We start from the raw sequence: 56523 nt of genomic DNA, 5'->3' as shown, positions 1-56523 counted from the left end.
GCCCTGATCAACATGGATCAAAAGAGCAGCGCGCAGAAGGTGCCGTTCAGCGTCAAAATGGGCCAAATCAAGCAGCTGATCGGATCGCGGATGATGATCGGCATCTATATCGGTCAGTACTGCATTAACGCCCTGACCTATTTCTTTATTACCTGGTTCCCGGTTTACCTGGTGCAGGCGCGCGGCATGTCGATCCTCAAAGCGGGGTTTGTCGCCTCCGTTCCGGCGGTGTGCGGGTTCGTCGGCGGGGTGCTGGGCGGGGTGATCTCTGACTGGTTAATGCGCCGCACCGGCTCGCTGAACATTGCCCGCAAAACGCCGATAGTACTGGGGATGCTGCTCTCCATGACCATGCTGATGTGTAACTATGTCAACGTGGAGTGGATGGTGATTGGCTTTATGGCGATGGCCTTCTTCGGCAAAGGGATCGGCGCGCTTGGCTGGGCGGTGATGGCGGATACCGCGCCGAAAGAGATTAGCGGTCTTTCCGGCGGCCTGTTCAACATGTTCGGCAATATCTCCGGTATCGTCACCCCGATCGCTATCGGCTATATCGTCGGCACCACCGGCTCGTTCAACGGGGCGCTGGTTTACGTCGGCATCCATGCCCTGGTGGCAGTGCTGAGCTACCTGGTGCTGGTGGGCGACATCAAACGTATTGAACTGAAACCTGTAGCGGGACGTTAATCATGACTACCCAATCCAGCCCGATTATTACAGAGATGAAGGTCATTCCGGTGGCCGGACACGACAGCATGCTGCTGAACATCGGTGGGGCGCATAACGCCTGGTTTACCCGCAATATCGTGGTGTTGACCGATAACGCCGGCAACACCGGCGTGGGCGAAGCCCCTGGCGGTGAGGTTATCTACCAGACGCTGCTGGCGGCGATCCCGCAGGTGGTAGGTCAGGAGGTCGCCAGGCTGAATCGCGTGGTGCAGCAGGTACACAAAGGCAATCAGGCGGCGGATTTCGACACCTTTGGCAAAGGGGCGTGGACCTTTGAACTGAAAGTCAACGCGGTAGCGGCGCTGGAGGCCGCGCTGCTCGATCTGCTCGGCAAAGTGCTCAATGTGCCGGTCTGCGAGCTGCTGGGGCCGGGCAAGCAGCGTGATGCCGTCACCGTGCTGGGCTACCTGTTCTATATCGGCGATCGGCAGAAAACCGACCTTGGTTATCTGGACCATACGCCGGGCGATCACGAATGGTATCGCCTGCGCCACCAGCAGGCGTTGAGCAGCGAAGCGGTGGTGCGCCTGGCGGAAGCCGCTCAGGATCGCTACGGTTTCAAAGACTTTAAGCTGAAGGGCGGCGTGCTGCCCGGCGAGCAGGAAATTGACACCGCCCGGGCGCTGAAAAAGCGCTTTCCGGATGCGCGCATCACCGTCGATCCTAACGGCGCCTGGCTGCTGGATGAGGCGATCGCCCTGTGCAAAGGGCTGCAGGATGTTCTGACCTACGCCGAAGATCCGTGCGGCGCCGAGCAGGGTTTTTCCGGCCGGGAGGTGATGGCCGAGTTCCGCCGCGCCACCGGGCTACCGGTCGCCACCAATATGATCGCCACTAACTGGCGCGAGATGGGTCATGCGGTGATGCTCAACGCCGTCGATATTCCGCTGGCGGACCCGCACTTCTGGACGCTCTCTGGCGCGGTACGAGTGGCGCAGCTGTGCGACGAATGGGGGCTGACCTGGGGCTGCCATTCCAACAACCATTTTGATATTTCCCTGGCGATGTTTACCCACGTCGGCGCCGCGGCGCCGGGTCAGCCCACCGCCATCGACACCCACTGGATCTGGCAGGAAGGCGAGGCGCGCCTGACCAAAAATCCGCTGCAGATTATTAACGGCAAGATTGCCGTGCCAGACGCGCCGGGACTCGGCGTGGAACTTGACTGGGAGCAGGTGCGCAAAGCCCATGAGGCCTATAAAGCGCTGCCGGGCGGCGCACGCAACGACGCGGGCCCGATGCAGTACCTGATCCCCGGCTGGACATTCGACCGCAAACGTCCCGTTTTCGGCCGCCACTAAATTACAAAAGGATGATGCTATGACGACTTTCTCTTCCACGCCCGTTGTCACCACCATGCAGGTGATCCCGGTTGCCGGCCATGACAGTATGCTGATGAATCTGAGCGGGGCCCACGCTCCGTACTTCACCCGCAATATCGTGATTATCAAAGATAACGCCGGCCATACCGGCGTCGGTGAAATTCCGGGGGGCGAAAAAATTCGCCAGACTCTGGAGGATGCCATTCCGCTGGTGGTGGGCAAAACGCTGGGCGAGTATAAAAACGTGCTCGGTGCGGTGCGCAATCAGTTCGCCGACCGTGACGCCGGCGGCCGCGGCCTGCAGACCTTTGACCTGCGCACCACCATCCACGTGGTGACCGGAATCGAAGCGGCGCTGCTGGACCTGCTGGGCCAGCACCTTGGGGTCAACGTCGCCTCGCTGCTCGGCGATGGACAACAGCGCAGCGAAGTTGAAATGCTGGGCTACCTGTTCTTTATCGGTAACCGCCACGCCACGCCGCTGGCCTATCAGAGCCAGCCGGATGAACAATGCGAGTGGTATCGCCTGCGCCATGAAGAGGCGATGACGCCGGATGCGGTGGTCCGCCTCGCGGAAGCGGCGTATGAAAAATATGGCTTCAACGACTTTAAGCTGAAGGGCGGCGTGCTGGCCGGTTTTGAAGAAGCCGAAGCGATCAGCGCCCTGGCGAAGCGCTTCCCGAATGCCCGCGTGACCCTCGATCCGAACGGCGCCTGGCTGCTTGAAGAAGCCATTCAGATTGGCAAGCAGCTGAAGGGAGTACTGGCCTATGCGGAGGATCCGTGCGGCGCTGAGCAGGGCTTCTCCGGCCGCGAAGTGATGGCGGAGTTCCGTCGCGCGACGGGCCTGCCGACCGCCACCAATATGATCGCCACCGACTGGCGGCAGATGGGCCATACGCTCTCCCTGCAGTCGGTGGATATCCCGCTGGCGGACCCGCACTTCTGGACCATGCAGGGATCGGTTCGCGTGGCGCAGATGTGCCATGAGTTTGGCCTGACCTGGGGTTCGCACTCTAATAACCACTTCGACGTGTCGCTGGCGATGTTCACCCACGTTGCGGCTGCGGCGCCGGGCAAGATCACCGCTATCGATACCCACTGGATCTGGCAGGAGGGCAATCAACGTCTGACCAAACAACCGTTTGAAATTAAAGGCGGAATGGTGCAGGTGCCGAGCACGCCGGGTCTGGGGGTTGAGCTGGATATGGACCGCGTAATGCAGGCAAATGAGCTATATAAGAAACATGGTCTTGGCGCCCGCGATGATGCGATGGCGATGCAGTACCTGATCCCGGGCTGGACCTTTGACAACAAGCGTCCATGCATGGTGCGCTAAAAGGCCGCCGGCCTCTGCGGGGGCCGGCATTGCGCGATAGCCACAAGGGTTAGCTCAGAGTAAGGACTGCAGATGAAAATAGTGATCGCACCGGATTCCTGGAAGGAGAGCCTGAGCGCGCTGGAAGTAGCCAGTGCGATAGAGCAAGGCTTTCGCGAGATTTATCCTGACGCGGAATATGTCAGGCTGCCGGTTGCCGACGGCGGGGAAGGGACGGTGGAAGCCATGGTGGCGGCGACCGGCGGGCATCAGGTTCCGCTGACGGTGACCGGGCCGCTGGGGGAGCCGGTAGAGGCATTTTATGGGCTGTCCGGCGATCGCCAGTGCGCCTTTATCGAAATGGCGGCGGCCAGCGGGCTGGAAAGCGTTCCCCCGGCGCAGCGTAACCCGCTGCTGACCACCTCCTGGGGCACCGGGGAGCTCATACGCCATGCGCTGGACGCTGGTGTGCGGCAGATCATTATTGGCATTGGCGGCAGCGCGACCAATGACGGCGGCGCCGGCATGGCGCAGGCGCTGGGGGCGAAACTGCTGACCGCCGACGGTCAGCAGATCGCGCCAGGGGGCGGTGCGCTGGAGACGCTGGCGCGCATCGATCTTAGCGAGCTGGATCCACGGCTGGCAGATTGTCGGATTGAAGTGGCCTGCGACGTTACCAACCCGTTGACCGGCCCGCAGGGCGCCAGCGCGGTATTCGGCCCGCAAAAAGGGGCGACGGCGCAAATGATTGATCGGCTTGACGGCGGCCTGCGGCACTATGCCCGGATCATCGCCCGTGATTTAGATTGCGACGTGCTGAGCCTGGAAGGCGGCGGCGCGGCGGGCGGGATGGGCGCGGCGCTGTATGCGTTTTGCGGCGCTCAGCTGCGCCCGGGCATTGAGATTGTCACCGATGCGCTGCAGCTGGCGGAGCGGGTGGCGGATGCTGATTTAGTGATCACCGGGGAAGGGCGTATTGACAGTCAGACTATCCACGGTAAGGTGCCGGTGGGGGTGGCCCGGGTGGCGAAGCGATTTAACGTACCGGTGATCGGGATTGCCGGCAGCCTGACCGCCGATGTCGGCGTCGTGCATCAGCACGGGCTGGATGCGGTATTCAGCGTGTTGTACACCATCTGCACTCTGGATGAAGCGCTGGCCAATGCCGCCGCCAATCTGCGGATGACGGCGCGAAACGTCGCCGCGGTTTTGCAGATGGGCGGTAAGCTGTAATTGAGGGATCCCGGCTGGCGCAGTGGTATTTGTAGCCCGGATAAGGTGCGTAGCACCGCGATCCGGGAACCATCCCCGGTGGCGCTTACGCTTACCGGGGCTACCAACCGAATACCGGACCGTAGGGCGTAGCCCGGATGAGGCGCATAGCGCCGCTATCCGGGGTTTACACCCCCATCCGGCACGCTTCGCGCGCCACATTGTCCATCTCATCTAACAGCTCAAGCAGCTCCGGCTCCAGATCCTCGGCGGCGGTGCCTGCGCGCAGCTGGCTCTCCAGGGTGTGGCACAGCTTTTTCAGCCGCGGCACGCCGCTGTAGCTGCAGCTGCCATGCAGTTTGTGGATCAGATCCACCAGCCCTTCCGGCTGCTCGCCAACCAGTTGCTCTTCCACTTTGTTACGTACCTCCGGCATAAAAGCGATCAGCATCTGCAGCATCTCCCTCGCCAGATCTGGCTTCATCGCCGCCTGGCGCAGCGCCAGCTGCCAGTCGAGCGTCTGGTTATGGTCGATGACCGGCTCTGTGGGCGGTATCGCCGCCGGGGCGATGCTGTGTACTCCGGGCTGATAGCGCAGCAGCAGGGCGTGCAGTTTCTCTTCTTCGATCGGCTTCGCCAGATAGTCGTTCATGCCGGCGCTCAGGAGCTTCTCGCGCTGGCCCTCCAGGGCGTGCGCGGTGACGGCGATAACCGGCGTTAGCTGGTGATGCGGCAGATGATGGATAAGCTCACAAGCGCGGATGCCGTCCATATCCGGCATCTGAATATCCATCAGGATCAGATCCATCTGCAGTTGCTTGGCCTTGTCCACCGCCTGCTGGCCGCTGTCGCAGAGGATCACCTGCTGCACAAGGTCATCCAGCAGGGCGCCAATGAGCTTCAGGTTTGCCGGGTTGTCGTCGACGGCCATCACGGTCATCGGCAGCTTATGGCTGTCGGCCTGCGTCAACGGCGCGGAGGCTGTCGCATGATTGGTGGCCACCAGCGCTGGCAGTAAACGGGTAGTGGTGAGCGGTTTCAACAGGCAGGCGGCGACGCCATCGCGTTTCAGGGCTTCGGCGCTAACCTGGGCATGACACGGCAGAGCCAGCAGTACGTTGTCTGACATCGCGCAGGCTTTGGCTAATTTTTCCCGGTGCGGTGACAAATCGCGCATTGAGACCGGGATACCGACCAGCAGAATGTCGTACTGGGCTTCCGCCAGCGAGGAGAAGGTGGGGCTGTAGATCACCTCCAGCGGCGTGGCGGCCAGCATCTCCAGCGTGCACTGCGCCGCCGTCGCGTTGGCTTCCACATAGGCCAGACGCTTGCCCGCCAGCCCGTCGGTATTCAGCATATCCGGGATGGCATTCGGGTTGAGATCGAGGTTGATATGGAACCAGAAGGTGGAGCCGCGGTTCGGCTGACTGTGAAACGAGATATCGCCGCCCATCTCCTTGACCAGACGCTGGGTGATCACCAGCCCGAGCCCGGTGCCGCCGTGGCGGCGTGAAATACTGGCATCGGCCTGACGGAAGGCCTGGAACAGCCGGGACTGATCGCGCTCGGGGATGCCGATGCCGGTATCGTGGATCTGAATTTCGATCTGCACCCGCGAATTACTGATGGCCCGCTGCTCCACCAGCACGTCGATATTACCGTGCTCGGTAAATTTGATGGCGTTGCCCACGAGGTTGGTCACAATCTGCTGCAGACGCAGCGGGTCGCCGATGACGTTATCCGGCACGTTGTTCTTAATGTTCAGCGTCAGCTCCAGCCCCTTATCATGCGCGGAATGCGCCAGCAGGGTGACCACCTCATCAAGCGAGGTGCGCAGCAGGAACGGAATGCTCTCCAGGATCAGCTTCCCGGCTTCCAGCTTGGAAAAGTCGAGCACATCATTGATGATCGCCAGCAGATTATTGGCCGAGCGTTCGATGGTGGTCAGGTGGTCGCGCTGCGTGGCGTTGAGATCGGTTTTCAGCGTCAGGCGGGTAAAGCCGATCACCCCATTGAGCGGGGTGCGCAGTTCGTGGGACATATTGGCCAGGAATTCAGACTTAATGCGCGCCGCCTCCTGGGCGCGCTTTTTCGCCAGGTCCAGTTCGACGTTCTGAATCTCCATCTGCTCAAGGGTTTCCCGCAGATCGGAGGTGGCCTGGTCGACGTTGTGCTGCATCTCCTCATGGTACGCCGCCAGCGACATGGCCATCGAGTTAATGCCATTTTTCAGCATATCCAGCTCGCCGAGCATAAAGCCCTCGACCCGACTGTCCAGCTGCCCGCGGCGGATGCGGTCGACGGTATTGACCATATTGCGGATAGGGCCGGTGACGTCGCGCATCAGGCGCCAGCCGAAGATCAGCGCAATGCCGATGCAGAACAGCATCATCACGCTGGAGATGAAAATCTCTTTGTACTGCTGCAGGCGGACCGATTTCAGATCCAGCTCCAGCGCGACGTAGCCCAGCATATTGCCCGGCATTTTGGCATCGGATTCGGGGGATTCATCCGGCGAATAACTTTCCGAGACGATCGGCGTGCGCAGGATCATCATGTCGCCGTCGCGGATGACGCTGAGACGACGGGGAAACGCCTCGCCTTTTGGGATCTGCAGGTCGCTGGGGTTGAGCTGGTAATTGGAGGTGACAAACAGGCGGTTATGCGAATCGTACACCGAGATGGCCCGCACGATCTCCGAGTGGCGACGATGCAGAACGCTGATCAACTGGCCGATGGATTCGCGGTTTTGCAGATTCATGCCATATTCGCTGGAGACCGCCAGCGGCTCAATAATGCTGGTGCCGGCGTCCTCCAGCTGACGTTGCAGGTCGTTATAACGGTGAGCGACAAAGAAAACACTGAGCAACAGCCCTATCAGGACGGTTGGCGCCAGAATCAGAATCATCATGCGAGCACGCAGGCTGTAGTTGGTCATGCGGTTCCATTATGGGAGAATATAGACATCATCGTTCGGTGCGCGTCGGTGCGCTTCGCGGCGCTGCCGCTCTGAACGAGCTCGTTTTATTTGATTGAGACAACTCTCTACGATGGCGCAATTCTACTCTGCAAAACGGCGTGTGACGACGCGCCAGATCATAACCGTTACAGTCAACGACCTCGATCCCTTTGGCCAGGGCGTGGCCCGCCACAAGGGGAAAGCGCTGTTCGTCGGCGGCGTGCTGCCGCAGGAGCAGGCTGAGGTGGTGCTGGTGGAAGACAAAAAGCAGTACGCCCGCGCCCAGGTGAAACGCCGTCTGACCGACAGCCCGCAGCGCCAGGCGCCGCGCTGCCCCCATTTTGGCGTTTGCGGCGGCTGCCAACAGCAGCATGCCAGCATCACGCTTCAGCAGCAAAGTAAACGCGCCGCGCTGGCGCGCCTGATGAAACGCGAGGTGGATGAGATCATCGCCGGCGAGCCGTGGGGGTATCGCCGTCGCGCGCGCTTAAGCTTGAATTATCAGCCAAAGACCCAACAATTGCAGATGGGTTTTCGTCAGGCCAGCGACAAAGCGATCGTCGAGGTGGTGCAGTGCCCTGTTTTGGTGCCCCAACTTGAGGCGCTGCTGCCCGCCGTGCGCGAGTGCTTAAGCGCGCTGAGCGCATTACGCTGCCTTGGCCACGTCGAGCTGGTGCTGGCGGACAACGGCCCACTAATGGTGCTGCGCCATACCGCTGCGCTGCCGGCCGCTGACAGGGAAAAACTGGAACGTTTTTCGCAAACTCACGGTCTTTCCCTGTACCTCGCGCCGCAAAGCGAGATACTGGAACATATTCACGGCGAAGCGCCATGGTATACCTCAGACGGACTACGCTTAGTGTTCAGTCCGCGGGATTTTATCCAGGTCAACGACGGCGTGAATCAGCAGATGGTGCGTACCGCGCTGGCGTGGCTGGATCTGCAGCCCGAAGACCGGGTGCTGGATCTGTTCTGCGGGATGGGCAATTTTACCCTGCCGCTGGCGACTCGCGCCGCCCACGTGGTCGGGGTGGAAGGGGTGCCGGCGCTGGTGGAGAAGGGGCGGGAAAATGCCGCCCTCAATGGTTTATCCAATGTCACCTTCTTCCATGAAAATCTGGAAGAGGATGTCACCCGCCAGGCCTGGGCGAAGCACGGCTTTGATAAAGTGCTGCTGGACCCGGCCCGCGCCGGCGCGCCGGGCGTGATGCCGCATATTATAAAACTGGCGCCGCGGCGGGTGGTGTATGTTTCCTGCAACCCGGCGACGCTGGCGCGAGACAGCGAAACCCTGTTGCAGGCTGGATATCAGATTCAACGCCTGGCGATGCTGGATATGTTCCCGCATACCGGTCATCTGGAATCAATGGTGTTGTTTGAGCGCAGGCTTACATAAGGTCATTCACAACGTCGCAGAAGAGCCGCCCCGGCCATCAATGCTGACGCGACCTGCAGGATGACATGTAGAAAGTTGAGGCTTGCCGACTTCGGCAGGCCGGTCCCTTAAGGAGAGGACAATGGTTGCGGTAAGAAGTGCACATCTTAATAAAGCTGGTGAATTTGACCCGAAGAAATGGATCGCGAGTCTGGGGATTTCCAGCCAGCAGTCGTGTGAGCGCTTAGCCGAAACCTGGGATTATTGTCGCGAAAAAACGCAAGGACACCCGCTGGCGGACCTGCTGCTGTGGCGGGGCGTCGAAATGGTGGAGATCCTCTCCACCCTAAGTATGGATATCGATACCCTGCGCGCGGCGCTGCTGTTCCCGCTGGCCGACAGCGAAGTCGTCAGCGAAGCGGTCATGCAGGAGAGCGTGGGTAAATCGGTCGTGACCCTGATTCACGGGGTACGGGACATGGCCGCCATCCGTCAGCTGAAAGCTACTCATACCGACTCAGTATCTTCCGAGCAGGTGGATAACATTCGCCGCATGCTGCTGGCGATGGTGGACGATTTCCGCTGCGTGGTGATCAAGCTTGCCGAACGTATCGCGCATCTGCGCGAGGTCAAGGACGCGCCGGAAGATGAGCGCGTGCTGGCGGCGAAAGAGTGCACCAATATCTATGCTCCCCTGGCGAACCGCTTAGGTATCGGCCAGCTGAAGTGGGAGCTGGAAGATTACTGCTTCCGCTACCTGCACCCGGCAGAGTACAAGCGTATTGCCAAACTGCTCCACGAACGCCGTATCGACCGTGAGCATTATATCGACGAGTTCGTCGGCCACCTGCGGGCAGAAATGAAAGCCGAAGGGGTCAAGGCCGAGGTCTATGGTCGGCCGAAGCATATCTACAGCATCTGGCGCAAAATGCAGAAAAAACACCTCGCCTTTGACGAGCTGTTTGACGTTCGCGCGGTGCGCATCGTGGCCGAGCGGTTGCAGGATTGTTATGCCGCGCTGGGGATCGTTCATACTCACTACCGTCATCTGCCGGATGAGTTCGATGATTACGTGGCCAACCCGAAACCCAACGGCTACCAGTCTATCCACACCGTGGTGCTGGGGCCGAGCGGCAAGACGGTGGAGATTCAAATCCGCACCCGGCAGATGCATGAAGACGCCGAGCTGGGCGTGGCCGCGCACTGGAAGTACAAAGAGGGCGCGGGAGCGGGTACCAGTGGCGGTCGCGGCTATGAGGACCGTATCGCCTGGCTGCGCAAGCTGATTGCCTGGCAGGAAGAGATGGCCGACTCCGGCGAAATGCTCGACGAAGTGCGCAGCCAGGTCTTTGACGACCGGGTGTATGTCTTTACGCCGAAAGGCGACGTGGTGGACCTGCCGGCGGGGTCGACGCCGCTCGATTTTGCCTACCATATCCACAGCGACGTCGGTCATCGCTGCATCGGCGCTAAAATTGGCGGCCGCATCGTGCCGTTTACCTATCAGCTGCAGATGGGCGATCAGATCGAAATTATTACCCAGAAGCAGCCGAACCCGAGCCGCGACTGGCTCAACCCTAACCTCGGCTACGTTACCACCAGCCGCGGACGCTCCAAAATTCACGCCTGGTTCCGTAAGCAGGATCGCGACAAAAACATTCTTGCCGGCCGGCAGATCCTTGACGACGAGCTGGAGCATCTGGGCATCAGCCTGAAGGATGCGGAAAAGCACCTGCTGCCGCGCTACAATTTCAACGAGCTCGATGAACTGCTGGCGGCCATCGGCGGCGGCGATATCCGTCTCAACCAGATGGTCAACTTCCTGCAGGCGCAGTTCAATAAACCGAGCGCCGCCGAGCAGGATGCGGCAGCGCTGAAGCAGCTGCAGCAGAAAACCTATGCTCCGCAGAACCGCACCAAGGATAATGGCCGGGTGGTGGTGGAAGGGGTTGGCAATCTGATGCACCATATTGCCCGCTGCTGCCAGCCGATCCCGGGCGATGAGATCGTCGGCTTTATCACTCAAGGGCGCGGGATTTCCGTGCATCGCGCCGACTGCGATCAGCTCGCTGAACTGCAGTCGCATGCCCCGGAGCGCATCGTCGATGCGGTATGGGGCGAAAGCTACTCGGCGGGATATTCGCTGGTGGTCAGGGTGGAGGCGAACGATCGCAGCGGGTTACTGCGCGATATCACCACCATCCTCGCCAATGAGAAGGTGAACGTGCTGGGCGTCGCCAGCCGCAGCGATACCCGTCAGCAGCTGGCCACCATCGATATGACCATCGAGATTTACAACCTGCAGGTGCTGGGCCGGGTGCTCGGTAAGCTGAACCAGGTGCCCGATGTGATCGACGCGCGTCGTCTGCACGGCGGTTAATTCGTCTCCAGGCCGGATAAGGCGAAGCCGCCATCCGGCAATTTCGCAACGTCGGATAAGGTCGAAACGCCTTATCCGGCCGACTTTTTTTTTGAATTTCCAGGATTGTCACATGACTCAGATTGACCGCTTGCTCGGCATCATGCGCCGCCTGCGCGACCCGGAAAACGGCTGCCCGTGGGATAAAGAGCAGACCTTTGCCACCATCGCCCCCTATACCCTCGAAGAAACCTATGAAGTGCTGGACGCTATTTCGCGAGAGGATTTTGACGACCTGCGCGGTGAGCTGGGCGATCTGCTGTTCCAGGTCGTGTTCTATGCGCAGATGGCGCAGGAAGAGGGACGTTTTAACTTTGACGATATCTGCGCCGCCATCAGCGACAAGCTGGAGCGCCGCCATCCCCATATTTTCGCTGATGCCACCGCGGGAAACAGCAGCGAAGTCCTGGCCCGCTGGGAGCAGATCAAAAGCGCGGAGCGGGCGGAAAAAGCCCAGCACTCGGCGCTGGACGACATTCCGCATAGCCTGCCGGCGCTGATGCGCGCGCATAAAATCCAGCGTCGCTGCTCGGCGGTCGGTTTTGACTGGACCTCGCTGGGCCCGGTGCTCGACAAAGTGCATGAAGAAATTGATGAAGTGATGCATGAAGCGCAGCAGGCGGTGGTGGATGAAGCGAAACTGGAAGAGGAAGTGGGCGATCTGCTGTTCGCCACGGTGAATTTATCCCGCCATTTAGGGGTCAAAGCCGAGGTGGCGCTGCAAAAAGCGAACCGCAAATTCGAGCGGCGCTTTCGCGAAGTCGAGCGCATTGTCGCCGCCCGCGGCCTGGAAATGACCGGCGTCGACCTCGATACCATGGAAGAAGTATGGCAACAGGTAAAACGCCAGGAAACTGATCTCTAACGAGTTTTCGTGATCAAGCGCGATTTGTGTGATTTTATAAATAACAAGCGCTTGATTTACGTCAAAAACATTTCGCCAAAAGCGTCTATTTTCTCTTTCCGTTATGTCGTTGAAACACCATGTAGCCTGCCTCTTCGAGTTGTTCGGGTCGCAACACAGGTGCAACTTGAAGAACGAAGGGGAGGGGAAGAATGAAAGTTTGTGGCGTCACGCATGTTCGGGTATACTACTTTCCCGTCCTGGTTATTCCATCGTTTTACCCTAACTTCTCAGGTTCAGCATGACAACGAACTATATTTTTGTGACCGGCGGGGTCGTATCCTCTCTGGGTAAAGGCATTGCCGCAGCCTCCCTGGCAGCCATTCTTGAAGCCCGTGGTCTCAACGTGACCATCATGAAACTGGATCCGTATATCAACGTCGATCCGGGCACCATGAGCCCAATCCAGCATGGGGAAGTGTTCGTTACTGAAGACGGCGCAGAAACCGATCTGGACCTGGGCCACTACGAGCGTTTCATCCGCACCAAGATGACTCGTCGCAACAACTTCACCACCGGTCGAATCTACTCCGACGTGCTGCGTAAAGAGCGCCGTGGCGACTATCTGGGCGCAACCGTACAGGTTATTCCGCACATCACCAACGCCATTAAAGAGCGCGTACTGGCTGGCGGCGAAGGCCATGACGTGGTGCTGGTGGAAATCGGCGGTACCGTAGGCGATATCGAATCCCTGCCGTTCCTCGAAGCTATTCGTCAGATGGCGGTAGAGATCGGCCGCGAGCATACCCTGTTTATGCACCTGACTTTAGTGCCGTACATGGCCGCCGCCGGTGAAGTCAAAACCAAACCGACTCAGCACTCCGTGAAAGAGCTGCTCTCCATCGGTATTCAGCCTGACATCCTGATTTGCCGCTCCGATCGCGCGGTTCCGGCCAACGAACGGGCGAAAATTGCTTTGTTCTGTAACGTTCCGGAAAAGGCTGTTATTTCTCTGAAAGACGTCGATTCCATTTATAAAATTCCAGGCCTGTTGAAATCTCAGGGGCTGGACGATTATATTTGTAAACGATTCAGCTTAACTTGTCCGGAAGCAAACCTGGCCGAATGGGAACAGGTAATCTATGAAGAAGCCAATCCGGCAGGCGAAGTCACCATCGGTATGGTCGGTAAGTACATTGAACTGCCGGACGCCTACAAGTCGGTGATTGAAGCGCTGAAACACGGTGGTCTGAAAAACCGCGTTACCGTCAACATCAAGCTGATCGATTCGCAGGATGTGGAAACGCGCGGCGTCGAAATCCTCAAGGATTTAGATGCTATCCTTATCCCGGGCGGCTTCGGCTACCGCGGTGTGGAAGGTAAGATCGCCACCGCGCGCTACGCGCGTGAGAACAATATTCCTTATCTGGGCATTTGCCTGGGTATGCAGGTTGCGCTGATTGAATTCGCGCGCAATGTAGCGGGTATGGAAAACGCCAACTCGACGGAATTTGTGCCAGACTGTAAATACCCGGTTGTGGCCCTGATTACCGAATGGCGTGACGAAGATGGCAACGTTGAAGTCCGCTCCGAGAAGAGCGATCTGGGCGGCACCATGCGCCTGGGCGCGCAGCAGTGCCAGCTGGATGAGGATTCTCTGGTGCGCCAGCTGTACGGCGAGCCGACCATCACCGAGCGCCATCGTCACCGCTACGAAGTCAACAACATGTTGTTGAAACCGATTGAAGCTGCCGGTCTGCGCGTTGCGGGCCGTTCCGGGGATGATCAGTTGGTCGAGATCATCGAAGTGCCGAACCATCCGTGGTTTGTGGCCTGCCAGTTCCACCCGGAGTTTACTTCGACGCCGCGTGATGGACACCCGCTGTTTGCCGGCTTTGTGAAAGCCGCCAGCGAGTACCAGAAACGCCAGGCGAAGTAAAAAGAGTTAGAACGGCAATGCACCCATCCGGGTGCATTGTTTGTCTGGAGTTTTAGTTTAACTTGTACTGAGGAAAACCTAATGTCCAAAATCGTTAAAGTCATCGGTCGTGAAATCATCGACTCCCGTGGTAACCCGACTGTTGAAGCCGAAGTACACCTGGAAGGTGGTTTCGTCGGTATGGCAGCTGCTCCGTCAGGTGCTTCTACTGGTTCCCGCGAAGCGCTGGAACTGCGCGATGGCGACAAATCCCGTTTCCTGGGTAAAGGCGTAACCAAAGCTGTTGCTGCGGTAAACGGCCCGATCGCTCAGGCAATCCTGGGCAAAGATGCCAAAGATCAGGCTGGCATCGACAAGATCATGATCGACCTGGACGGTACTGAAAACAAATCTAACTTCGGTGCGAACGCAATCCTGGCCGTTTCTCTGGCGAACGCCAAAGCAGCTGCTGCCTCCAAAGGCCTGCCGCTGTACGCGCACATCGCTGAACTGAACGGCACTCCGGGCAAATACTCCATGCCGGTTCCGATGATGAACATCATCAACGGCGGTGAGCACGCTGACAACAACGTCGACATCCAGGAATTCATGATTCAGCCGGTTGGCGCGCCGACCCTGAAAGAAGCAGTACGCATGGGTTCTGAAGTGTTCCATCACCTGGCGAAAGTGCTGAAGTCCAAAGGCATGAACACTGCCGTTGGTGACGAAGGCGGCTACGCGCCGAACCTGGGTTCCAACGCCGAAGCGCTGGCTGTTATCGCTGAAGCGGTTAAAGCAGCAGGCTACGAGCTGGGCAAAGACATCACCCTGGCGATGGACTGCGCAGCGTCTGAATTCTACAAAGACGGTAAATACGTTCTGGCCGGCGAAGGCAACAAAGCGTTCACCTCTGAAGAGTTCACTCACTTCCTGGAAGAGCTGACCAAACAGTACCCGATCGTCTCCATCGAAGATGGCCTGGACGAATCTGACTGGGAAGGTTTCGCTTACCAGACCAAAGTACTGGGCGACAAAATCCAGCTGGTTGGTGACGACCTGTTCGTAACCAACACCAAGATCCTGAAAGAAGGCATCGAAAAAGGCATCGCTAACTCCATCCTGATCAAATTCAACCAGATCGGTTCTCTGACCGAAACTCTGGCTGCTATCAAGATGGCGAAAGACGCTGGCTACACCGCTGTCATCTCTCACCGTTCTGGCGAAACTGAAGACGCGACCATCGCCGACCTGGCTGTGGGTACCGCTGCAGGCCAGATCAAAACCGGTTCTATGAGCCGTTCTGACCGCGTTGCTAAATACAACCAGCTGATTCGTATCGAAGAAGCGCTGGGTGAGCAAGCGCCGTTCAATGGTCGTAAAGAGATCAAAGGCCAGGCTTAATCCTGTCCTTATGAAATAACCATGCCAGCCTTCGGGCTGGCATTTTTTTTATACCTGCGGCCATTATTTAAAGTCGACGGCCATTTGCTGAGGGATCGACAACCCGCGGGTGGTTTCCACGCAGCGGTCGATGTAATCGGTAAAGCGCGGCGGTTTTGGCATCCCCATGCTCAGCAGCTTGTCGTTGCTAAAGCGCACGTTCAGCGTGGCGAACGCGCCATATAAGCGCATCGCTTTCAGCATCAGTCGCTCATTGCACGGCCCAAAAATTCCTTTCAGTTCGCGACGCATTTTGACCAGCGTTTCATAACTCACCTGGGCGTACTTATCTCCCACCGGCGCCTGCTCCAGCGCCAGGGCCATCGCCCGGTCGATGTCGGCAAACTTCACGCTGTTCTCCTCACCGGCAGAGATATGCACTACCTCGCCGTGGGCCAGCGGCTGGTTAAGCAGCATCAGCAGGGCGTCGGCGCAGTAGTCCACCGGGATAACATCGATTCGGTCCTCCATCGCGCACATAAATTTCTGCAGCATCAGTCCCATGCTGAATACCCAGAAAATACTGCTGGAAGGCCGGCAGCCGTGATGAGTATGGCCCACCACAATAGAAGGGCGGGCAATGACCAGCGGTAGCGTAGGGCAGTGCTGCTGCATCAGTTGCTCGATGGCCGATTTCGAGTGGGTATATTCCACCAGATGCTCGGCGCGCTGCCGAAACTCCGCGCTCTCGGCGACCAGCGAATCCGGCTCCGGTGAGCAGGACATTGCGGTGCCGACGTGGAGAAAACGCTGCAGACCCGCCACCTGCGCCATCCGTTGCGCCAGACGCAGCGTACCCGTAACGTTAACCTTCCAGATGAGCGGGTTGCTGCCAAACGAGGCGACAGCGGCGCAGTTGAGAACATGGGTGACTTGCTCAAGCCGCGGATCGTTAAGAAAATGCTCCGGAGAGGCGAGATCGCCCAGCAGGATCTGCTGCGGTCGCAGCATCGCCAGTTTCTCCTCGGCGATGTTGAACTTACGCATGTTTTCCTTGACCCGTTCCAGGCCTGCTTCGGGGCTGTTGGCACGCACCAGTAGCAGCAGATCTAATTGGCTATCCTGATGGAGTATTTTCTCTAACGCCGCGCCGCCCAGAAAACCGGTGACGCCGGTAATGAATAATGTGGTCATAAACGCTATCTCATTATGGTTGGTCTGCGGGATTCTAGGAGGGCCAAAGTAAACGACGATTAAATAAAAAATGGCGGGCAGCAGGACTTTATTAAGAGGGGCTTAAGCTTATTTTCGGCGGCGGATTGGATTCGACTCTCAGACCAGGTAAATAATTCACTCTTTCATGTATCAATTTGTACATGCATGTATTTAAACATGTTTTTATTTTTCCGCTGACGTTTTTTATGTTCTGGTATATAACACGAAAAACATCTTCTGTTACATCTTTCTTCGCTGCGGTACGCCCCGCTGTTTATTTAAATCCTTACCACACTAATGAAATAAACGAAAACAGAAGCATGCTTTTAATTAACAATGAATAACGTCCGGGGTGAGAAAGCGACCCTGTGAGGGAAAAACGATCGCAGCGCAGGACAAGACCTGGACAGTGAAATCTGCGATAATATGCGTTTATCACCCTAAACAGAGATGACTATGCAGTACCCGATTAACGAGATGTTCCAGACCCTGCAAGGCGAGGGTTACTTCACCGGCGTGCCTGCCATTTTTATTCGTCTGCAGGGATGCCCGGTAGGATGCGCGTGGTGTGACACCAAGCATACCTGGGACAAACTGGCCGATCGGGAAGTGTCATTGTTCAGCATCCTGGCGAAAACCAAAGAGAGCGATAAGTGGGGGCCGGCAAGCAGTGAAGATCTGCTGGCGATTATCGGTCGTCAGGGGTGGACTGCCCGCCACGTGGTCATTACCGGCGGTGAGCCCTGCATTCACGACTTAACGCCGTTAACCTCGCTTCTGGAACAAAACGGCTTTAGCTGTCAGATTGAAACCAGCGGCACCCATGAAGTGCTTTGCAGCCACAACACCTGGGTGACGGTTTCCCCGAAGGTCAACATGCGCGGCGGGTATGACGTGCTGTCTCAGGCCCTGCAGCGGGCGGATGAGATCAAGCATCCGGTAGGGCGCGTCCGCGACATCGAAGCGCTGGACGAACTGCTGGAAACGCTGAGCGATGACAAACCGCGGATCATCGCCCTGCAGCCGATCAGTCAGAAAGAAGACGCGACGCGCTTGTGTATCGACACCTGCATCGCCCGTAACTGGCGCCTGTCCATGCAGACGCATAAATATCTGAATATCGCCTGATAAAAAAGCCCGGTAGCATACTGACCGGGCTTTTTTTCGCTTACTCGCCGCGATAGACGCAGCCGGCGGTGCAGGTCTCTTTCACCATCACCGCGCTCAGCAGCGGCACCCGCGGTTTCATCTCATCCCAGATCCATTTGGCCAGCACTTCGCTGGTAGGGTTTTCCAGACCGGGGATATCGTTCAGATAATAGTGGTCCAGGCGATCGTAGGTCGGCTTGAAGGCGGCCTTCAGCTCGGCGAAATCCATGATCCACCCGGTATGGGGATCGACTTCACCGGTTATCTCCAGACGCACCATAAAGGAGTGGCCATGCAGGCGACCGCATTTGTGTCCTTCCGGGACGTGCGGCAGGTGGTGGGCGGCTTCGAAGGTGAAATCTTTAAACAGCGTGGTGGACATCATTGACTCTCAACAGGACGAAAAAAACCGCCGTAGGGTACCGGAAAGTACATTTTTTCGCATTAACTAAAACGGCCCTGAACAGAAAATCGACACATTTATCTGGGTTAAGTCCATAAAGTTTCGATATTTCAGATGGTTATTTAATCGATTTTGTTGTTAATAACTACAACTAAAACCGGTTAGTCCATTTGGTTATTTATTATTTCCATCCCTTCTTTAATTGTTACTATGCCCGCCGTTAACCTTCTATTCTCTTCTGTTTTTGTCGCGCTGACAGGGTGCGAATAACAGCTTTGCTTACTGGAACAAACGACGCATGACGACACAGGCCCCACCTTCCAACTTGCTGCCGCTCAACCCGGAGCAACTGGCGCGCCTTCAGGCGGCCACCACTGACTTCACGCCCACTCAGCTCGCCTGGGTGTCTGGCTATTTCTGGGGCGTGCTGAATCAGCACTCTGGCGCAGCGGCAGCCGCTCCCGCCCCGGCCGCCGAGGTCCCGACGATCACGCTGATTTCCGCCTCGCAAACCGGCAACGCTCGCCGCGTCGCCGAAGCGCTGCGTGACGATCTGCTGGCGGCGAAGCTGAACGTGAAGCTGGTGAATGCAGGTGATTATAAATTCAAACAAATTGCTGCTGAAAAACTGCTGGTGGTCGTGACCTCCACCCAGGGGGAAGGTGAGCCGCCGGAAGAAGCGGTCGCATTGCATAAGTTTCTGTTCTCTAAAAAAGCGCCGAAGCTGGACGGAACCGCATTCGCCGTCTTTGGCCTCGGCGATACCTCTTATGAATTCTTCTGCCAGTCCGGCAAAGATTTCGACAGCAAGCTGGCCGAACTTGGCGCGGAACGCCTGCTCGATCGCGTCGACGCCGACGTTGAATATCAGGCTGCGGCCGCTGAATGGCGCGCGCGCGTCGTTGAGGTGCTGAAGGCTCGTGCGCCGGTCGCCGCGCCCGCTCAGCTGGCCGCCAGCGGCGCAGTGAACGACATTCATACCAGCCCATACACCAAAGAGGCTCCGCTAACGGCGACCCTGTCGGTCAACCAGAAAATCACCGGCCGCGATTCAGAAAAAGATGTACGCCATATCGAAATTGACCTCGGTGATTCCGGTCTGCGCTATCAGCCGGGTGACGCGCTGGGCGTCTGGTATCAAAACGATCCTCAGCTGGTGAAAGAGCTGGTGGAGCTGCTGTGGCTGAAAGGCGACGAGCCGGTAACCGTCGAGGGCAAAACCCTGCCGCTGGCGGAAGCCCTGCAGTGGCATTTTGAGCTGACGGTCAACACCGCCGCTATCGTTGAGAACTACGCCACCCTGACCCGCAGCGAATCGCTGCTGCCGCTGGTGGGCGATAAAGCTCAGCTGCAGCAGTATGCCGCCGCGACGCCGATCGTCGATATGGTCCGTTTCTCACCCGCGCAGCTGGACGCTGAGGCGTTAATCGGTCTGCTGCGCCCGCTGACGCCGCGTCTGTACTCCATTGCCTCCTCGCAGGCGGAAGTGGAGAGCGAAGTGCATGTCACCGTGGGCGTGGTGCGCTATGACATTGAAGGCCGCGCCCGGGCTGGCGGCGCCTCCAGCTTCCTCGCCGACCGCGTGGAAGAGGATGGCGAAGTCCGCGTCTTCATCGAGCACAATGACAACTTCCGTCTGCCGGCTAACCCGGAGACGCCGGTGATCATGATTGGCCCGGGCACCGGTATTGCGCCGTTCCGCGCCTTCATGCAGCAGCGCGCAGCGGACGGGGCGCCAGGTAAGAACTGGCTGTTCTTCGGCAACCCGCACTTCACTGAAGATTTCCTCTATCAGGTGGAGTGGCAGAGCTATGTAAAAGAGGGGCTGCTGACCCGTATCGATCTGGCCTGGTCCCGCGATCAACAACAAAAAATCTATGTGCAGGACAAACTGCGTGAGCAGGGGGCCGAGCTGTGGCGCTGGATCAATGATGGCGCCCACATTTATGTCTGCGGCGACGCCAATCGTATGGCTAAAGACGTGGAACAGACTTTACTGGAAGTGATTGCCGAATACGGCGCGATGGACGCCGAAGCGGCGGACGAATTTTTAAGTGAGCTGCGCGTTGAGCGCCGTTATCAGCGAGATGTCTACTAATGAGCGAAAAACATCCGGGGCCTTTAGTGGTCGAAGGTAAACTGACCGATGCCGAGCGTATGAAGCTCGAGAGCAACTACCTGCGCGGCACCATTGCGGAAGATTTAAACGACGGTCTGACCGGCGGTTTTAAAGGCGATAACTTCCTGCTGATCCGTTTCCACGGTATGTACCAGCAGGACGATCGCGATATCCGCGCGGAACGCGCCGCTCAGAAGCTGGAGCCGCGCCATGCAATGCTCCTGCGCTGCCGTCTGCCGGGCGGAGTGATCACCACCACCCAGTGGAAGGCGATCGATAAGTTTGCCGCCGAGAACACCATTTACGGCAGTATTCGCCTGACCAACCGGCAGACTTTCCAGTTCCACGGCATTCTGAAAAAGAACGTCAAGCCGGTGCATCAGATGCTGCACTCGGTGGGGCTGGACGCGCTGGCTACCGCCAACGATATGAACCGTAACGTGCTGTGCACCTCCAACCCGTACGAGTCGCAGCTGCACGCCGAGGCCTACGAGTGGGCGAAAAAGATCTCCGAGCATCTGCTGCCGCGCACCCGCGCCTATGCCGAAATCTGGCTGGATCAGAAAAAGGTCGCCACCACTGACGAAGAACCGATCCTCGGTCAGACCTATCTGCCGCGTAAGTTTAAAACCACGGTGGTGATCCCGCCGCAGAACGATATCGATCTGCACGCCAACGACATGAACTTCGTAGCGATCGCCGAAAACGGCAAGCTGGTGGGCTTTAACCTGTTGGTGGGCGGCGGTCTGTCTATCGAACACGGTAACAAAAAAACCTACGCCCGCACGGCGAGCGAATTCGGTTATCTGCCGCTGGAGCATACTCTGGCGGTGGCGGAAGCGGTCGTGACCACCCAGCGCGACTGGGGTAACCGTACCGACCGTAAGAATGCGAAAACCAAGTACACCCTTGAGCGCGTTGGCGTCGAAACCTTCAAGGCGGAAGTGGAGCGCCGGGCAGGTATTAAGTTTGAGCCGATCCGCCCGTACGAATTCACCGGCCGCGGCGACCGCATCGGCTGGGTGAAGGGGATTGATGATAAATGGCACCTGACGCTGTTTATTGAAAACGGCCGCATTCTGGATTATCCGGGGCGCCCGCTGAAAACCGGTCTGCTGGAGATTGCTAAGATCCATCAAGGCGAATTCCGCATCACCGCCAACCAGAACCTGATCGTCGCCAGCGTACCGGAAGATCAGAAGGCGCGGATCGAGAAGCTGGCGCGGGATCATGGCCTGATGAATGCCGTCACCCCGCAGCGCGAAAACTCGATGGCCTGCGTCTCCTTCCCGACCTGCCCGCTGGCGATGGCGGAAGCCGAGCGTTTCCTGCCGTCGTTTATCGACAAGGTGGAAGGGGTGATGAGCAAGCACGGCGTGAGCGATGAGCATATCGTCACCCGCGTCACCGGCTGCCCGAACGGCTGCGGTCGCGCGATGCTCGCGGAAGTGGGGCTGGTGGGGAAAGCGCCAGGTCGCTATAACCTGCACATCGGCGGTAACCGCAGCGGCACCCGCATCCCGCGGATGTACCGGGAGAACATTACCGAGTCGGAAATTCTCGACTCGCTAGACCAACTGGTAGGGCGCTGGGCGAAAGAGCGCGAAGCGGGTGAAGGCTTCGGCGACTTTACGGTGCGTGCGGGCATCATTCGCCCGGTGCTCGATCCAGCCCGCGATTTCTGGGAGTAACATCCTGGTGCCCGGTGGCGCGTAGCGATCCGGGCCTGTAAAACCCGTAGGCCGGGCAAACGCAGTGCCGCCCGGCAAAACAGGCAAACGAGGTTCTTATGTCCGTACTCGATCTAAACGCGCTTAATGCATTGCCGAAAGTGGAACGCATTCTGGCACTCGCGGAAACCAACGCCCAGCTGGAAAAGCTCGACGCCGAAGGGCGTGTGGCCTGGGCGCTGGAAAACCTGCCGGGAGACTATGTGCTGTCGTCAAGCTTTGGCATTCAGGCGGCGGTGAGTTTGCACCTGGTGAACCAGATCCGCCCGGACATTCCGGTGATCCTTACCGATACCGGTTACCTGTTCCCGGAAACCTACCAGTTTATTGATGAGCTGACGGACAAACTCAAGCTGAACCTGAAGGTCTACCGCGCGGCTGAAAGCGCGGCCTGGCAGGAGGCGCGCTACGGCAAGCTGTGGGAGCAGGGCGTTGAGGGCATTGAGAAATACAATGAGATCAACAAGGTTGAACCGATGAACCGGGCGCTGAAAGAGCTCAACGCGCAGACGTGGTTTGCCGGTCTGCGCCGCGAGCAGTCGGGCAGTCGGGCTACGCTTCCGGTGCTGGCGGTCCAGCGCGGGGTGTTCAAGGTGTTGCCGATTATCGACTGGGATAACCGGACAGTGTATCAGTACCTGCAAAAGCACGGGCTGAAATACCATCCGCTGTGGGATCAGGGCTATCTGTCGGTAGGCGATACCCACACCACCCGCAAATGGGAGCCGGGCATGGCAGAAGAAGAGACCCGGTTCTTCGGGCTTAAACGCGAGTGCGGATTGCACGAGGGTTAATAGCGCCTCCTGAGGGAAAGGTGTGCAAGAGAACACGCGGGTGATGCCGCGTGTTCATTTGCAGCCGTCAGCTTTTCTTCTCCACCTTCGCCAGCTCTTTCACCAGCGGCAGCATCACTTTCACGACATCGCGCCCGCGATGCTCGATCCGTCCCGGCAGCGCGTGGTCGATATACTGCTGATTATCCAGCTGCACGTCATGCCAGCTGATGCCCTGTGGGAAGCTGCGCGATTTGCTCCGCTGCTGATAGCCATCTTTCTTGCCTAATGACCAGTTGGTCGCTTCCACCGACAGCACCGGGATCCCCGCGTTGTCGAAGACGCTGGCGTCATTACAGCAGCTGGTGCCTTTCGGGTAAGCCGGATTGAGTCCCGGATTGGTGTAGGCGGCAATGCCTTTGCTGCGGGCGATAGCCAACGCGCGATCGCGGGTCAGCTTGCGTACCGAGGCCGGCGTGCGGCGGCCGCTGTTGAAGTAAAGCTTATCGCCTACCACCAGGTTATCGAGATTGATCACCAGCAGGGTATTTTTCTTTTCCGCCTCGCTCATCCGCTGCAGCAGGTTTTGCGCGCCGAGACGACCTTCCTCTTCGCCGCTGGTGGCGATAAAGCGAATGCCATAGCGGGTGGGGACGTTCTTTAAATGCTCCGCCAGCTCCAGCATCACCCCGAGCCCCATCGCGTTGTCGTCAATTCCCTGCAGCGTCAGGCCGCCGAGGTTATTTTCGACGTCTTTATCGCTCTGCGGCGCGTAGGTATCAAGGTGGGCCATGATGATGATTTGCTGGCGAGACTGGCCTTCATGGGCGGCGATCACCGTACTGCCGGTGGCGTTATGCCAGTTTTTACGCTGGTTGCTGTCGGTATAGATGTAGCGGGTATTGAAGCTCCGCACGTCGCTCTGATAGCCCATCCGGGCGAACTGCTGGCGCAGATAGTCAGCTGAGAGCATTTCCGGGGGCGTTCCGGTCATGCGTCCCGGGAAGACGGTGGCGATATGGCGAGCCTGACTACTGGCGGTGTCGCCCAGCGCGCAGAAGGCGGGGGCGGCGGCGAAAACAAAACCGGTGCCGAGCGCCAGCGGAAGCAGACGGCGGCACAACGCGGAAAACATAAGGGGTCCTTACACGAACGAGACAATTTGACGCGTACAGTATGAAACTGTGACCGCGGTTAAACAATTTCAATTGCTCTTAAATAGCGGAAAAATAGCGTGTTAAGCACTTTTTGATATTTGGATTTCCATCGCGTTATTCCTTTGCGTCACAACTCATTCCATTTCGTAATTTCATTTGCTCTAAGGCGCACCCTATAGTCGCAGTATCGCTGATTGTAAGAGAGTTGTTACCCCGTGGATTACTTGCCCCTTTTTGCCGAACTGAAACAAAGGCCCGTACTGGTGATCGGCGGCGGTGAGATTGCCGAGCGCAAGATCAAGTTCCTGCTGCGAGCCCAGGCGCAGGTGCAGGTGGTCGCCGGGACGTTGTCTCCGGCGCTGGCCGATCTGGCGGCGCGCCAGGCGCTTAGCTGGCGGGCGACGGAATTTAGCGACGCTCTGGTGGACGATGTCTATCTGGTGATTGCCGCCACGGAGGACGAGGCGCTTAACCAGCGGGTGTTTGCGGCGGCTAACGCGCGCTACCGACTGGTCAACGTAGTGGATAACCAGGCGCTGTGCTCGTTTGTTTTCCCTTCTATCGTCGACCGTTCGCCGCTGCTGGTGGCGATCTCCTCCAGCGGGAAAGCGCCGGTGCTGTCGCGCATTCTGCGCGAAAAAATCGAAGCGCTGCTGCCGACGAACCTCGGGCGTCTGGCGGAATCGGCGAGCTACTGGCGCAACCATCTGAAAACCCGTCTGACGACCACCGAAGCGCGTCGCCGCTTTTGGGAGCGGGTCTTTACCGGTCGCTTCGCCAGCCTGATGGTGGCGGGCAACGCTGCGGAGGCGGAAAAGGCGCTGCAGGATGAGCTGGATAAGCCCGAACGCGAAACGGGTGAAATTATTCTGGTAGGGGCCGGACCGGGCGATGCCGGGCTGCTGACCCTGCGTGGCCTGCAGGCGATCCAGCAGGCGGACGTGGTTTTCCACGATCATCTGGTGACCCAGCCGGTTCTCGAGCTGGTGCGCCGCGATGCCGAGCTGGTTTGCGTCGGCAAACGCGCCGGCGAGCACTCGGTGCCGCAGCATGAAACCAATCAGCTGCTGGTGGAGGCGGCGAAGGCGGGGAAAACCGTCGTGCGCCTGAAGGGCGGCGATCCGTTTATTTTTGGCCGCGGCGCAGAAGAGCTGCAGGCTGCCGCCGAGGCGGGGATCCCGTTCCAGGTGGTGCCTGGCGTCACCGCAGCCGCCGGCGCGACGGCCTACGCCGGTATTCCGCTGACCCATCGCGATTATGCGCAAAGCGCCGTCTTTGTCACCGGGCACTATAAGCCGGACAGCGCCCCCTTCGACTGGGCGCTGTTGGCGAAGAGCCAACAGACGCTGGCGATCTACATGGGCACCATGAAGGCGGCGGAAATCAGCGCCCAGCTGATCGCCCACGGTCGCGACAGCGACACGCCGGTGGCGGTGATATCCCGCGGTACCCGCGACGATCAGCAGACGATAACCGGCACATTGCAACAACTCGAACACCTGGCGAAAGACGCCCCGATGCCCGCCCTGCTGGTGGTCGGCGAAGTGGTGCAGCTGCATCAGCAGCTCGCCTGGTTTCAACATACATCATCCGCCGAGGGGTTTAACTCTTCGGTGGTCAATCTGGCTTAAGGAACGGTTATGGACCAAAAACGACTCACTCACCTGCGGCAACTGGAGGCGGAAAGCATCCATATTATTCGTGAGGTGGCCGCCGAATTTTCTAACCCGGTGATGATGTACTCCATCGGGAAAGATTCCAGCGTAATGCTGCATCTGGCGCGCAAAGCGTTTTATCCGGGAACCCTGCCGTTCCCGCTGCTGCACGTCGATACCGGCTGGAAATTCCGTGAGATGTATGAGTTCCGCGACCGTACCGCCAAAGCCTATGGCTGCGAGCTGCTGGTGCATAAAAATCCGGAAGGGGTGGCGATGGGCATTAACCCGTTCGTCCACGGCAGCGCCAAGCATACCGATATCATGAAAACCGAAGGGCTGAAGCAGGCGCTGAACAAATACGGCTTTGACGCCGCATTCGGCGGCGCGCGCCGTGATGAGGAGAAATCCCGCGCCAAAGAGCGCATCTACTCCTTCCGCGACCGCTTCCACCGCTGGGACCCGAAAAACCAGCGTCCGGAGCTGTGGCACAACTACAACGGCCAGATTAACAAAGGCGAAAGCATCCGCGTCTTCCCGCTCTCCAACTGGACCGAGCTGGATATCTGGCAGTACATCTATCTGGAAAACATCGAAATCGTGCCGCTGTATCTGGCCGCTGAGCGCCCGGTGCTGGAGCGCGACGGCATGCTGATGATGATCGATGACGACCGTATCGATCTGCAGCCGGGCGAAGTGATTGAAAAGCGGATGGTGCGTTTCCGTACCCTCGGCTGCTGGCCGCTGACCGGCGCAGTGGAGTCTGAAGCGCAAACGCTGCCGGAAATTATTGAAGAGATGCTGGTATCCACCACCAGCGAACGTCAGGGGCGCGTCATTGACCGCGACCAGGCCGGCTCGATGGAGCTGAAGAAACGTCAGGGGTATTTCTAAGGAGCCGCCATGAACACGACCATTGCCCAACAAATTGCTAATGAAGGCGGCGTAGAAGCTTATCTGCACGCGCAACAGCACAAGAGCCTGCTGCGTTTTCTGACCTGCGGCAGCGTCGATGACGGTAAAAGCACCCTGATTGGCCGTCTGCTGCACGATACCCGCCAGATCTATGAAGATCAGCTCTCTTCGCTGCACAACGACAGCAAGCGCCACGGCACCCAGGGCGAAAAACTGGACCTGGCGCTGCTGGTGGATGGCCTGCAGGCCGAGCGCGAGCAGGGCATCACCATCGACGTGGCCTATCGCTATTTCTCCACCGAGAAGCGCAAATTTATCATCGCTGACACCCCGGGGCACGAGCAGTACACCCGCAATATGGCCACCGGCGCGTCCACCTGCGATCTGGCGATCCTGCTGATCGACGCGCGCAAAGGCGTGCTGGATCAGACCCGCCGTCACAGCTTTATCTCAACCCTGCTGGGCATTAAACACCTGGTGGTGGCGGTCAACAAAATGGATCTCGTCGAGTTTAGCGAAGCGCGCTTCAACGAGATCCGTGAAGCTTACCTGACCTTTGCCGAGCAGCTGCCGGGCAACCTCGATATCCGCTTTGTACCGCTGTCGGCGCTGGAGGGCGATAACGTCGCCAGCCAGAGCGCGAACATGCCGTGGTACAGCGGCCCGACCCTGCTGGAAGTCCTCGAAACCGTGGAGATCCAACGGGTAGTAGAGAGCCAGCCGCTGCGCTTCCCGGTGCAGTATGTTAACCGTCCGAACCTCGATTTCCGCGGCTTCTCCGGTACGGTCGCCTCCGGCACCGTGCAGGTCGGCCAGCGCCTGAAGGTGCTGCCGTCGGGCGTCGAATCGAGCGTAGCGCGGATCGTCACCTTCGACGGCGATCTGCAGGAAGCCGCCGCCGGGGAAGCCATTACCATTGTGCTGAAAGATGAAATCGACATCAGCCGCGGCGACCTGCTGGTTGACGCGCAAGCCACGCTGCCGGCGGTGCAAAGCGCCAGCATCGACGTAGTATGGATGGCCGAGCAGGCGTTGACCCCGGGGCAGAGCTACGACATCAAAATCGCCGGTAAGAAGACCCGCGCCCGCGTGGACGCTATCCGTTACCAGGTGGATATTAACAACCTGACCCAGCGTGAAGTCGAGTCTCTGCCGCTGAACGGCATCGGGCTGGTGGAGCTGACCTTTGACGAACCTTTAGTGCTGGATCCGTATCAGCAAAACCCGGTGACCGGCGGGCTTATCTTTATCGATCGTCTGACCAACGTCACCGTCGGTGCCGGGATGGTCAACGAGCCGCACCTGCAGGCGTCGACGTCGGCATCGCAGTACAGCGCTTTCGAGCTGGAACTGAACCAGCTGATCCGCAAACACTTCCCGCACTGGGATGCCCGCGACCTGCTGGGAGGCAAATAATGGCCCAGCATGACGAAAACGTCGTCTGGCATGCCCACCCTGTGACCCAGCAGCAGCGGGAACAGCATCACGGCCATCGCGGCGTGGTGCTGTGGTTTACCGGCCTTTCGGGGTCGGGTAAATCCACCGTCGCCGGGGCGCTGGAGGAAGCCTTGCATGAGCGCGGCGTCAGCACCTATCTGCTGGACGGCGATAACGTGCGTCATGGCCTGTGCAGCGACCTGGGATTCAGCGATGAGGATCGCAAAGAGAACATTCGCCGCGTCGGTGAAGTGGCCAGGCTGATGGTCGATGCCGGGCTGGTTGTATTGACGGCATTTATATCTCCGCACCGCGCGGAGCGACAGATGGTGCGCGAGCGCCTGGGGGAGGGACGCTTTATCGAAGTGTTCGTCGATACCCCGCTGGCCATTTGCGAGGCGCGGGATCCGAAAGGATTGTATAAGAAGGCGCGGGCAGGGGAATTACGCAATTTCACCGGCATAGACTCGGTCTATGAGGCACCGGAAAAGGCGGAAATTCATCTGGATGGTGAACAATTGGTAACAAATTTGGTGCACCAACTATTAGACCTGCTGCAACAGAGCGATATTATCAGATCCTGAAACGGCAGCGGCATCGAGGGGTGCCGGTTGCCCGGTCTACAGGATTCGATATGCGCAATACCCAGAACCTCAGTATTATTCGTTCAGAACCGCCTCCGGCGACCGGCGACGAGACCACCTGGTCTTTGTCGGGCGCTGCCGTGGGCTTTATTTCATGGCTGCTGGCGCTGGGTATTCCCTTCCTTCTCTATGGCAGTAATACACTTTTCTTCCTCCTCTACACCTGGCCATTCTTCCTTGCGTTGATGCCAGTGGCGGTGGTGGTCGGTATTGCGCTGCACTCTCTGCTCAATGGCAAACTGCTCTATAGCGCCAGCGCGACCATCCTGACCGTCGGGCTGATGTTTGCGCTACTCTTCCTCTGGCTGTTGGGATAACCCGTTTCTGGTATGAATCAAGCATGGGTATCAGCGGCAAAAATATGGTACAGTCCCCGCGTTACGCTGCATCGTCCGCGCGCCCCGGTAGCGTACCCGGGCGAGTTTTGGGATGATGATGCCGTTTTTCAGGGGGCAGGATGGGTAAACTAACGCTGCTATTATTAGCTTTGCTGGTCTGGCTACAGTATTCGCTGTGGTTCGGTAAAAACGGCCTGCATGACTACACGCGGGTTAACGACGACGTCACCGCCCAGCAGGCGACTAACGCCAAATTAAAAGCACGCAACGATCAGCTGTTTGCCGAAATTGACGACCTCAACGGCGGTCAGGAAGCGATCGAGGAGCGTGCGCGCAATGAACTCAGCATGACCCGCCCGGGCGAAACCTTCTATCGTCTGGTACCGGATGCGTCTAAACGCAACCAGGCATCGGGGCAACAGCAGAACAATCGATAACCAGGCCCAGGATTACGACATGGCAGCCACTTTTCCGGGCATTTGCGCCGTGGTGCCGGCAGCCGGTTTTGGCCGCCGCATGCAAACGGAATGCCCGAAACAATATCTCTCAATCGGTAACAAAACGATTCTCGAACACGCGGTCGCCGCGCTGCTGGCGGATCCGCGCGTCCAGCGCGTGGTGATTGCCGTCAGCCCCGGCGATCGGCGCTTCAGCCAGCTGCCGCTGGCCCAGCACCCGCAAATTACCGTCGTGGATGGCGGCGCCGAGCGCGCCGATTCGGTACTCGCCGGCCTGCAGGCGTTACCGGAAGCGCAGTGGGTGCTGGTGCATGACGCCGCGCGCCCCTGCCTGCATCAGGATGACCTCAGCCGCCTGCTGGCACTCTGTGAAACCAGCCGCGTCGGCGGGATCCTCGCGGCCCCGGTGCGCGACACCATGAAGCGCGCCGAGCCGGGCAAAACCGCCGTCGCCCATACCGTCGATCGTAATGACCTGTGGCACGCGCTCACCCCGCAATTTTTCCCTCGCGAGCTGCTGGTGGATTGCCTCACCCGGGCGCTGAACGAGGGGGCCACCATCACCGATGAAGCCTCGGCGCTGGAGTATTGCGGCTTCCATCCGCAGCTGGTCGCCGGACGCGCTGATAATATTAAAGTGACGCGCCCGGAAGATCTGGCGCTGGCGGAATTTTACCTCACCCGTTCCCGACACCAGGAGAAAGCTTAATGCGAATTGGACATGGTTTTGACGTACACGCTTTTGGCGGTGAAGGCCCAATCATCATTGGCGGGGTACGCATTCCTTATGAAAAAGGGCTGCTGGCCCATTCCGACGGCGACGTCGCGCTGCATGCGCTGACCGACGCGCTGCTGGGCGCCGCGGCGCTCGGCGATATTGGCAAGCTGTTCCCGGATACCGATCCGGCGTTTAAAGGCGCCGACAGCCGCGAACTGCTGCGCGAAGCGTGGCGCCGCATTCAGGCCAAAGGCTATACGCTCGGCAACGTCGACGTCACCATTATCGCCCAGGCACCGAAAATGCTGCCGCATATCCCGCAGATGCGTGTCTTTATCGCTGAAGATCTCGGCTGCCATATGGACGACGTCAACGTGAAAGCGACCACCACCGAGAAGCTGGGCTTCACCGGCCGCGGGGAAGGGATCGCCTGCGAAGCGGTCGCGCTGCTGCGTAAGGCCGACAAATGATCGCCTTTGACCAACTGACCTGGCTGCACGGCAAGCCGCAGAGCAGCGGGCTGCTGAAAGCCAATCCGGAAGATTTTCTGGTAGTGGAAGACCTGGGCTTTGCCCCGGACGGCGAAGGCGAGCACGTGCTGGTGCGGATCCTTAAAAACGGCTGCAATACGCGCTTTGTCGCCGACGCACTGGCGAAATTCCTCAAAATCCATGCCCGTGAAGTGAGCTTCGCCGGGCAAAAAGATAAGCACGCCGTCACCGAGCAGTGGCTGTGCGCTCGGGTGCCTGGCAAAGAGATGCCGGATCTGAGCAAATTTCAGCTTGAGGGCTGCCAGGTACTGGAATATGCCCGCCATAAGCGTAAGCTGCGATTAGGCGCGCTGAAGGGCAACCAGTTTACCCTGATCCTGCGCGAGGTAAGCGATCGCCAGGAGGTGGAGACGCGTCTGCAGGCCATCGCTGAACGGGGCGTGCCGAACTATTTCGGCGCTCAGCGCTTCGGCATTGGCGGCAGTAACCTGCAGGGCGCGCTGCGCTGGGCGGAGAGCGGTGCGCCGGTGCGCGATCGCAATAAGCGCAGTTTTTGGTTGTCGGCGGCCCGCAGCGCGTTGTTTAATCAGCAAGTCAGTATTAGATTAAAAAAAACGGAATTTAATCAGGTTGTTGATGGCGATGCGCTACAATTAGCGGGGCGTGGGAGCTGGTTTGTCGTCACACCGGAAGAACTCGAGGTTTCGCAGGCGCGGGTGCACAACCGCGAACTGATGATCACGGCTGCGCTACCGGGCAGCGGCGACTGGGGAAGCCAGCGCGACGCCCTGGCCGCCGAGCAGGCCGCCATCGCCGAGGAAACCTCGCTGCAGACACTGTTGGTGCGGGAGAAAGTCGAGGCGGCGCGCCGGGCGATGCTCCTCTATCCGCAGCAGTTGAGCTGGAACTGGTGGGATGATGTAACCGTTGAACTGCGTTTCTGGCTGCCGGCGGGCAGCTTCGCCACCAGCGTGGTCAGGGAGCTTATCAATACAACGGGTGACTATGCGAATATTGCTGAGTAACGATGACGGGATCCATGCGCCGGGGATACAGACCCTGGCGAAGGCCTTAAGGGAGTTTGCCGAGGTCCAGGTGGTTGCACCCGATCGTAACCGCAGCGGGGCTTCGAATTCGCTGACGCTGGAATCGTCATTGCGCACCTTTACCTATGAAAATGGCGATATCGCCGTCCAGATGGGGACGCCGACGGACTGCGTCTATCTTGGCGTGAACGCGCTGATGCGCCCGCGCCCGGACATCGTCGTTTCCGGCATCAACGCCGGACCCAACCTGGGCGATGACGTCATTTACTCCGGCACCGTGGCGGCGGCGATGGAAGGCCGCCATCTGGGGTTCCCCGCGCTGGCCGTGTCGCTCAATGGCTATCAACACTACGACACCGCCGCGGCGGTGACCTGTACTCTCCTGCGCGGACTCAGCCGTGAACCGCTGCGCACCGGGCGGATCCTCAACGTCAATGTCCCGGACCTGCCCCTTGATCAGATCAAAGGCATCCGCGTGACCCGCTGCGGCAACCGCCATCCTGCCGACCAGGTGATTCCGCAAAAGGATCCGCGCGGCAATACCCTGTACTGGATAGGCCCGCCGGGCGATAAGCGTGACGCCGGGCCGGGCACCGATTTTGCGGCAGTGGATGAAGGCTATGTTTCCGTTACGCCATTGCACGTCGATTTAACCGCCCATCAGGCGCATGAGGTGGTCACCGATTGGCTGGAACGTGTCGGGGTTGACAGGCAATGGTAAGTAAACGTGTTGAAAGTTTGTTGAATCAACTGCGCACGCAGGGCATCGTCGATGAACGTGTCCTCGAGGCGATCGCGCGCGTCCCGCGCGAAAAGTTTGTTGATGAAGCCTTTGAACATAAAGCGTGGGAAAACACCGCGCTGCCGATTGGCCAGGGGCAAACCATCTCCCAGCCGTACATGGTGGCGCGGATGACCGAGCTGCTGACGTTGACGCCGGAGTCGCGGGTGCTGGAGATCGGCACCGGTTCCGGTTACCAGACGGCCATCCTGGCGCATCTGGTGCATCACGTTTGCTCGGTAGAGCGAATTAAGAGTTTACAGTGGCAGGCGCGTCGTCGCCTGAAACAACTTGATTTACATAATGTTTCAACCCGTCATGGCGATGGGTGGCAAGGTTGGCAGGCGCGGGCGCCGTTTGATGCCATTATTGTGACGGCGGCGCCGCCGGAAATACCGACCGCGCTGCTGGCGCAGCTGGATGACGACGGCGTGCTGGTACTGCCGGTTGGCGAGGAGCATCAGTTTCTCAAACGGATCCGTCGCCGGGGCAACGAATTTATCATTGATACCGTCGAGGCCGTTCGCTTTGTTCCCCTGGTGAAAGGGGAGCTGGCCTGAGACCCGGATTATTCCAGGTTTTTTTTGCCTGACTTTAGGCGTAGGGTGGACACATTTTTCAGTGTCCTGGCCGGGCGTCGCCCGGTAAGCAAGATATTGGCAGTTAACATATTCCTGGGGGATAAATGAGCGCGGGAAGCACCAAATTTACCGTCAGCCGTATTGCGGCTCTTTCACTGGTTTCACTCTGGCTGGCCGGATGTACCAACACCAATAATCCGCCTGCGCCGGTCAGCTCTGCCGGCGGCGCCGCCTCTTCCAGCACCAACTCCGGCATGTTGATTACGCCGCCATCCTCCGGCGTCAAGTCTGCTCCTCAGGCGCAGCCAATCCAGCCGGTACAGACCCAGACCATTCAGCCGCAGCCAATGGCGCAGGAGCCGGTGCAGACGGTGAATGGCAAGATCGTTTACAACCGCAAATATGGCGATATTCCGAAAGGTAGCTATACCGGCGGCAGTACCTATACGGTCAAACGCGGCGACACGCTGTTCTATATCGCCTGGGTCACCGGCAACGATTTCCGTGACCTGGCGCAACGCAACAATGTCCCGGCCCCGTACGCCCTGAACGTCGGCCAGGTGCTGCAGGTCGGCAACGCTTCAGGCCAGCCGATCACCGGTGAAAATGCCGTTTCTCAGGCCAGCGCAAGGGCGAGCGGCGGTGCGACGGCCACCACAACTTCTGCACAAAAATCGACCGCGGTGGTTGCTTCACAACCGACTATTACGTATTCTGAATCCTCAGGTGAACAAAGTGCTACCAAGATGTTGCCTAATAATAAACCAGCGACCACGACCTCGACGGTCGTCGCGCCGGTGACGGCACCAACAACGGTGAGCACAACCCAGCCGACTGCAAGCAGTACGTCAACCAGTTCGCCGATCTCATCATGGCGCTGGCCGACTGATGGCAAAGTTATCGAGAACTTTAGTGGCGCGGAAGGCGGCAATAAAGGTATCGACATTGCAGGCAGTAAGGGACAGGCTATTGTCGCGACCGCCGATGGGCGCGTCGTCTATGCCGGTAACGCACTGCGCGGCTACGGTAATCTTATTATCATCAAACACAACGATGATTACCTGAGTGCCTACGCTCATAACGATACCATGCTGGTTCGGGAGCAACAGGAAGTCAAAGCGGGGCAGAAAATCGCTACCATGGGTAGCACCGGAACCAGCTCAACAAGATTACATTTTGAAATTCGTTACAAGGGGAAATCCGTCAACCCGCTGCAGTACTTACCGCAGCGATAATTTGGCAAAGTACGGATAAGCGAAGCATTAGCTAACAGGCGCCAGGGCGGTGTCTATGCGCCTCTCGCAGAGAGGAGTAGGGGAAATCGTCCTGGCGTCTTTTGTTGATGCACCGTGGAAGGTGCTTTGCTCAGGGATCACGGGTAGGAGCCACCTTTATGAGTCAGAATACGCTGAAAGTTCATGATTTAAATGAAGACGCGGAATTTGATGAGAACGGAATTGAGGTTTTCGACGAGAAGGCCTTAGTAGAAGAGGAACCCAGTGATAGCGATCTGGCTGAGGAAGAGCTGCTGTCGCAAGGCGCAACGCAACGCGTGCTTGACGCCACTCAGCTTTATCTTGGAGAGATTGGTTATTCCCCACTGCTGACCGCGGAAGAGGAAGTCTATTTCGCGCGTCGCGCACTGCGTGGTGATGTCGCTTCACGCCGTCGCATGATTGAAAGCAACCTGCGTCTGGTGGTGAAGATTGCCCGTCGTTACAGCAATCGTGGTCTGGCGCTGCTGGATCTGATTGAAGAAGGTAACCTCGGCCTGATCCGCGCCGTTGAGAAGTTTGACCCGGAACGTGGGTTCCGTTTTTCGACCTATGCGACCTGGTGGATCCGCCAGACCATTGAACGGGCGATCATGAACCAAACCCGTACGATCCGTTTGCCGATCCACATTGTCAAAGAGCTGAACGTCTATCTGCGTACCGCGCGCGAGTTGTCCCATAAGCTGGACCACGAGCCGAGCGCGGAAGAGATTGCCGAACAGCTGGACAAACCGGTCGATGACGTCAGCCGTATGCTGCGTCTGAACGAGCGCATCACCTCGGTGGATACCCCGCTGGGTGGCGATTCAGAAAAAGCGCTGCTGGATATTCTGGCCGATGAGAAAGAGAACGGCCCGGAAGACACCACGCAGGACGATGATATGAAACAAAGCATCGTTAAATGGCTGTTCGAACTGAACGCCAAGCAGCGTGAGGTTCTGGCGCGTCGTTTCGGTCTGCTGGGTTATGAAGCCGCCACCCTGGAAGATGTGGGCCGTGAAATTGGCCTCACCCGCGAGCGTGTGCGTCAGATCCAGGTGGAAGGTCTGCGTCGTCTGCGGGAAATTCTGCAGGGGCAAGGACTGAATATCGAAGCGCTCTTCCGCGAATAAGATCTTTTCTCTCAAAAAGGCCCCCTCGAAAGTCGGGGCCTTTTTCTTTGCGCTAGCCGCGGCGGGTTTCCTGCAGATGGCGCCAGACAATTTTCCCTTCCGCTTGCTGAAAAATCGCCGTCGACCAGCGTACGTTCTCACTGCCATCCGCCAGCGTTTGGCGTTCACGGTATAGCACGGCGGCGCCGTCGTGCCACTCGCTGATGATTTTCGTCTGATCCACCACGATGTGTAATCCCGGACGGCTTGCGCCCGCCTGGTGGAAAAAACGGCTCACCGTCGGGTAGTCCATCTTCTCGCCGCTCAGAGGGATCATAGTGAATTCGGCGGCAAAACGGCTCATCAGCGCCTCAGCGCTCCCTTCCCCCTGGCTTAACCAGCGTTCGATAAGGACATGGGCGTCGAGGACTTCCTGCAGATACGGGTTCATGACTTCTCCAGAGTGGTGTGCAGGCGATGGATAATCGCCCGATTATTCAGCCGCAGGCAACACAGCAGCGGCAACAGGGTTATGGCGGCGGCGCAGCTAAACGCGCCTTGCCAGGCGTAGGCCGGCGGGAATATCCTCAGTAGCAGAGCGAGCAGCGCGCTGCCGGCAAAGAAGCTGAGCTGGCGGTTAAGGTTCCACAGCGCGCTGGCGTCAGGCATCTCTTCGCCAGGCGTATGCAGGAAAGCGCTGCTTTGCGCGGTGCTGCTGCATAAGCTGCCTCCGCCGCCCATCAGCGTAAAGGCCAGAATCAACAGCGCCAGCGGGCTGTGCGCATCGACCTGCAGCAGCAGCAGGATCCCTGCCGCCTGAAGCAGGCAGCCGACTATCACCAGAGGCCGCGGTCCGAAGCGGTTGAAATACCTGCCGGTAAAGGTGATGGCGACAAACGAGGCCAGCGACCAGGGCACCATCAGGGCGCCAATGGCCCCCGGTGCTATCCCGGTGACGCGTTGCAGGTAGAACATTCCCACGACGTTGACGCCAATAAACATTCCCGGTACGCAGAGATAAATAAGCATGGCGAAGCGCAGGAGAGGATCGGCCAGCAACGACAGCGGGAGCAAGCGGGCCGGCCGGACAGGGGCGGAGGTGTCGTTCAGCCATCGCGCCGCCAGCATAAAGGTAAGCAGGGCGACAGGCAGGCTGGCGAAAAAGACCCAGCGCCAGCTGAAGGCCTGGACTAGCAGACCGCCGATCGCCGGCGAGCAGGCGGGCGCCAGCAGGCCGACCAGCATCACCGCCGCCGATAGCTTCGCCCGCTCCTGCGGCTGAAACAGCGGCCAGGTCAGCGCCTGACCGAGGGGGATTAGCAACCCGCCGCCCATCCCCTGCAACGTCCGCCAGAAAATCAGCGCACCCAGGCTGTGGGCCAGCCCTGATGCCAGCGCGCCGAGGCTGAACAGCCCCAGCGAGAGTAAAAACAGCCGTTTTGGTCCACAGCGCTGGCTGAGCCAGGCGCTGAACGGCACGACGACCGTCAGGCCAAGAATATAGGCATTGCTGACCCACGCCAGCTGCGAGACGGATACCGCCAGCGCGTGGCTGATAGCCGGGAAGGCGATGCTGGCGATAAACATATTGATTAAGTCGAGAAAAAAGCCGAACAGAAAAACGGTGGCAACGCGGTGGCGATAGGTCATGATTCACTCCCTCAGACAGGCGGCTACTGTAAACCCGGCGCCACGGGGGATAAACGGGGTGAATCGGGATATACTGTCTGAATATTTTTGACAATCATCCGGACGACGATGCTAAACCTTCAGCGCGTGACCATGTTTATCGCCGTGGTGGACGCCGGCAGCTTCACCCAGGCCGCCGCGGCGCTGGGGCAGACCAAAGCGGTGGTCAGCTTTAACGTAAGGCAACTGGAAAATGAGCTGGGGGTGACCCTGCTGCTGCGTTCGACGCGCCGTCTGCGGCTCACTGACGCCGGGGCGCTGTTCTATCAGCGTGGGGTGGCGCTGCTGAAAGCGGCGGAAAATCTGCAGGATGAGGTTCGGGCCAGCCATAGCGGTTTAAGCGGAGAGCTGCGGATCACCACCACGCCGGAGTATGGCGCACAGGTTATCATCCCGGCGCTGGCGGCGTTTTCCCGTCATCATCCGGCGTTACGGGTGCGGCACGTCTCGTCCTCCCATCATGCGGATCTTATCTCCGAACGATTTGACGTGGCGATACGCCTCGGCACGTTGGCCGATTCCCGCTACCGGGCGACGCGGATTGCCAGTTTTGCGATCCTGCCCGTCGCCTCACCGGCCTGGCTGGCAAGCCATCCGCTGCAGACGCTGTCCGATCTGGCGCAAGCTGACTGGATTATTCACGAGCGTCTGCCGGCGCCGCTGCGCTGGCAGCTGCGAACGGATGAACAGGCAGAGGTGGGTTTTACGATAGTCAACGCGCCACGGTTTTCAGCCGACAGCGCCACGGCGCTGATGAGCTTTGCTCTGGCCGGATGCGGCGTCGCTTTGCTGCCTGCCTGGCTGGTGGCCGGGAAACTGGCGCAGCGGGAGCTGGTGGCTGTCCTGCCGGAATACCATTTCCCGCCGCAGGGCGTGTATGCCCTTTATCCCGATGCGCAGCATATGCCGACCCGGGTGCGGGCGTTTATCGACTTTCTGCGTGAGCAGCTCGACTAGGCGCTTGCTCAGGGAACCATCATCTTACGCACCAGCCGGGAGAACTGCTCGCGTTCATCATCGCTCAGGCGGCCGAGAAACTCGTCATCGACCTCATTGCCTTGCGGAATGGAACGGTTAAGCAGCGCCTCGCCTTCGTCGGTCAGAAAGACAAAACGGCGGCGTTTATCGGCCGGATCGTGCTCCCGGCGCACCAGGCCGCGCGCTTCCATCCGGCTGAGCATCTCCGCCAGCGTGGCCTTAGTACTGACCGCCGCTTCAATCAGCACCACCTGTTCGATCCCCGGCTGCTCGGCAACCGAGCGCATCACCGCATACTGAGGCTTAGTCAGGTCCGGTAACGCCTGCTGCCAGCGGGCGGTATGTTGTTGAAAAAGCTGGCGCAGCAGGTGGAATGCTTCGTTTCGTAACTCCATGAATACTCCGTAACAAAACTGTCACCTCTATGATAGCCGTTTGTACGCCTTTTTATACCTTTTCCCTGTTTGATTAAAAATGCGCACGTATACGAACGATCTTGTCATTTGGCTCAGGAGGGGGTAATTTAAGCACAAAGTTCGTATACGAACAAAATGAATGAGGTGTGGAATGAAACTGATTATTGGGATGACGGGGGCCACCGGGGCTCCGCTTGGGGTGGCATTGCTGCAGGCGCTGCGCGATATGCCGGAGGTGGAAACCCATCTGGTGATGTCGAAATGGGCCAAAACCACCATCGAGCTGGAAACGCCGTGGACGGCACGGGAAGTGGCCGCGTTGGCGGACTTTTCCCACAGCCCGGCCGACCAGGCCGCCACCATCTCATCAGGTTCATTTCGCACCGACGGCATGATCGTTATTCCCTGCAGTATGAAGACGCTGGCGGGCATTCGCGCGGGCTATGCCGAAGGGCTGGTGGGCCGCGCGGCGGACGTGGTGCTTAAAGAGGGGCGCAAGCTGGTGCTGGTCCCGCGGGAAATGCCGCTCAGCACGATCCATCTGGAGAACATGCTGGCGCTGTCCCGGATGGGCGTGGCGATGGTGCCGCCGATGCCGGCTTACTACAACCACCCGGAAACGGTTGACGATATCACCAACCATATTGTGACCCGGGTGTTGGATCAGTTTGGCCTCGACTACCACAAGGCGCGCCGCTGGAACGGCTTGCGTACGGCAGAACAATTTGCACAGGAGATCGAATAATGGCTTTTGATGATTTGCGCAGCTTTTTGCAGGCACTGGATGACCAGGGACAACTGCTGAAAATCAGTGAAGAGGTGAACGCTGAGCCAGACCTGGCGGCGGCGGCCAATGCCACCGGACGCATCGGCGACGGCGCCCCGGCGCTGTGGTTCGATAATATTCGCGGCTTTACCGACGCCCGGGTGACGATGAACACCATCGGCTCGTGGCAGAACCATGCCATCTCGCTGGGCCTGCCGCCCAACACGCCGGTGAAAAAGCAGATTGATGAATTCATCCGCCGTTGGGATAACTTCCCGGTGACGCCAGAGCGCCGCGCCAACCCGGCATGGGCGGAAAACACCGTGGATGGCGACGATATCAACCTGTTCGATATTCTGCCGCTGTTCCGCCTCAACGATGGCGACGGTGGCTTCTACCTCGACAAAGCCTGCGTCGTTTCGCGCGATCCGCTTGACCCTGACAACTTCGGTAAGCAAAACGTCGGTATCTACCGTATGGAAGTGAAAGGCAAGCGCAAGCTCGGCCTGCAGCCGGTGCCGATGCACGATATCGCCCTGCATCTGCATAAGGCGGAAGAGCGCGGGGAAGACCTGCCGATCGCCATTACCCTCGGTAACGACCCGATTATCACCCTGATGGGCGCCACGCCGCTGAAATACGATCAGTCAGAATATGAAATGGCCGGCGCGCTGCGCGAGAGCCCATATCCCATCGCCACCGCGCCGCTGACCGGCTTTGACGTGCCCTGGGGTTCGGAAGTGATCCTCGAAGGGGTGATTGAAGGCCGCAAGCGTGAGATAGAGGGGCCGTTCGGTGAGTTTACCGGCCACTACTCCGGCGGTCGTAACATGACGGTAGTGCGCATCGACAAAGTCTCGTATCGCAGCAAACCGATTTTTGAATCGCTCTATCTCGGTATGCCATGGACCGAAATCGACTATCTGATGGGCCCGGCCACCTGCGTGCCGCTGTATCAGCAGCTGAAGGCAGAGTTTCCGGAAGTGCAGGCGGTCAACGCCATGTACACCCACGGTCTGCTGGCGATCATCTCCACCAAAAAACGCTACGGCGGCTTTGCCCGCGCGGTGGGACTGCGGGCGATGACCACTCCCCACGGCCTCGGCTATGTGAAGATGGTGATTATGGTTGATGAAGACGTCGACCCGTTCAATCTGCCGCAGGTGATGTGGGCGCTCTCCTCTAAGGTTAACCCGGCGGGAGACCTGGTGCAGTTGCCGAACATGTCGGTCCTTGAACTTGACCCAGGCTCCAGCCCAGCGGGCATCACCGACAAACTCATTATCGACGCCACCACCCCGGTTGCGCCGGACCTACGCGGCCACTACAGCCAGCCGGTGCAGGATCTGCCGGAAACCAAAGCCTGGGCTGAAAAACTGACCGCCATGCTGGCCAACCGTAAATAAGGAGAAGAAGATGATTTGTCCACGTTGCGCCGATGAAAAGATTGAAGTCATGGCAACATCGCCGGTGAAAGGGGTCTGGACTGTGTATCAGTGCCAGCACTGCCTTTATACCTGGCGGGATACCGAGCCGCTGCGCCGCACCAGCCGCGAGCACTATCCGGAAGCGTTCCGGATGACGCAGAAAGATATTGATGAGGCGCCGCAGGTGCCGCACGTACCGCCGCTATTGCCGGAAGATAAGCGTTAATGAAAAGGGCCCGCTAAGTCGGGCCTTTTTTATATTTAGTACAATTATGAAAGCTATTTTTTCATTAAATTAAATAATTACGTGAAGGGTTAATATACTGGGATGACTTTGCGAGTCGGCTTCCAGATTATTATAAAATCCGTGTGATTAATTCCTTGCAGATAAATTTCACACCCTGACGAGTATAGAATAGCGGCGGGTGCTTGAGGCTGTCTGGCCTTGAGCATTACCAGGACCCCAGACAGACGAAAGCCCCAGGAGATATTTCTATCAACTGAGGCTAGCGAATGAACATCGACAATTCAGATGTTAGTCTCTTCTTTGCAGGGAGGCAAGATATGCTGACGAAATATGCCCTTGTGGCAATTATCGTACTCTGTATTACGGTACTGGGATTTACGCTGTTGGCGCACAGCTCACTATGCGAGCTGAGTATTAAAGAGCGTAATATTGAGTTTAAAGCTGTTCTCGCTTACGAATCGAAGAAGTAGCATCCGCGCGGGGGCAACCCCGCGTATCGGTTGTCAGGACGCATCCTCTTGCACCCATTTTTAGTTTGTTAAAACGGCAGCGCTGAGCGGCGCTGCCGTTTTTGACCTTAATAGGGCGATTGGGGTGCTAGACCAGACTTTTCAGACGATAAATCCACTCCAGCGCCTGACGCGGGGTCAGGGAGTCCGGATCAAGATTCTCCAGCGCCTCAACCGCAGGCGAGGTCTCTTCCGGGGCGGCGAGCAGCGACATCTGCGTGCCGTCGACCTGGGTCGCCGCCGCGTTGGGCGAAATACTCTCCAGCTCGCGCAGTTTCTGCCGCGCGCGCTTGATCACCTCTTTCGGCACCCCGGCCAGCGCGGCGACCGCCAGGCCGTAGCTCTTGCTGGCCGCGCCATCCTGCACGCTGTGCATAAAGGCGATGGTGTCGCCATGCTCCAGCGCGTCGAGATGGACGTTGGCGACGCCTTCCATTTTCTCCGGCAGCTGAGTGAGCTCGAAGTAGTGGGTGGCGAACAGCGTCAGCGCCTTGATTTTGTTGGCGAGATTTTCCGCACAGGCCCATGCCAGCGACAGACCGTCGTAGGTGGACGTGCCGCGGCCAATCTCATCCATCAGTACCAGGCTGTGTTCGGTGGCGTTGTGCAGAATATTGGCGGTTTCGGTCATCTCCACCATAAAGGTCGAGCGGCCGCTGGCAAGGTCATCCGCCGCGCCGACGCGGGTAAAGATGCGATCGATCGGCCCGATCTCCACCTTCTGCGCCGGGACGTAGCTGCCGATATAGGCCAGCAGCGCAATCAGCGCGGTCTGGCGCATATAGGTACTTTTACCGCCCATGTTCGGCCCGGTGATGATCAGCATTCGCCGCTGCGGCGCCAGCTGCAGCGGGTTGGCGATAAACGGCTCTTTCAGCACCTGCTCGACCACCGGATGGCGGCCTTCGCTGATGCGAATGCCCGGCTTATCGCTAAAGGTCGGGCAGCAGTAGTTCAGGGTTTCCGCGCGTTCCGCCAGGTTGACCAGCACGTCCAGCTCGGCCAGCGCGCTGGCGCTCGCCTGCAGGTCGGCAAGGTGCGGCAGCAGCAGGTCGAACAGTTCGTCATAAAGCTGTTTTTCCAGCGCCAGCGCCTTGCCCTTGGAGGTCAGCACCTTATCTTCGTATTCCTTCAGCTCAGGAATAATGTAGCGTTCGGCGTTTTTCAGCGTCTGGCGACGCACGTAGTGGATCGGCGCCAGGTGGCTCTGGCCGCGGCTGATCTGGATATAGTAGCCGTGGACGGCGTTGTAGCCGACCTTCAGGGTATCGAGGCCCAGCCGCTCGCGCTCGCGGATCTCCAGCTTATCGAGATAATCAGTGGCGCCATCGGCCAGCGCCCGCCACTCGTCCAGCTCTTCGCTGTAGCCCGGGGCGATAACCCCGCCGTCGCGGACCAGCACCGGCGGGGCGTCGATCACCGCGCGCTCCAGCAGTTCGCGCAGTTCGCTAAACTCGCCCATTTTCTCACGCAATTTTTGCACCGGCTGACTGTCAACGTCGGTCAGCTGCTCGCGCAGCAGAGGCAACTGCTGCAGGGCATGACGCATGCGGGCTAAATCGCGTGGACGGGCGGTACGCAGCGCCAGACGCGCCAGAATACGTTCCAGATCGCCGACCTGGCGCAGTACCGGCTGCAGCTCGGTATAGCGCTCCTGCAGCGCGCCGATGGTCTGCTGGCGCTCCATCAGCACGGCGGTATCGCGGACCGGCATATGCAGCCAGCGCTTGAGCATCCGGCTGCCCATCGGCGTCACCGTGCAGTCGAGCACCGAGGCCAGCGTGTTATCGGTGCCGCCGGCGAGATTCTGGGTGATCTCCAGATTACGGCGGGTGGCGGCATCCATAATGATGCTGTCCTGCTGGCGTTCCATGGTGATGGAGCGAATATGCGGTAGCGAGGTGCGCTGGGTGTCTTTGACATACTGCAGCAGGCAGCCGGCGGCGCACAGGCCGCGGGGGGCGTTTTCCACGCCGAAGCCGACCAGATCGCGGGTGCCGAACTGCAGGTTAAGCTGCTGGCGCGCGGTGTCGATTTCAAATTCCCACAGCGGGCGACGGCGCAGACCGCGGCGGCCTTCGATCAGCGACGATTCGGCAAAATCTTCCGCATACAGCAGCTCCGCCGGATTAGTGCGCTGCAGCTCTGCCGCCATGGTTTCGCGGTCGGCCGGTTCGCTCAAGCGGAAGCGGCCGGAGCTGATGTCCAGCGTCGCGTAGCCAAAGCCTTTGCTGTCCTGCCAGATGGCGGCCAGCAGGTTGTCCTGGCGCTCCTGCAGCAGCGCTTCATCGCTGATGGTGCCCGGCGTGACGATACGCACCACTTTACGCTCGACCGGCCCTTTGGTGGTGGCCGGGTCGCCTATCTGCTCGCAAATGGCTACCGACTCGCCCTGATTAACCAGTTTCGCAAGATAGTTTTCCACCGCGTGGTGGGGGATGCCGGCCATGGGAATGGGTTCGCCCGCGGAGGCGCCGCGCTTGGTCAGCGAGATATCGAGCAGCTGCGACGCGCGTTTCGCATCGTCATAAAACAGCTCGTAAAAATCCCCCATCCGGTAAAACAGCAGAATGTCAGGATGTTGCGCCTTCAGCTTGAGATACTGCTGCATCATCGGCGTGTGGGCGTCGAGATTGTCAATTGTGCTCATGGGGTGTTATCCAGATCCCTGATTTGAAATGGCTGCGATTTTGTTGTTTTCGTCGTTATCACATGGATGAGACATGATAACGGAGATGGGCAGGCGAGGGAAACTGACGAACGCGCGCGGCGCGATCCGGATTCCGGTTGCGCCGCGCGGGGGTTACGGCGCCAGATAGACCTGGGGGGCCGCGTTGTCCGGATGCTGGCCGAGGCGGACATCCGCCCCGTACCAGCGATGGATAACTGGCTGCTGGATCACCTCCTGCGGCGTGCCCTGGGCGACCAGATGGCCCTGGTGAAGCAGCAGGATGCGGTCGGCCCACAGGGCGGCGAGGTTAAGGTCATGCAGCACCACGCACACGTGCAGTTGCCCGCCGGCGGTGAGCCGTTTGAGCAAGCGCAGCAGATGCTGTTGATAGTAAAGGTCCAGCGCCGAGGTGGGTTCATCAAGAAACAGCCAGCCCTGCGGCGCGCCGTCGTGCCACAGCTGCGCCAGACAGCGGGCGAGCTGTACCCGCTGCTGCTCGCCGCCGGAGAGGCCGGGATAGCGGCGGCCGGCAAGGTCATCGCAGCCGGTGACGGCCATTACCGCCGCCAGCACCGCCGGGTCCGCGGTCGGACCCCACGGCGAGCGCCCCATGGCGATGACCGTTTCCACCGTCCAGTCAGCCTGCAGGGCCGTGCGCTGCAGCATGACCGCCCGCCGGCGCGCCAGCGCCTCGGGTGACCATTCCTCCAGCGGCGTGCCCGCCAGATGGCGAGTGCCGCTATCCGGAGTCAGGTACCCGGTAAGCAGCCGCAGCAGCGTGGATTTGCCTGCGCCGTTCGGCCCGATAAGCGCCGTCATCTCGCCGCCGCGCAGCGCGACGGAGACGTTGTCGATAATCTGTCGTTTACCAAGGCGAAGTGACAGACCCTGGGCGCAGTATGCATTAGCCATGTCTGGAGTTCTCCCGACGAAAGACCAGCCACAGAAACCAGGGGGCGCCCAGCAGGCTGGTGAGCAGACCGACCGGCATCTCCGCTGGCGCCGCTACGGTGCGGGCCAGGGTATCGGCCAGCAGAAGCAGGATGGCGCCGGCCAGCAGCGAGCCGGGGATCAGCCCGCGATGATCCGGCCCCAGCCACAGGCGCATCAGGTGCGGCACCACCAGGCCGATAAAGCCGATGACTCCGCTGATGGCCACCGCCGCGGCCACCAGCACCGCGCTGCACAGCAGCAGCCAGCGCTGCAGCGCCCGCACGTTGACCCCGAGATAGTGCGCCTCTTCATCGCCGAGCTGCAGCAGATTCAGGCGGGAGGCCATCCACCACACCGCCAGCGCGGCCGGGATGATCAGGGTCGTAGCCACCAGCAGGGTCGGCCACTCGGCCTGGCCCAGGCTGCCCATGCCCCACAGCGACAGCTGGCGCAGCTGGGCGTCGTTGCTCAGCCAGGCCAGCACGCCGACCAGCGCCCCGCACAGCGCGTTGATGGCGATCCCTACCAGCAGCAGGCGCGACAGCGAACCCTCCTCCGCCCGGCTGAGGATAAAAATCACCACCATCACTGCCAGGCTGCCGATAAACGCCGCCAGCATCGGCATATACAGGGCGATCAGCCCCGATGCGGAAAGCGGGAGCACCAGCCAGCAGGCCACCGCCAGCGCGGCGCCGCTGCTGATGCCCAGCAGGCCCGGGTCGGCAAGCGGGTTGCGAAACAGCCCCTGCATCACGCAGCCGGAGAGGGCCAGCGCCGCGCCTACCAGCAGGGCCAGCAGCACCCGCGGCAGACGGATGGTCAGCCAGATGTGGCGCAGCATCTCATCCCCGGCGGGCAGCAGGCTGGCCAGCGGCAAACGCATCGCGCCAAGGGTGGTGGCGAACAGCGTCAGCGAAACCAGCAGTAGCGTCATCATCAGCAAACGGCGGGCGAGGGCAGGGCGCATCAGGGCAGTTGCTCCGCTTTTTCACGCAGCGCGATAATTGCCTGCGGGGTGCGCGGCCCAAAGCCGAGCAGGGCCATGTCGTCGATCGTCAGCAGTTGTTTATGGCGACCCGCCGGGGTCTGCGCCAGGCCGGGCAGGCTCCACAGCCCGGCTTCGCCGCCCATCCCTTTGAGACCATCGGCGGAGATCACCACCAGATCCGCCTGGCTGGCGGCCACTCCCTCCTGCGACATCGCCCGATAGTGGTCGAAGCCCTGCATCGCGTTCTGCAGACCGGCGGCGCGAATGGCGCCATCGGCCGCGGTGTGTTGCCCGGCCACCAGAGTATTCATTCCGCCGTGGCTGAGAATAAACAGCACTCGCCTGGCAATCGGCTGCGTTGGAATGGCGGCGATCTGCTGCTGAAGCTGCTGGCGCAGCGCGTCGCCTGCCGGGGTTTTGCCTAATGCTTCGGCAATGACGGCCACTTTGTTATCGATCGCGGCCAGGTTTTCGCCGCCAGGCACGTTAACCACCTTCACGCCGCTCGCCTGCACCTTGTGTAAGACCAGCGAGGGCTGCGCCTGGGCGCTCGCTAACACCAGCTGCGGACGTAATGCGAGGATCCCCTCAGCGTTCAGCTGCCGCAGGTAGCCGACATCCGGCAGTTTTTGCGCCGCCGGGGGCCAGCTGCTGGTGCTGTCCCGGGCAATCAGGCTCTGTTGCGCGCCAAGGGCATAGACGATCTCAGTGACATCTCCGCCGAGGGTGACGAGCCGCTCCACAGCGGCGTGGCTCAGCAGCGGGAAGGCGATGAGAAGCAGTAACCAGCGCATCATGCGGGCAGTCCTTCGCGAGTCAGACGATCCACCTGCTGGCGCCATTGCACCTGCTCGGGGTGGCCCTCGCTGCGCTGGCCATAGAGCTGGGCAATCTGAGTGCCGTCTTTGGCGAACAGCTCGACGCTGGTGACGTGTCCGTCTGAGGTCGGCTTACGGGTCACCCACACTTCATCGATGCTCTCTTCGCGCAGATGGAGGGTAAAGGTGGGATTGAAGATATTCAGCCAGCCGCGCATCGGCGCCAGCTTTTCCAGGGCGCCGGTGAAAATCTGCACGCAGCCGCGATTGCCGACGAAGATCATGATTTCATTGCCCTCCTGGCGCACCGTCTCCAGTAACGCTGGCAGCGCATGGCGATCAACGCGGCAGGCGAGGTCGTCGCTCACCAGACGGAAGGCCTGCTGGCGGGAAAGCTGATATTTACGCAGCAGACCGAAGAACTGGTGTACGTCGGTCATCGCGCGCCAGTCGTTCTCCAGCGCGGCTCCATCGGCGCTCTCGGCATATTTCACCGGCTCCAGCGGGCGCAGGGTCAGCGGTGCCGGGGCCGCCACCCGATACTCCGCGATCAGGGTGTCCCAGGCCGCCATGTCGGTCTGCGTGGTCGCATAGACTTTCAGCAGGGCGTCACCGTGGTGGTCGAAAAACTGAATGCTCTGGCGACCGTTATCGTTCAGATGGAAGGCGCTGGCCCACTGGCTGAGGAACAGACGCAGGTCGAGCGCGCGCGGGTTGAGTACCAGCCCGGCGTGGCCGCTGAGGTGCTGGTGCGTGAACTGGCCGACCTGCTCATGCACGGCATACTCGTTGCGGCAGATGCATTTGGTTTCACCGACGCGCTCCAGGGCGGCAATCAGCGCCCGGGCGTCATCGCTCAGGCGTACGGTATCGTGGCCGAGGCGGGCGGCGGTCAGTTCGGCTTCGCTGATCCCCATTTCCGCGGCGATATCGCGGGCATATTTCGCGGCGCTGGCCGCTTTGGTGGCCTGGTAGCGCTGCCACAAATCGGGGTGGGCATTGGGCATAATTATATCCTTCTCGATGATCAATATCCCCGGCCGGTGGGCCGGGGCAGGTGAGTGGTTATTCGGGCAATCAGAAGTCGACGTTGACTCCGAGCTGCCAGGTGCGGCCCGGCATCACCGCCAGCGCTTTATCGTTGGCGTCCTGGTTGGTGCCGGTCTCGATATTGCGGCTGCTCAGGTAATCCCAGTATTTACGATCGGTGAGGTTGTAGACCCCGCCATTGAGGCGCACGTTTTTCGCTACCTGCCAGTACGCGGTCCAGTCCAGCATGCCGTAGCCCGGCACGCGCATATAGTCGCTGCTGGCATCGGTGATGGCGGATCCGCTGTTGCTGTAGCTTTCGCGATTGGTGGCGGTCGCCTGTTTCCCTTTGACGAAGGTCGCCGTCAGGGCGGTGCCGTAGCGTTTCGCCGGATCGTCCCACGCCACGCCGACGATGGCTTTCATCGGCGCTACGCTGTCGAGGTCGACGTATTTATCGCCGCTGTAGCTGGATTTCGATTTCCCTTCGCTATAGCCGAGGGCGAGGGTGGCGCTCAGGCCGTCCACCTGCTCATACCAGGTGCCAAAGTTAAATTTAGTGCTGATTTCACCGCCGTAGATATAGGCTTTATCGCGGTTTTCCGCCTGATAAATGGTGTAGATATTCGACGGCACGTTGGTGAACTGGCCCGGATTATTCGCCCGGGTATAGCGGGTATAGGCGATAAAGTTCTTATAGCTGTTGTAGAACAGCGCCGTGCGCAGAGTGATGCCTTCGGTAACTTCCCCCTTCAGTCCCCACTCAAGATTGTCGCTGGTTTCCGTCTTCAGATCGGTATTGCCGATCAGGGCATACTGCTGGCTGCCGGCGTAGCTGGAGCCAAGGTTCCAGGAGCCATACAGCTGGCTGGCGTTGGGGAACTGCGCCCCGCGCTGGTACTGCAGGTAGGTCATCAGACGCGGGGTGAGGTCGTACTGGAAGGTCAACGACGGCAGAACCTGGGTATCGCTGTTTTTACCATACAGCCTGGCCACTGACGATTCGGTCAGCGCGCTGCTGTTGGCGGCGAGGTCGGACAGATTTTCCGGCTTCGTCGATTGATGTACCACACGCACGCCGGGAATAATGGCGAAATTGTGGCTATCGAGATCGAAGTTGATCTTATCCTGAACAAAACCGCCGAGGGTGTAGCTGCGGCTATCCGCCTCCGGCTGCATGATCTCGCTGTAAACGCTGGGGATTGGCGACTGGCTGAACGGCCGCTGGGTTTTGCTGGTGCTGGCGTTAAAGCCGGCGCTCAGATCGTGGCGGCCCAGGGTTTTCGCCAGTGCGGTCTGCAGGCCCCAGGTGTCGGTGTCGTAGTTGGAGTTCACCGTCTGCATTCTGCGGGTGACGCTGTCCGGCATATACGTCCAGTCATGGGCTTCGGTATGCTGGTAATAGATTTTACTGGAGACGCTGTCGAGGTAGTCATTCATCGGCGTCCAGTCATCCTTCAGGCTCAGGCCCCAGCGCCGGGTCTGGCTGGTCTGGTTGGCGGTGCCGATGGTGCTGTTGCCGCTGGAGTCCCAGGTATCGTAGTGGGTGTGGTTGGTTTTATGGTAATAGTCGAAGGTGCTGGTTAGCTTGTGCTCGTCGTTGGGCTGCCAGATCCCGGAGGCCAGAAAGGCATCGGAGTGCCAGTTCGCCGGGTAGGCATCGACGGTGCCGCTGTTATTTTCGGTTTCCTGACCATCGCGGCGGCTGTAGACCAAAATGCCGCGCAGGAACTCATCGCCGCCGGCGACGGTCACCCCGTTGTGCCAGCTGCGATCCGCGGAGTCGTAGCCGCTGCGATAGCCGAAGGCGCTGGTTTTGCCCGGGCGCAGGTAATCATCCGCCGATTTCGGGCGGAAGGAGACATTCCCCCCGATGGCGCTGTTGGCCGTTTCCGTCGAGGTGGCGCCGGACTGGATATCCACGCTGCCGTACATATAGGGGTCGATATAATCGCGGCCGATGCCGAAGGTGTTGAGCCCGGCGCGACCGACGTAGCCGCGGCCGGTGGCGTTGGGCTGGGCGATACCGTCCACGTCGATGCCGACGCGGTTGCTCTCCATACCGCGAATGTTGTAGCCGGTGTAGCCCCCGCGGTCGAAGCCGCTTTTGCCGTTGCCGGAGCCGCCGCTGGCCCCGGTGGCGCTGATGAGCGGCTCATAGCGCATGATTGAGCCGAAATCGTTAGCGCCTTTATCCTCCAGCTCCCGGGCGCTGATGCTGTGCTCGTTACCGGCTTTTTGCGCCGGCGCGGGAGCGGTGACGGTCATTTGTTCCGAGGTGTCATCCACCGCCTCGCCGCCGATGGCGGAAGTGCCTGCTGCGACGGCAGAAGTTTGATAAATTGCTGCAAGCAAAGAGGTCACCAGCAGGCGTTTTTTACACCCTGCTGCTGACGGAGTCGATTTGTACATAGTCGCCACGCCTTGATCGTTATTAGTATCGGCTCACGCGTTACTTCCAGAGTTGCAGGTTGCTCCGTCTTTTCCGTTGCGGATAGGGTCTAACTCCATTTGTTGATTGCGAATGGTAATGATAGGCATTATCGTTTGCAACAAAATATTGATGTATTCCTCATTTAAACTGCACTTTGTTTACACTGTGCCCTTTCAGCCTGAGCGAGATGACGATGAATTCAAAAGCGGCTATCACCATCACCTATTGTTCCCAGTGCAACTGGATGCTGCGCGCCAGCTGGATGGCGCAGGAGCTGTTACACACCTTCAGCACCGATATCGCCTCGGTGACGCTGGTGCCGGGCACCGGCGGGATCTTCACTATCGATATCGACGGCCAGCAGATCTGGGAGCGCAAGCAGGATGGCGGCTTTCCGGATGCGGCAGAGCTGAAACGCCGGGTGCGCGATGTCTGCTTCCCGGAAAAAGCATTGGGGCATGTTGATAAACCCGCTAACCCGACCTGATCGTTAGGAAAGCGGCTGCGTGGCCGGCTTAAAAGGTGTATTATTGATGCATCTTTTTATGGGGAGGGAAATTGACGGTGGGCAAACGCATCGAACGTGAAAAGCAGACGATCGGTCGGATGATTGGGCTTTATCAGCGCCGCTGTCCGGAGGCCCGCGACGACGCCGAACACTATCAGGCGCTGAACGCCTACGCCGATAAGCGCCTTGATAAGTGCGTGTTTGGCGACAATAAACCGGCCTGCAAGCAGTGTCCGGTGCATTGCTACCAGCCGGCGAAGCGCGAAGAGATGAAGCAGATTATGCGCTGGGCCGGGCCGCGAATGCTCTGGCGTCACCCGATCCTGACCCTTCGCCATCTGCTGGATGACAGGCGGCCGGTGCCGCCGCTGCCGGAAAAATACCGACCGAAAAAATAGCGGCCTTCCCCGGCCTGCGCGGCGCGCAGCCGGCGGACAACTCGCGTTTTTTGTAGCCCCGGTAAGGCGTTAGCCGCCGCCGGGGATGGTTGCTGAAGTTTTCTGTTTCCGGCTATCCCGGATCGTGCTTGCCACAAAGGCGACCACAAACAGCGCGGTGAACAGCACCACGATAGTCGGCGCCGGCGCGCTATCGAGATAAAACGCCAGCCACACCCCTCCCGCCGAGCAGCAGACCGCCACTGCCACCGCCAGCAGCAGGGCGTGGATAAAGCGCCGTACCAGCAGGAGCGCGATCGCCCCGGGGGCAATCAGCAGCGAAATCGACAGAATAATCCCTACCGACTGCAGCGTCGCGACGATGGTCAGGGCGATCATGCACAGCAGGCCGTAGTGCAGCAGCCCGCCGCGCAGGCCGCTGGCTTTGGCCTGCGTCGGATCGAAGGCGTGCAGCAAAAAATCCCGCCATTTCAGCCCGATAATCAGCGCTATCACCAGCGCGATAGCCGCCGTTTGTCCAATATCGCTGAGGGAGATCCCCAGCATGTCGCCGAACAGAATATGGTCGAGATGGACGTCGGACTGGATCGCTACGTACAGCACCAGCCCGGCGCCAAACATGCCGGAGAAGACAATTCCCATAATGGTATCGCGTTTGAGGCGGCTGTTATCGTCAAGAAAACCGGTCGTTACGGCGCACAGCAGCCCGGCGATAAACGCGCCGATGGCAAAGGGGATGCCGATAATGTAGGCCAGCACCACGCCGGGAAAGACCGCGTGGCTCATGGCGTCGCCCATCAGCGCCCAGCCTTTAAGCACCAGAAAGACCGACAGCAGCGCGCAGGGCACGGCGACGACCATCGATACCGTTATCGCGTTGACCATAAATGGAAACTGAAACGGAGCCAGGAACAGATTCAGCATGCGGCCTCCCTGGCGCGGCGGCGGTTGGCCAGCAGGCCATGCTTCGGCGCAAAGATAAAGGTGATGAGGAACAGCAGCGTTTGCGCCACCACGATAATGCCGCCGGTGGCGCCGTCGAGATAGTAGCTGAGCCAGGCGCCGAAGAAGCTGGTCAGGCTGCCGATGGCGACGGCGATGGCCAGCAGGCGCGGGAAGCGGTCGGTTAACAGCCAGGCGGTGGCCCCGGGAGTGACCACCAGGCAGATGACCAGAAAGGCGCCGACGGTCTGCAGCGCCGCTACGGTGCAGGCCGCCAGCAGGGTAAAGAACAGCAGCTTCAGGCCGCGGGTGTTTAGACCAATCGAGCGGGCGTGGTTTTCATCGAAGAAGGTCACCATCAGATCTTTCCACTTCAGCAGCAGGATCGCCATCGAGATAAAGCCGATCGCCGCCAGCTGGATAATATCCTCCGGGGCGATGGCCAGAATATTGCCGAGGATAATGGTCTGGATATTCACCGACGTCGGGTTCAGCGACACCATAAACAGCCCGATACCGAAGAAGGAGGAGAAGATCAGGCCGATAATCGCATCCTCTTTTAGCCGCGATCGCTGCTGCAAAAACAGCATACTGCCCGCCGCTAGGCCGCCAGAGAGAAACGCGCCGAGGGCAAACGGCAGGCCGAGCATATAGGCCCCGGCGACGCCGGGCACAATCGAGTGGGAAAGGGCGTCGCCAATCAGCGACCAGCCTTTGAGCATCAGGTAGCAGGAGAGAAAGGCGCAGACGCCGCCCACCAGCGCCGATACCCACATCGCATTGAGCATATAGTGATAGCCAAACGGCTCCAGCAGCCAGCTCATCGTGGTCCTCCCGCCGCGCGCCGGCTGATAAACGGCCGCTCGTCATCGGTGATAATCTGCGCTTCCGCGCCGGTGAGGGCGACGTGGCGCAGCACGCCGCTGAAAGCCCGCTCCAGATTCTCGGCGGTGAAGGTGGTTTCTGTCGGGCCGCTGGCCAGCACGGTGCCTTTTACCATCACCGTATAATCGCAAAACTCACTTACGGACCCGAGGTTATGGGTGGAGACCAGCATGGTGCAGCCCTCATCGCGTAGCTCGCGCAACAGGCTGATGATCCGCGCTTCGGTCTGCACATCGACGCCGGTAAAAGGCTCATCCAGCAGGATCACCTGACCCTGCTGAGCGATGGCGCGGGCAAGGAAGACGCGCTTTTTCTGCCCACCGGAGAGCTCGCCAATTTGCCGATGGCGGTACTCGCTCATGCCCACGCGGGCCAGCGCGGCATCGACGATTTCGCGATCGCGCGGCTTTGCCCGCCGCAGCCAGCCCATATGGCCGTAGCGGCCCATCATCACCACATCCTCCACCAGCACCGGGAAGGACCAGTCCACCTCTTCCGACTGCGGGACATAGGCGACCAGATTCTGGCGCAGCGCGCGATTGACCGGCTGGCCGAGTATGGCGATCTCGCCGTGACCGATGCGCACAAAGCCCATCAGCGCTTTAAACAGCGTGGATTTACCCGAGCCGTTAACCCCCACCAGCGCGGCAATGGCGCCGCGTGGTACGCTGAACGAGGCGTCGCGCAGGGCGGTGTGGCCGTTGCGCCAGGTAACGGTGAGCTGGTCGACATACAGACCCGCTTGCGCTGTATTCATGGCTGTTTCCTCATCCCGTCCTGGATACCGTTGACGATGGTTTCGGTGGTGACGCGCAGCAGGTCGAGCCAGGTCGGCACCGGGCCGTCGGCGGCGCTCAGCGAATCGACATACAGCACGCCGCCGTAGTGGGCGCCGGCTTCGCGCGCCACCTGACGCGCCGGTTTATCGGAGATGGTGCTTTCGCTGAAGATGGTCGGGATCTGTTCTCTCTTCATGGTGTCGATAACCTTGCGCACCTGTTGCGGGGTACCCTGCTGGTCGGCGTTAATCGGCCACAGATACAGTTCGTGCAGGCCATAGTCGCGGGCCAGATAGGAGAAGGCTCCCTCGCTGGTGACCAGCCAGCGCTTATCCTCCGGCAGCTGCGCCAGTCTGGCCTGCAGTGGCGCCATCGTCTGGCGGATCTTCTCTTTGTAGGCCTCGGCGTTGCGGCGATAGGTGTCGGCGTGAGGCGGATCGTATTTCACCAGCGCGTCGCGAATATTATCGACATAGATCAGGGCGTTATCTGCCGACATCCAGGCATGGGGATTGGGCTTCCCGCTATAGGGGCCCGCGCTGATGCCCATCGGCTGGATCCCCTCGCTGACCACCACCTCCGGCACGCCCTGCAAGTGCTGATAAAAGCGGGCAAACCACCGTTCGAGATTGAGACCATTGCTGAGGATCAGCTGCGCCCCCTGCGCGCGTTTGATATCGCCGGGGGTGGGCTGGTAGTCGTGGATCTCCGCGCCCGGTTTGGTGATGGAGCTGACGACGGCGGCATCGCCGGCCACGTTCTGCGCCATATCGGCGATAACCGTGAAGGTGGTGATAACCCTGAATTTCTCCTGCGCCGAGGCCGGCGCCGCGGCCAGCAGGGCCAGCGCGCTGGCCAGCAGCAATGATTTCAGCGGTGTCAGATGCAGCATAGGATCCCTCGCAATGGTGTGGTTAATTTCTCAGCGTTTATAGCCATTGCTATGTTATATAGCACAAGCTATTTATAAATGAAAATAATTCTTATTTGCGTGCGGGGGGATAATAATGAGCCGGGAAACGAAAGCGCGAGAAAGGGGAGGCAAGGTTGGCCCGGCGCGAACCGGGCGGAGATCAAGAGATATCGGCGACCGACTGGCGCGGGATCAGGCGGCCGGCCAGCGAGCGGCCCTCGGCGGTGAACGTTGGCCGGTCGTCTATCAGGCTGCGAATACGCTGAATACAGTTATCCAGCAGCGCCTCCAGTGGCCATGAGATGCAGGTCAGCGGCGGATAGAGCAGCGAGGCGAGGGGGGAATCCTCAAGGCTCAGCAGGGAGACCTCCTGCGGGACGGCGATGGTGAATTCGCGCAGCAGGCGCATTGCTTCAGCCGCGTAGCGGTCGCGTTTAACGATAATGACTGAGTATTTACTGAAGCTGTTAATTAAGGTCAGCAGCGCCTGCTCGACATCATCGTTGGCCGTCAGCACCAGCTGGCGGTTAAAAGGAATGGAGTAGTTCTGCAGGACGTTGCGGTAGCCTTCCAGCATCTGTCGGCTGGCATCGTCGCTATCGCTGTCCACCAGCAGGGCGATGTTGCGGTGTCCCTTGCCAATCACATAGCGGCAGGCGCTTTCGGTGGCGAAGGCGAAGTCATAGCCCTGGCTGTTGCTTCCAGCGACGCCGAAGCGGTCAAAGGCGATAACGTTGCGCGGCGCGTCGGCGGCAACGGCGCCCAGCACCACCACCGCCACGCACTGGCGCTGCAGATCGTCGATCGCCGCCGCCTGCTCTACCGGGTCGCTGACGTACTGGACCAGCAGGCTTTTATTCAGCCCTTTCAGCGCCTGCGAGAGGAGCGGCAACAGACGCGCGCCGAGGCTCTCGTCCTGCGCGGAAATCACCAGGCCAACGTGGCTGGATGTCTGACTGGCGAGGTTTTGTGCGGCAAAGCTCGGGCGATAGTTGAGTTCTTCAACGGCCCGCAGCACAGCTTCCCGGCTCTCTTCGCGCACGCCCCGGGTGCCGGTCAGCACGCGGGAAACCGTCGCTCTTGAGACATTCGCTAATCTTGAAACATCATCAATCGTTGGCATGGCTTTTTCTGTCTGAACATTTTCGCCTAGCTTAACATACCTGCTGAAAAAAGTGTCTACCGAGGCCCGTCCGCGGCGCCGGGCAACCGGGGCAGCCAGGCCGCGCCGCGCACGCCGCTGGCGTCGCCGAAGCGGGCCGGTTTGATCTGCGTGCGGCAGCTGTCGGAGAAGATCCACGGCACGATGGCGGCAGGCAGATCGCGATAGATCTGGCTGACGTTGGACAAACCGCCGCCCAGCACAATCACCTGCGGGTCGAGAATGTTGATCACTGACGCCAGGCTGCGGGCAAAGGCGTCGATAAAATGACGCCAGTGGGCCAGCGCGCGCGGATCGCCGTTTTGCGCTGCGGCGACAATGGCTTCCGCACGCGCTTGTTCCCCGTAGCGGCGGGCGAAGCCGGTGCCGGAAACAAAGCTTTCGATGCAGTTCGTTTTGCCGCAGTAGCAGGGCTGCGGCGGGCCATCGCGCTCAGGAGTATAGCCCGGCAGCGGATTATGTCCCCACTCTCCGGCGATAGCGTTGGGGCCGCTGAGCAGCTGTTGATGAACGGCGATCCCGCCGCCGCAGCCGGTACCGATAATCACCCCGAAGACGGTGGTGGCGCCCGCGCCGGCGC

53 protein-coding genes (1 of these 53 only partly in view) are annotated in these 56523 nt (G+C 59.6%); 33 read left to right on the top strand and 20 right to left on the bottom strand.

Going from position 1 to position 56523, the window contains the following annotated elements:
* From ABLV76_RS15895 to ABLV76_RS15880, 4 genes are all read left to right on the top strand, one after another.
* A protein-coding gene (locus ABLV76_RS15895) for an MFS transporter (protein WP_004205562.1) crosses the window boundary here: on the top strand, window positions 1-687 show its 3' portion. It extends 666 nt beyond the left edge of the window; only the last 687 of its 1353 coding nucleotides appear in the window; its start codon lies beyond the left edge, outside the window; its stop codon occupies window positions 685-687.
* A gap of 2 nt (window positions 688-689) precedes the next feature.
* Window positions 690-2030, top strand: coding sequence for an enolase C-terminal domain-like protein (locus tag ABLV76_RS15890; protein WP_023319020.1), 1341 nt, complete (start codon window positions 690-692; stop codon window positions 2028-2030).
* A 19-nt stretch (window positions 2031-2049) separates the two neighbouring features.
* Window positions 2050-3390, top strand: a complete 1341-nt coding sequence (gene gudD, locus ABLV76_RS15885; RefSeq protein ID WP_004205567.1) for a glucarate dehydratase — start codon at window positions 2050-2052, stop codon at window positions 3388-3390.
* Between the two features lie 72 nt (window positions 3391-3462).
* The gene (locus ABLV76_RS15880) at window positions 3463-4602 is read left to right on the top strand and encodes a glycerate kinase (RefSeq protein ID WP_004205570.1); all 1140 of its coding nucleotides are present in this window, start codon (window positions 3463-3465) and stop codon (window positions 4600-4602) included.
* Between the two features lie 166 nt (window positions 4603-4768).
* Here ABLV76_RS15880 and barA read toward each other — a convergent pair whose 3' ends face one another.
* Window positions 4769-7519, bottom strand: a complete 2751-nt coding sequence (gene barA, locus ABLV76_RS15875; RefSeq protein ID WP_023319018.1) for a two-component sensor histidine kinase BarA — start codon at window positions 7517-7519, stop codon at window positions 4769-4771.
* 112 nt (window positions 7520-7631) lie between these two features.
* Between barA and rlmD the strand changes: the two genes are divergently transcribed.
* The 5 genes from rlmD (at window position 7632) to eno (ending at window position 15497) form a co-directional block, all read left to right on the top strand.
* A complete protein-coding gene (gene rlmD, locus ABLV76_RS15870) occupies window positions 7632-8936 on the top strand; it encodes a 23S rRNA (uracil(1939)-C(5))-methyltransferase RlmD (protein ID WP_348878378.1) in 1305 nt (434 codons plus the stop codon).
* Window positions 8937-9057: 121 nt separating this feature from the next.
* On the top strand, window positions 9058-11295 hold the full coding sequence (gene relA, locus ABLV76_RS15865) for a GTP diphosphokinase (protein ID WP_004205575.1): 2238 nt from the start codon (window positions 9058-9060) through the stop codon (window positions 11293-11295).
* Between the two features lie 112 nt (window positions 11296-11407).
* The gene (gene mazG / locus ABLV76_RS15860; protein WP_004205577.1) at window positions 11408-12199 is read left to right on the top strand and encodes a nucleoside triphosphate pyrophosphohydrolase; all 792 of its coding nucleotides are present in this window, start codon (window positions 11408-11410) and stop codon (window positions 12197-12199) included.
* Between the two features lie 280 nt (window positions 12200-12479).
* A complete protein-coding gene (pyrG, locus tag ABLV76_RS15855) occupies window positions 12480-14117 on the top strand; it encodes a glutamine hydrolyzing CTP synthase (protein WP_004205579.1) in 1638 nt (545 codons plus the stop codon).
* An 81-nt stretch (window positions 14118-14198) separates the two neighbouring features.
* Window positions 14199-15497, top strand: a complete 1299-nt coding sequence (eno, locus tag ABLV76_RS15850; protein WP_002915213.1) for a phosphopyruvate hydratase — start codon at window positions 14199-14201, stop codon at window positions 15495-15497.
* A gap of 63 nt (window positions 15498-15560) precedes the next feature.
* On the opposite strand, the gene ABLV76_RS15845 is transcribed toward eno, so the two are convergent.
* Window positions 15561-16670 (bottom strand): SDR family oxidoreductase, encoded by a 1110-nt coding sequence (locus ABLV76_RS15845; RefSeq protein WP_004205581.1) that lies wholly within the window; start codon window positions 16668-16670, stop codon window positions 15561-15563.
* A gap of 477 nt (window positions 16671-17147) precedes the next feature.
* Here ABLV76_RS15845 and queE point away from each other — a divergent pair, with 477 nt between their 5' ends.
* Window positions 17148-17819: a 7-carboxy-7-deazaguanine synthase QueE gene (gene queE, locus ABLV76_RS15840; protein WP_004205582.1), complete on the top strand. Its 672-nt coding sequence runs from the start codon at window positions 17148-17150 to the stop codon at window positions 17817-17819.
* Between the two features lie 40 nt (window positions 17820-17859).
* Here queE and queD read toward each other — a convergent pair whose 3' ends face one another.
* Window positions 17860-18225 carry a 6-carboxytetrahydropterin synthase QueD gene (gene queD, locus ABLV76_RS15835; protein ID WP_004174641.1) on the bottom strand — a complete coding sequence of 122 codons (366 nt, stop codon included), beginning with the start codon at window positions 18223-18225 and terminating at the stop codon, window positions 17860-17862.
* A 316-nt stretch (window positions 18226-18541) separates the two neighbouring features.
* On the opposite strand from queD, the gene cysJ reads away from it, so the two are divergent.
* The 3 genes from cysJ to cysH all read left to right on the top strand — a co-directional run bounded on the left by cysJ (window position 18542) and on the right by cysH (window position 22886).
* Window positions 18542-20341, top strand: coding sequence for an NADPH-dependent assimilatory sulfite reductase flavoprotein subunit (cysJ, locus tag ABLV76_RS15830; RefSeq protein WP_004205584.1), 1800 nt, complete (start codon window positions 18542-18544; stop codon window positions 20339-20341).
* A complete protein-coding gene (gene cysI, locus ABLV76_RS15825; RefSeq protein WP_004205585.1) occupies window positions 20341-22053 on the top strand; it encodes an assimilatory sulfite reductase (NADPH) hemoprotein subunit in 1713 nt (570 codons plus the stop codon). The genes cysJ and cysI overlap by 1 nt, the downstream gene beginning before the upstream one ends.
* Window positions 22054-22151: 98 nt before the next feature.
* Window positions 22152-22886: a phosphoadenosine phosphosulfate reductase gene (gene cysH / locus ABLV76_RS15820; protein WP_004205586.1), complete on the top strand. Its 735-nt coding sequence runs from the start codon at window positions 22152-22154 to the stop codon at window positions 22884-22886.
* Between the two features lie 67 nt (window positions 22887-22953).
* Here the strand turns inward: cysH and ABLV76_RS15815 are convergent, their stop codons facing one another.
* Window positions 22954-24000 carry an aminopeptidase gene (locus ABLV76_RS15815; protein ID WP_017899183.1) on the bottom strand — a complete coding sequence of 349 codons (1047 nt, stop codon included), beginning with the start codon at window positions 23998-24000 and terminating at the stop codon, window positions 22954-22956.
* Window positions 24001-24246: 246 nt separating this feature from the next.
* Between ABLV76_RS15815 and cysG the strand changes: the two genes are divergently transcribed.
* The 11 genes from cysG to ABLV76_RS15760 all read left to right on the top strand — a co-directional run bounded on the left by cysG (window position 24247) and on the right by ABLV76_RS15760 (window position 33065).
* Window positions 24247-25653 (top strand): siroheme synthase CysG, encoded by a 1407-nt coding sequence (gene cysG / locus ABLV76_RS15810; protein ID WP_348878382.1) that lies wholly within the window; start codon window positions 24247-24249, stop codon window positions 25651-25653.
* Between the two features lie 9 nt (window positions 25654-25662).
* Window positions 25663-26571: a sulfate adenylyltransferase subunit CysD gene (gene cysD, locus ABLV76_RS15805; protein ID WP_002915160.1), complete on the top strand. Its 909-nt coding sequence runs from the start codon at window positions 25663-25665 to the stop codon at window positions 26569-26571.
* Window positions 26572-26580: 9 nt separating this feature from the next.
* Entirely contained in the window at window positions 26581-28008 is a 1428-nt protein-coding gene (gene cysN / locus ABLV76_RS15800; RefSeq protein ID WP_004205589.1) for a sulfate adenylyltransferase subunit CysN, read from the top strand.
* Entirely contained in the window at window positions 28008-28613 is a 606-nt protein-coding gene (gene cysC, locus ABLV76_RS15795) for an adenylyl-sulfate kinase (protein WP_002915158.1), read from the top strand. Before cysN ends, cysC begins: the two co-directional genes overlap by 1 nt.
* 50 nt (window positions 28614-28663) lie before the next feature.
* Window positions 28664-28990 (top strand): DUF3561 family protein, encoded by a 327-nt coding sequence (locus ABLV76_RS15790; protein WP_004205590.1) that lies wholly within the window; start codon window positions 28664-28666, stop codon window positions 28988-28990.
* Between the two features lie 140 nt (window positions 28991-29130).
* Complete coding sequence (gene ftsB / locus ABLV76_RS15785) at window positions 29131-29448, top strand: cell division protein FtsB (RefSeq protein ID WP_002915156.1); 318 nt, start codon at window positions 29131-29133, stop codon at window positions 29446-29448.
* 19 nt (window positions 29449-29467) lie between these two features.
* On the top strand, window positions 29468-30178 hold the full coding sequence (ispD, locus tag ABLV76_RS15780) for a 2-C-methyl-D-erythritol 4-phosphate cytidylyltransferase (RefSeq protein ID WP_017899180.1): 711 nt from the start codon (window positions 29468-29470) through the stop codon (window positions 30176-30178).
* Window positions 30178-30657, top strand: a complete 480-nt coding sequence (gene ispF / locus ABLV76_RS15775; protein ID WP_004181093.1) for a 2-C-methyl-D-erythritol 2,4-cyclodiphosphate synthase — start codon at window positions 30178-30180, stop codon at window positions 30655-30657. Before ispD ends, ispF begins: the two co-directional genes overlap by 1 nt.
* A complete protein-coding gene (gene truD / locus ABLV76_RS15770; protein ID WP_032456525.1) occupies window positions 30654-31703 on the top strand; it encodes a tRNA pseudouridine(13) synthase TruD in 1050 nt (349 codons plus the stop codon). Before ispF ends, truD begins: the two co-directional genes overlap by 4 nt.
* Window positions 31684-32445 (top strand): 5'/3'-nucleotidase SurE, encoded by a 762-nt coding sequence (gene surE / locus ABLV76_RS15765; protein ID WP_004205600.1) that lies wholly within the window; start codon window positions 31684-31686, stop codon window positions 32443-32445. Before truD ends, surE begins: the two co-directional genes overlap by 20 nt.
* Entirely contained in the window at window positions 32439-33065 is a 627-nt protein-coding gene (locus ABLV76_RS15760; RefSeq protein WP_004205602.1) for a protein-L-isoaspartate(D-aspartate) O-methyltransferase, read from the top strand. Before surE ends, ABLV76_RS15760 begins: the two co-directional genes overlap by 7 nt.
* Before the next feature lie 103 nt (window positions 33066-33168).
* Here ABLV76_RS15760 and ABLV76_RS15755 read toward each other — a convergent pair whose 3' ends face one another.
* Window positions 33169-33300, bottom strand: coding sequence for a peptidase (locus tag ABLV76_RS15755; protein WP_224052236.1), 132 nt, complete (start codon window positions 33298-33300; stop codon window positions 33169-33171).
* Here ABLV76_RS15755 and nlpD point away from each other — a divergent pair.
* Window positions 33242-34321 (top strand): murein hydrolase activator NlpD, encoded by a 1080-nt coding sequence (gene nlpD / locus ABLV76_RS15750; protein WP_224052234.1) that lies wholly within the window; start codon window positions 33242-33244, stop codon window positions 34319-34321. The two genes, ABLV76_RS15755 and nlpD, sit on opposite strands and share 59 nt — an antisense overlap.
* 158 nt (window positions 34322-34479) lie before the next feature.
* Complete coding sequence (rpoS, locus tag ABLV76_RS15745; protein WP_002915106.1) at window positions 34480-35472, top strand: RNA polymerase sigma factor RpoS; 993 nt, start codon at window positions 34480-34482, stop codon at window positions 35470-35472.
* Window positions 35473-35524: 52 nt separating this feature from the next.
* Here rpoS and ABLV76_RS15740 read toward each other — a convergent pair whose 3' ends face one another.
* Both ABLV76_RS15740 and ABLV76_RS15735 read right to left on the bottom strand, forming a co-directional pair.
* Window positions 35525-35902: a hypothetical protein gene (locus ABLV76_RS15740; protein WP_017899177.1), complete on the bottom strand. Its 378-nt coding sequence runs from the start codon at window positions 35900-35902 to the stop codon at window positions 35525-35527.
* A complete protein-coding gene (locus ABLV76_RS15735) occupies window positions 35899-37101 on the bottom strand; it encodes an MFS transporter (RefSeq protein ID WP_094311388.1) in 1203 nt (400 codons plus the stop codon). Before ABLV76_RS15735 ends, ABLV76_RS15740 begins: the two co-directional genes overlap by 4 nt.
* A gap of 108 nt (window positions 37102-37209) precedes the next feature.
* Here ABLV76_RS15735 and ABLV76_RS15730 point away from each other — a divergent pair, with 108 nt between their 5' ends.
* Complete coding sequence (locus tag ABLV76_RS15730) at window positions 37210-38097, top strand: LysR substrate-binding domain-containing protein (protein WP_348878377.1); 888 nt, start codon at window positions 37210-37212, stop codon at window positions 38095-38097.
* Between the two features lie 8 nt (window positions 38098-38105).
* Here the strand turns inward: ABLV76_RS15730 and ABLV76_RS15725 are convergent, their stop codons facing one another.
* Entirely contained in the window at window positions 38106-38513 is a 408-nt protein-coding gene (locus tag ABLV76_RS15725) for a MarR family transcriptional regulator (RefSeq protein WP_004205611.1), read from the bottom strand.
* Between the two features lie 172 nt (window positions 38514-38685).
* Between ABLV76_RS15725 and ABLV76_RS15720 the strand changes: the two genes are divergently transcribed.
* From ABLV76_RS15720 to ABLV76_RS15705, 4 genes are all read left to right on the top strand, one after another.
* Entirely contained in the window at window positions 38686-39279 is a 594-nt protein-coding gene (locus ABLV76_RS15720; RefSeq protein WP_002915099.1) for a non-oxidative hydroxyarylic acid decarboxylases subunit B, read from the top strand.
* On the top strand, window positions 39279-40706 hold the full coding sequence (locus tag ABLV76_RS15715) for a non-oxidative hydroxyarylic acid decarboxylases subunit C (protein ID WP_004205612.1): 1428 nt from the start codon (window positions 39279-39281) through the stop codon (window positions 40704-40706). The genes ABLV76_RS15720 and ABLV76_RS15715 overlap by 1 nt, the downstream gene beginning before the upstream one ends.
* 10 nt (window positions 40707-40716) lie before the next feature.
* Window positions 40717-40953, top strand: a complete 237-nt coding sequence (locus ABLV76_RS15710; protein ID WP_002915098.1) for a non-oxidative hydroxyarylic acid decarboxylases subunit D — start codon at window positions 40717-40719, stop codon at window positions 40951-40953.
* Between the two features lie 338 nt (window positions 40954-41291).
* The gene (locus ABLV76_RS15705) at window positions 41292-41444 is read left to right on the top strand and encodes a Hok/Gef family protein (RefSeq protein ID WP_032417706.1); all 153 of its coding nucleotides are present in this window, start codon (window positions 41292-41294) and stop codon (window positions 41442-41444) included.
* Between the two features lie 127 nt (window positions 41445-41571).
* On the opposite strand, the gene mutS is transcribed toward ABLV76_RS15705, so the two are convergent.
* The 6 genes from mutS to ABLV76_RS15675 form a co-directional block, all read right to left on the bottom strand.
* Window positions 41572-44133: a DNA mismatch repair protein MutS gene (gene mutS, locus ABLV76_RS15700; protein ID WP_348878376.1), complete on the bottom strand. Its 2562-nt coding sequence runs from the start codon at window positions 44131-44133 to the stop codon at window positions 41572-41574.
* A gap of 153 nt (window positions 44134-44286) precedes the next feature.
* A complete protein-coding gene (locus tag ABLV76_RS15695; RefSeq protein ID WP_323108694.1) occupies window positions 44287-45066 on the bottom strand; it encodes a heme ABC transporter ATP-binding protein in 780 nt (259 codons plus the stop codon).
* Entirely contained in the window at window positions 45059-46054 is a 996-nt protein-coding gene (locus ABLV76_RS15690; protein WP_064150781.1) for an iron ABC transporter permease, read from the bottom strand. The genes ABLV76_RS15695 and ABLV76_RS15690 overlap by 8 nt, the downstream gene beginning before the upstream one ends.
* Window positions 46054-46872: an ABC transporter substrate-binding protein gene (locus tag ABLV76_RS15685; protein ID WP_043520732.1), complete on the bottom strand. Its 819-nt coding sequence runs from the start codon at window positions 46870-46872 to the stop codon at window positions 46054-46056. The genes ABLV76_RS15690 and ABLV76_RS15685 overlap by 1 nt, the downstream gene beginning before the upstream one ends.
* A complete protein-coding gene (locus ABLV76_RS15680) occupies window positions 46869-47900 on the bottom strand; it encodes a ChuX/HutX family heme-like substrate-binding protein (protein ID WP_323108691.1) in 1032 nt (343 codons plus the stop codon). Before ABLV76_RS15680 ends, ABLV76_RS15685 begins: the two co-directional genes overlap by 4 nt.
* A gap of 70 nt (window positions 47901-47970) precedes the next feature.
* Window positions 47971-50334, bottom strand: a complete 2364-nt coding sequence (locus ABLV76_RS15675) for a TonB-dependent receptor (protein ID WP_017899164.1) — start codon at window positions 50332-50334, stop codon at window positions 47971-47973.
* Between the two features lie 215 nt (window positions 50335-50549).
* Here ABLV76_RS15675 and ABLV76_RS15670 point away from each other — a divergent pair, with 215 nt between their 5' ends.
* A complete protein-coding gene (locus tag ABLV76_RS15670) occupies window positions 50550-50843 on the top strand; it encodes a SelT/SelW/SelH family protein (RefSeq protein ID WP_004205627.1) in 294 nt (97 codons plus the stop codon).
* 77 nt (window positions 50844-50920) lie between these two features.
* Window positions 50921-51262, top strand: coding sequence for a nitrous oxide-stimulated promoter family protein (locus ABLV76_RS15665; protein WP_017899162.1), 342 nt, complete (start codon window positions 50921-50923; stop codon window positions 51260-51262).
* Window positions 51263-51331: 69 nt separating this feature from the next.
* Here the strand turns inward: ABLV76_RS15665 and ABLV76_RS15660 are convergent, their stop codons facing one another.
* The 6 genes from ABLV76_RS15660 to ABLV76_RS15635 all read right to left on the bottom strand — a co-directional run.
* A complete protein-coding gene (locus tag ABLV76_RS15660) occupies window positions 51332-52186 on the bottom strand; it encodes a metal ABC transporter permease (RefSeq protein ID WP_023319001.1) in 855 nt (284 codons plus the stop codon).
* Window positions 52180-53028 (bottom strand): iron/manganese ABC transporter permease subunit SitC, encoded by an 849-nt coding sequence (gene sitC, locus ABLV76_RS15655; protein ID WP_023319000.1) that lies wholly within the window; start codon window positions 53026-53028, stop codon window positions 52180-52182. The genes ABLV76_RS15660 and sitC overlap by 7 nt, the downstream gene beginning before the upstream one ends.
* Entirely contained in the window at window positions 53025-53846 is an 822-nt protein-coding gene (locus ABLV76_RS15650) for a manganese/iron ABC transporter ATP-binding protein (RefSeq protein ID WP_023318999.1), read from the bottom strand. Before ABLV76_RS15650 ends, sitC begins: the two co-directional genes overlap by 4 nt.
* Window positions 53843-54760 (bottom strand): metal ABC transporter substrate-binding protein, encoded by a 918-nt coding sequence (locus tag ABLV76_RS15645; RefSeq protein WP_032456514.1) that lies wholly within the window; start codon window positions 54758-54760, stop codon window positions 53843-53845. The genes ABLV76_RS15650 and ABLV76_RS15645 overlap by 4 nt, the downstream gene beginning before the upstream one ends.
* Window positions 54761-54941: 181 nt before the next feature.
* Window positions 54942-55904 carry a LacI family DNA-binding transcriptional regulator gene (locus ABLV76_RS15640; RefSeq protein WP_032456513.1) on the bottom strand — a complete coding sequence of 321 codons (963 nt, stop codon included), beginning with the start codon at window positions 55902-55904 and terminating at the stop codon, window positions 54942-54944.
* A 56-nt stretch (window positions 55905-55960) separates the two neighbouring features.
* A partial coding sequence (locus ABLV76_RS15635) for an ROK family protein (RefSeq protein WP_348878375.1) occupies window positions 55961-56523 on the bottom strand: 563 nt, incomplete at its 5' end.

Origin of the sequence: Klebsiella sp. GB_Kp047 (assembly GCF_040065235.1) — a bacterium.
Classification (GTDB): domain Bacteria; phylum Pseudomonadota; class Gammaproteobacteria; order Enterobacterales; family Enterobacteriaceae; genus Klebsiella; species Klebsiella quasipneumoniae.
Note: the sequence above shows the minus strand (reverse complement) of the source record. Positions and strands in the feature narration are given on the sequence as shown.

What these genes read in the sequence shown, in the direction of transcription:
- ABLV76_RS15815 (WP_017899183.1), bottom strand. Translation starts at nt 24,000, where the DNA reads ATGTTTTCCGCGTTGTGCCGCCGTCTGCTTCCGCTGGCGCTCGGCACC.
- truD (WP_032456525.1), top strand. Translation starts at nt 30,654, where the DNA reads ATGATCGCCTTTGACCAACTGACCTGGCTGCACGGCAAGCCGCAGAGC.
- ABLV76_RS15715 (WP_004205612.1), top strand. Translation starts at nt 39,279, where the DNA reads ATGGCTTTTGATGATTTGCGCAGCTTTTTGCAGGCACTGGATGACCAG.
- cysH (WP_004205586.1), top strand. Translation starts at nt 22,152, where the DNA reads ATGTCCGTACTCGATCTAAACGCGCTTAATGCATTGCCGAAAGTGGAA.
- mutS (WP_348878376.1), bottom strand. Translation starts at nt 44,133, where the DNA reads ATGAGCACAATTGACAATCTCGACGCCCACACGCCGATGATGCAGCAG.
- ispF (WP_004181093.1), top strand. Translation starts at nt 30,178, where the DNA reads ATGCGAATTGGACATGGTTTTGACGTACACGCTTTTGGCGGTGAAGGC.
- ABLV76_RS15670 (WP_004205627.1), top strand. Translation starts at nt 50,550, where the DNA reads ATGAATTCAAAAGCGGCTATCACCATCACCTATTGTTCCCAGTGCAAC.
- ABLV76_RS15680 (WP_323108691.1), bottom strand. Translation starts at nt 47,900, where the DNA reads ATGCCCAATGCCCACCCCGATTTGTGGCAGCGCTACCAGGCCACCAAA.
- ABLV76_RS15720 (WP_002915099.1), top strand. Translation starts at nt 38,686, where the DNA reads ATGAAACTGATTATTGGGATGACGGGGGCCACCGGGGCTCCGCTTGGG.
- queE (WP_004205582.1), top strand. Translation starts at nt 17,148, where the DNA reads ATGCAGTACCCGATTAACGAGATGTTCCAGACCCTGCAAGGCGAGGGT.
- queD (WP_004174641.1), bottom strand. Translation starts at nt 18,225, where the DNA reads ATGATGTCCACCACGCTGTTTAAAGATTTCACCTTCGAAGCCGCCCAC.
- rlmD (WP_348878378.1), top strand. Translation starts at nt 7,632, where the DNA reads ATGGCGCAATTCTACTCTGCAAAACGGCGTGTGACGACGCGCCAGATC.
- eno (WP_002915213.1), top strand. Translation starts at nt 14,199, where the DNA reads ATGTCCAAAATCGTTAAAGTCATCGGTCGTGAAATCATCGACTCCCGT.
- ABLV76_RS15845 (WP_004205581.1), bottom strand. Translation starts at nt 16,670, where the DNA reads ATGACCACATTATTCATTACCGGCGTCACCGGTTTTCTGGGCGGCGCG.
- ABLV76_RS15690 (WP_064150781.1), bottom strand. Translation starts at nt 46,054, where the DNA reads ATGCGCCCTGCCCTCGCCCGCCGTTTGCTGATGATGACGCTACTGCTG.
- ABLV76_RS15660 (WP_023319001.1), bottom strand. Translation starts at nt 52,186, where the DNA reads ATGCTGAATCTGTTCCTGGCTCCGTTTCAGTTTCCATTTATGGTCAAC.
- rpoS (WP_002915106.1), top strand. Translation starts at nt 34,480, where the DNA reads ATGAGTCAGAATACGCTGAAAGTTCATGATTTAAATGAAGACGCGGAA.
- ABLV76_RS15645 (WP_032456514.1), bottom strand. Translation starts at nt 54,760, where the DNA reads ATGCTGCATCTGACACCGCTGAAATCATTGCTGCTGGCCAGCGCGCTG.
- ABLV76_RS15675 (WP_017899164.1), bottom strand. Translation starts at nt 50,334, where the DNA reads ATGTACAAATCGACTCCGTCAGCAGCAGGGTGTAAAAAACGCCTGCTG.
- ispD (WP_017899180.1), top strand. Translation starts at nt 29,468, where the DNA reads ATGGCAGCCACTTTTCCGGGCATTTGCGCCGTGGTGCCGGCAGCCGGT.
- surE (WP_004205600.1), top strand. Translation starts at nt 31,684, where the DNA reads ATGCGAATATTGCTGAGTAACGATGACGGGATCCATGCGCCGGGGATA.
- ftsB (WP_002915156.1), top strand. Translation starts at nt 29,131, where the DNA reads ATGGGTAAACTAACGCTGCTATTATTAGCTTTGCTGGTCTGGCTACAG.
- cysN (WP_004205589.1), top strand. Translation starts at nt 26,581, where the DNA reads ATGAACACGACCATTGCCCAACAAATTGCTAATGAAGGCGGCGTAGAA.
- ABLV76_RS15735 (WP_094311388.1), bottom strand. Translation starts at nt 37,101, where the DNA reads ATGACCTATCGCCACCGCGTTGCCACCGTTTTTCTGTTCGGCTTTTTT.
- ABLV76_RS15890 (WP_023319020.1), top strand. Translation starts at nt 690, where the DNA reads ATGACTACCCAATCCAGCCCGATTATTACAGAGATGAAGGTCATTCCG.
- barA (WP_023319018.1), bottom strand. Translation starts at nt 7,519, where the DNA reads ATGACCAACTACAGCCTGCGTGCTCGCATGATGATTCTGATTCTGGCG.
- ABLV76_RS15880 (WP_004205570.1), top strand. Translation starts at nt 3,463, where the DNA reads ATGAAAATAGTGATCGCACCGGATTCCTGGAAGGAGAGCCTGAGCGCG.
- ABLV76_RS15650 (WP_023318999.1), bottom strand. Translation starts at nt 53,846, where the DNA reads ATGAATACAGCGCAAGCGGGTCTGTATGTCGACCAGCTCACCGTTACC.
- ABLV76_RS15760 (WP_004205602.1), top strand. Translation starts at nt 32,439, where the DNA reads ATGGTAAGTAAACGTGTTGAAAGTTTGTTGAATCAACTGCGCACGCAG.
- cysD (WP_002915160.1), top strand. Translation starts at nt 25,663, where the DNA reads ATGGACCAAAAACGACTCACTCACCTGCGGCAACTGGAGGCGGAAAGC.
- cysC (WP_002915158.1), top strand. Translation starts at nt 28,008, where the DNA reads ATGGCCCAGCATGACGAAAACGTCGTCTGGCATGCCCACCCTGTGACC.
- ABLV76_RS15740 (WP_017899177.1), bottom strand. Translation starts at nt 35,902, where the DNA reads ATGAACCCGTATCTGCAGGAAGTCCTCGACGCCCATGTCCTTATCGAA.
- sitC (WP_023319000.1), bottom strand. Translation starts at nt 53,028, where the DNA reads ATGAGCTGGCTGCTGGAGCCGTTTGGCTATCACTATATGCTCAATGCG.
- ABLV76_RS15725 (WP_004205611.1), bottom strand. Translation starts at nt 38,513, where the DNA reads ATGGAGTTACGAAACGAAGCATTCCACCTGCTGCGCCAGCTTTTTCAA.
- gudD (WP_004205567.1), top strand. Translation starts at nt 2,050, where the DNA reads ATGACGACTTTCTCTTCCACGCCCGTTGTCACCACCATGCAGGTGATC.
- ABLV76_RS15710 (WP_002915098.1), top strand. Translation starts at nt 40,717, where the DNA reads ATGATTTGTCCACGTTGCGCCGATGAAAAGATTGAAGTCATGGCAACA.
- ABLV76_RS15705 (WP_032417706.1), top strand. Translation starts at nt 41,292, where the DNA reads ATGCTGACGAAATATGCCCTTGTGGCAATTATCGTACTCTGTATTACG.
- ABLV76_RS15685 (WP_043520732.1), bottom strand. Translation starts at nt 46,872, where the DNA reads ATGATGCGCTGGTTACTGCTTCTCATCGCCTTCCCGCTGCTGAGCCAC.
- ABLV76_RS15640 (WP_032456513.1), bottom strand. Translation starts at nt 55,904, where the DNA reads ATGCCAACGATTGATGATGTTTCAAGATTAGCGAATGTCTCAAGAGCG.
- pyrG (WP_004205579.1), top strand. Translation starts at nt 12,480, where the DNA reads ATGACAACGAACTATATTTTTGTGACCGGCGGGGTCGTATCCTCTCTG.
- relA (WP_004205575.1), top strand. Translation starts at nt 9,058, where the DNA reads ATGGTTGCGGTAAGAAGTGCACATCTTAATAAAGCTGGTGAATTTGAC.
- ABLV76_RS15790 (WP_004205590.1), top strand. Translation starts at nt 28,664, where the DNA reads ATGCGCAATACCCAGAACCTCAGTATTATTCGTTCAGAACCGCCTCCG.
- ABLV76_RS15695 (WP_323108694.1), bottom strand. Translation starts at nt 45,066, where the DNA reads ATGGCTAATGCATACTGCGCCCAGGGTCTGTCACTTCGCCTTGGTAAA.
- cysJ (WP_004205584.1), top strand. Translation starts at nt 18,542, where the DNA reads ATGACGACACAGGCCCCACCTTCCAACTTGCTGCCGCTCAACCCGGAG.
- cysI (WP_004205585.1), top strand. Translation starts at nt 20,341, where the DNA reads ATGAGCGAAAAACATCCGGGGCCTTTAGTGGTCGAAGGTAAACTGACC.
- ABLV76_RS15730 (WP_348878377.1), top strand. Translation starts at nt 37,210, where the DNA reads ATGCTAAACCTTCAGCGCGTGACCATGTTTATCGCCGTGGTGGACGCC.
- mazG (WP_004205577.1), top strand. Translation starts at nt 11,408, where the DNA reads ATGACTCAGATTGACCGCTTGCTCGGCATCATGCGCCGCCTGCGCGAC.